Origin of the sequence: Actinocrinis sp. (assembly GCF_035938995.1) — a bacterium.
Classification (GTDB): domain Bacteria; phylum Actinomycetota; class Actinomycetes; order Streptomycetales; family Catenulisporaceae; genus DASZGI01.
The window spans coordinates 1-53439 of record NZ_DASZGI010000020.1; the positions used below are offsets into that span (position 1 = coordinate 1).

A 53439-nucleotide genomic window follows, 5' to 3' on the forward strand; every position below is an offset into this window, starting at 1 on the left:
CTCGGCGAGGTCCCGGCCGGCGCGCCGACCGTGCCGCTGGCCGCCGACCTGGACCGCGAGGCCAAGCGGCTGCGGGTGCCGAAGGCCGCCACCGAGAAGCAGTACGACCTCGACCTGCGCTCGGCGAACGACCTGGGCCGCTCGAAGCTGTTCCACCGGCTCGCGCTGCTCGGCGTGGACTGGGCGGTCAACGTGGGCGCCCGCGGGACCGGCACGTTCCGCGAGTCCTGGCGGGTGGCCTGGGAGCCGGTCTTCGAGGTGAAGCTGGTCGAGGCGGCCATCTGGGGAACCACCGTCGTCGCCGCGGCGACCGCGAAGGCGCTGGACTCGGCAGCGCAGACCGACACCCTCGGCTCGCTGACCGTGCTGGTCGAGCGCTGCCTGACCGCCGACCTGCCAGACGCCGTCGCGCCGCTGATCGACCTGGTCAAGAACCGGGCCGCACTCGACACCGACATCGCCGACCTCGCCACCGCGCTGCCGCCGCTCGCCAACATCCTGCGCTACGGCGACGTGCGCGGCACCCGGGCCGACGGGCTCGAGACGGTCGTCGACGGGATCGCCGTCCGGATCGCGATCGGGCTGCCGGCCGCGTGCGCGGGCGTGGACGACGACGCCGCCCGGGCGCTCGCGCCCAGCCTGGTCAAGGTCCACGCGGCGATCCAGACCCTGGACGACGAGGCGATCAGCGGCCCCTGGCTCCAGGCGCTGCGTCACGTGGCGGATCTGGCCGGGGCGAACGGCCTGCTCGTCGGGCGGGCGACCCGCCTGTTGCGCGACTGCGGCCGCTTCGGGCAAGAGGACGTCGCGGCGCGCATGGCCCGGGCCTTGTCGCCGGGAACGCCCCCGCCGTCGGCCGCCGCGTGGCTCGAAGGATTCCTGGCCGAGTCCGGCCTGCTGCTCGCGCACGACCGGGAGATGCTGCGGCTGATCGACAACTGGCTCACCGGACTCGGGCCCGGCCGGTTCGAGGAGGTGCTGCCGCTGCTGCGCCGGACCTTCTCGACCTTCACCGCGCCGGAACGGCGGACGATCGGCGACCGGGTCAAGGCCGAGAGCGCGCCGCCCGAGCCGATCTCCGGCGAGGCAGCCCCCGAAGGCCCCGACACCACCGCGCCACCGGCGACCGTGCCGGACGAGATGACCGCTGCGTGGATCGCCGCCGCACTGCCTACCGTGCAACTCCTGCTCACCGGACGTCCGGCAGGGGCAGGGCAGCCAGCTGATCCGGCGTCAGCGTACGAGCCGGCGTCAGCGCCCGATCTAAGACGACCGCCCATCTCAAATGCGGCAGCGCGCCCGTCGGTGTCTGATCCGGCGTCAGCATCTGATTCAAGACGACCGGCCATCTCTGGGGCCGCAGAGCGCCTGTCGGTGCCTGATCCGGCGTCAGCGCCCGGCCTAAGACGACCGCCCATCTCCGACGCGGCAACGCGCCCAGTACCTGATCCGGCGTCAGCTTCCGATTCAAGACGACCGCCCATCTTCACGCCGGGAGCGCGCCCATGACCACCGACAATCGCCTGCGCCGCTGGCGGATGGTGCTCGGCGGCGACGCGGAGCAGAGCTGCGGCGGCCTCAGCGGTCACGACCAGCGGATGGACAACGCGCTGGCCGCGCTCTACGGCGGAGGCGCGGGCCAGGGCCGCGGCCGCCCCGCGAGCGGCGGCGAGCGCAGCGCCGGGCTGCAATCCTCCGCGCCGGACGTCGCCCGCTGGCTCGGCGACATCCGCGAGTTCTTCCCGACCTCCGTCGTGCAGGTGATGCAGCGCGACGCGGTCGAGCGGCTGAACCTGCGTCAACTCCTGCTCGAGCCCGAACTGCTCTCCGCGGTCGAGCCGGACGTCCATCTCGTCGGCACCCTGCTCTCGCTGAACCGGCTGATGCCGGAGGAGACCAAGCAGACCGCGCGGCAGGTGGTGCGCAAGGTCGTGGACGACCTGGAAAGCAAGCTGGCGCAGGGATTCCGGGCCGCCGTCACCGGGGCGCTCAACCGCGCCGCGCGCACCAACCGCCCGCTCCCGCGCGACATCGACTGGAACCGCACGATCCGCGCCAACCTCAAGCACTACCAGCCCGAGCACCGCACCGTCGTGCCTGAGCGCCTGATCGGCTACGCGCGCGCGGCGAAGACGGTCAAGCGCGACGTGATCCTGGCCATCGACCAGTCCGGCTCGATGGCCGCCTCGGTCGTTTACGCCTCGCTGTTCGGCGCGGTCCTGGCCTCGATGCGGGCGCTCAAGACGTCGCTGGTGGTGTTCGACACCGCGGTCGTGGACCTGACCGCGCAGCTGACCGATCCGGTCGACGTCCTGTTCGGCACCCAGCTCGGCGGGGGTACCGACATCAACCGGGCGATCGCCTACAGCCAGTCGCTGATCACCCGCCCGACCGACTCGATCTTCATCCTCATCTCCGACCTCTACGAAGGCGGGGTGCGCGACGAGATGCTGCGCCGGATGGCCGATCTGTGCGCGGCCGGCGTGCAGTGCATCGTGCTGCTGGCGCTGTCGGACGAAGGCGCCCCGGCCTATGACAAGCACAACGCCGCCGCCCTCGCCGAGTTGGGCGTTCCGGCGTTCGCCTGCACCCCGGACCGGTTCGGCCCGCTGATGGCCGCGGCGATCGAGCGGCGCGACCTGGCCCCCTTCGCCGCCGCAAACTGACCCGCGCAAACCCGACCCGGGGGCGCTCTCGGGAGACGCGAGCGCCCCTTTATCGGACGTGCGGCTGCCTCTTGACGGGACGCTGTTGCACTATTGACGCACATCACACGCTGTCGGTTACGGACCATTCACCCGATCGGGATAACCTCGTAGGGACCTTCTAAGGCCGGGGACGACCAGCCGCCCCGAGCCGTCAGTCACTGAGGACGGACGCGCGTGGATCTTTTCGAATACCAGGCGAGGGACCTCTTCGCCAAGCACGGTGTGCCGGTCCTGCCGGCCGAGGTCGCCGAGACGCCCGAGCAGGCGGAGGCCGCGGCCGCGCGGCTCGGTGGCAGAACGGTGGTCAAGGCCCAGGTCAAGACCGGCGGCCGGGGCAAGGCGGGCGGGGTCAAGCTGGCCGCCGACGCCGCCGACGCCCGGGCGAAGGCCGAGCAGATCCTCGGCATGGACATCAAGGGCCACACGGTCCACCGGGTGATGCTGACCGTCACCGCGGACATCGCCGCCGAGTACTACGTCTCCTTCCTGCTGGACCGGGCCAACCGCACCTTCCTGGCGATGGCGTCGGTCGAGGGCGGCATGGAGATCGAGGAGATCGCGGTCACCAAGCCCGAGGCGCTGGCCAAGATCCCGGTCGACGCGACCGTCGGCGTCACGCCGGAGAAGGCGCGCGAGATCGTGGCCGCCGCGAAGTTCCCGGCCGAGGTCGCCGACCAGGTCGCCGCGGTGCTCGAGAAGATGTGGATCGTCTTCACCCAGGAGGACGCGCTCCTGGTCGAGGTCAACCCGCTGGTCAAGACGACCGACGGCCGGGTCCTCGCGCTCGACGGCAAGGTCAGCCTGGACGCCAACGCCGCCTTCCGCCAGCCGGAGCACGCGGCGCTTGAGGACAAGGCCGCCGCCGACCCGCTGGAGGCCAAGGCCAAGGAGAAGCACCTCAACTACGTCAAGCTCGACGGCGAGGTCGGCATCATCGGCAACGGCGCGGGTCTGGTCATGTCGACCCTCGACGTGGTCGCCTACGCCGGCGAGGCGCACGGCGGGGTCAAGCCGGCCAACTTCCTCGACATCGGCGGCGGCGCCTCGGCCGAGGTCATGGCCAACGGCCTGGAGATCATCCTCGGCGACCCGGCCGTCAAGTCCGTCTTCGTGAACGTCTTCGGCGGGATCACCGCCTGCGACGCCGTGGCCAACGGCATCATCCAGGCCTTCGCGCTGCTCGACTCGCGCGGCGAGGCGGTCACCAAGCCGCTGGTGGTCCGGCTCGACGGCAACAACGCGGAGCTGGGCCGCAAGCTCCTGGACGAGGCCTCGCTGCCGCGCCTGGAGCAGGTCGACACCATGGACGGCGCCGCCGCTCGCGCGGCCGAGCTCGCCGCGGCGAAGTAAGGGGACGAACAGACCATGGCCATCTTCCTCGATGAGAACTCGAAGATCATCGTCCAGGGCATGACCGGCTCCGAGGGCATGAAGCACACCCGGCGGATGCTGAAGGCCGGCTCGAACATCGTCGGCGGGGTCAACCCGCGCAAGGCCGGCGAGAAGGTCGAGATCGACGGCACCCAGATCCCGGTCTTCGGCACCGTGGCCGAGGCGATCGCGGAGACCGGCGCGAACGTGTCGGTGGTCTTCGTGCCCCCGGCGTTCGCCAAGAGCGCGGTCATCGAGGCCGTCGACGCGGCCATCCCGCTCGCGGTCGTCATCACCGAGGGCATCCCGGTGCACGACTCGACCGAGTTCTGGGCCTACGCGCAGCGGCAGGCTGAGAACGGAGCAGGACGGACCCGGATCATCGGCCCCAACTGCCCGGGCCTGATCAGCCCCGGCAAGTCCAACGCGGGCATCATCCCGGCCGACATCGCCAAGGCCGGGAAGATCGGCCTGGTGTCCAAGTCGGGCACGCTGACCTACCAGATGATGTACGAGCTGCGCGACCTCGGCTTCTCCAGCGCGATCGGCATCGGCGGGGACCCGGTCATCGGCACCACGCACATCGACGCGCTGCAGGCGTTCCAGGACGACGCGGACACCGCCGCCATCGTGATGATCGGCGAGATCGGCGGCGACGCCGAGGAGCGGGCCGCGGCGTACATCAAGGAGCACATCACCAAGCCGGTCGTCGGCTACGTGGCCGGCTTCACCGCGCCCGAGGGCAAGACGATGGGGCACGCCGGCGCGATCGTCTCCGGCTCGTCCGGCACGGCGCAGGCGAAGAAGGAGGCCCTGGAGGCCGCCGGGGTCAAGGTCGGCAAGACGCCGTCGGAGACCGCGCGGCTGATGCGCGCCATCATCGAGCAGCTGTAAGGCGCGGCGCGCACGCGCAGCAGGCATCGAAGGGGCGCCGGGTCATCCAGCGCCCCTTCTGCTGTCAGGAGATCCGGGCCGCCGTCGGCACGGTCGCGCCGACGCGCTCATCCGAGTGACCTGCGGGCGAGTCTGCCCATATACGCATCCGTATGGTCGCGACCATATCGGGCATGGCCGAGACACCGGTTGATCTGGCGCCTCCGGAGGCGGACGGCCCGACGACGCAGGGCACAGCGACACCGGCTGCTGCCGCGACGCAGAGCCCGTCTATGCCCAGGGCGACAACGCAGGATGCAGCGACGCCTGACGCGGTGACGCAAAGCGCAGCGAAACCCGAGCTGGCGACACAGAGCCCTGTGGAAATCGCCGCGCCGTACACCGAGCGCGCTTGGACCGACGCGGCGCGCGCGACCCTCGACGAGCTGCGCCACCAGGTCCAGGCGCACCGCGCGGAGTTGATGGTCGGCGCCGGAGCGGCAGTGGGCATCGCCGCCGCGGGATGGCTCTGCGCCAGCGCGTTGACGCTGGCAGTGTGGGCAACAGCCGCGCCCGCCAACGGCTCGGTGGCGATGCCGTTGCACGTGGCCGGGCAGCTGTGGCTCGCCGCGCACCACGTCATGCTGCACACACCTGACGGTCCGTTCGGCCTGTCGCCGCTCGGTTTCTCCATCCTCCCGGTGGGCGCGCTGGTCCTCACCGGCCGCCAGGCCGCGCGCCGACATGACGCGGGGGCCTGGTCCCTCGGCACGGTGGTGGTCTGCTATCCGCTCGCGGCGCTCGTCATCGCGTGGAGCGCCGCCTCGGACTCGCTGCACGCCGAGACCGGCGCCGCGATCGGTTACCCGTGCCTGATCGCCGCGTGTGGGTACGGCGCCGGCCTCCTCAGTCACGGCGTGACTCGGCTGGACCGGTGGGCGATTGCGGCAGTGCGCGCGGGCACCGGGGCGCTGGCCGTTCTGGTCGCGGGCGCGGCCTTGCTCGCCGCGGTCGCGCTCGTGCTGCGCTCCGCGGACGTCACCCGCGTCGGCGAGCAGATCGGGCAAGGCGCGGCGGGCGGCGCCGGTCTCTTCCTCATCGACCTCGCGCTCACGCCCAACGTCGTGGTCTGGGCGCTGGGCTTCGTGACCGGACCCGGCTTCGCGGTCGGCGACGACAGCTCGGTGCGGCTGACCGGCGTCGTGCACGGCCCGCTGCCCGGCCTGCCAGTGCTTCAGGGCGTGCCCTCGGCCGGCCACCTCCCCGCGGTGATGTGGCTCGTGCTCGCGGTACCTGTCGGCGCCGGCGTCGCGGCGCTGTTGCTGGTCTGGCGGTCGGTGCGGTCCGCCGCGGAACGGGCGGCCGCGCTCGGCGTCGCGGCCCCCGCGGTCGGCGCGGTCGCGGGGGCCGCCGCGGTCCTGTCCGGCGGCCCGGTGGCGGCCGGGGCGACGTCGGACGTCGGACCCGTTCCCTGGCAGGTGGCGCTGGCCGTGCTCGCCGAGCTCAGCGTGATCGCGGCGGCCGGATTCGGGCTCTGGTACGCGGTCGACCACGGACGCGGGCTGCTCGCGGCGCCCGGCCGGGACGACTCGGCCGACACCGAGGAAATGCCGGTGCTACGCCTTGATGACGACCGACTTGGCGATCTTGTCGCTCCAGGTCTGGTTCTTGGCGTCCCAGAGCGGCCAGAGGTAGTTGAGCAGGCCGGGGACGAAGCAGAGGACGAAGAACAGCCAGTCGAGGAACAGGCGCAGGAAGCCGAGCCCGCCGCCGATGGGCATGCCGTCGGAGAATCGGGCGAGCCGGATGCCGACGGTGCGCTTGCCGAAGGACTGCCCGGTGCGCCCGGCTTGGACGGCGTTGTAGATCGCCCAGACGAGGCCGACCAGGCTGACGATGCTGAAAGCGACGTTGGCCCCGTTGCTGAGGTTGGCGCTGTCGAAGGAACCGCCGATGACGGCGAGCCCGTTGTCGAGCAGGAAGGCGGCGGCCCGGTCCCACCACCCGGCGAAGGGGGGCATGCCGATGGGTAGTCCGACGCCGGGAGCGCCGTAGGGCTGGCTGTATCCGTAGCCGTACTGGGGCTGTTGGCCGTACTGGCTTTGCCCGTACGGCGCTTGCTGCCCGTACGGCGGCTGCTGTCCGTAGGGAGGCTGGTCGTACGGAGTCTGGCCGTACTGTCCCGGGCCGGGCGGCGGGGGAGGAGGCGGGGGATACTGGCCCGGCTGCTGGTACGGCGATTGCTGTGGAGGCGGCGGCGCCTGCGCGTCGTGCGGCTGCCCGTAAGACCCGGGCGCGAACGGCGACTGCGGCTGAGGCTCCGGCTCAGGCCAGCCCTGCTCGGGCTCCCGCGGCGCTTCCGGCGTGTTGGTCATCGTAGCGTTCTCCTGATCCGTGCGATCTCTCACACATCGTCAGACGTGGCCGCTCCCAGCACACCATCTGCTGCTCTGAATGGGTATCACCCGAGATACCCGAACCTGTGCAACTGCCACAGCCACGATCCGGCCAGCAGGACCAGACCGCCGAGCCATCGCGTCCGCGGCGGCAGGTTGCCGATCGCCGCGATCGGGTCGAGCGCGAGCAGCGGAGCGGCGAGGAAGACCAGCGCCGCGGCCACCGTCACCGGATTGGCCGAGAGCGCGGCGCCCCAGTGCCCTGCTCCCGCCTCCATAAACACCGTCGTCGATCCGCAGAACGGGCAGGGCACGCCGGTCAGCCGCCGCAGCGGGCACAACGGGCCGGGATCGTGGTTCTCGTGCACCCACGCGGCGGCGACCGAGGCGGCGGCCACCGCGCCGAGCCGGAGCGCCGAGGCGCTCGGCCGACTGCGTGCCACCGGGACCGCGATCATGGCTACGGCTTGAACGTCATCGAGTTGTTGAGGTCGGTCTGGCACGCCTTCTGACCGGTGATCGTGTTCGCCGCCCGCATGCAGTTCGCGTACTGGCTCAGCTGCGGATAGAAGATCAGCGACAGCGAGAGCAGCGACAGCGCCATCAGCGACGAGATCGAGCTCCACACGATCGCGGCGACCGCCTCGGGCACGCGCTTGGCCTGGCGGGACGCGTCACGCTGGGCGAAGGCGCCGAACCAGAGCCCGGTGAGCGACAGCGCCAGGCCCGTCGCCGCGCCGAACAGCCAGGCGTTGAGGTTCTGATAGCCGTTCAGGACGGTCAGGACGACGCAGGCGAAGCCGCCGATGGCCAGGCCGCGCGCCCACCGGGTGCGCAGGCTCAGCTCCGGGCGCTGCAACGGGTCCGTGCGGCGGTCCGTATCCCGGCGCTCCGGCGGCTGATACGGCGGCCGCTGCGATGGACCCTGCTGCTGCGGCCGGGTGCCTGGCCGGGCGTAACGGTTGGGATCGTGCCACGGCGCCGGGTACGGCGGGCCGGGCTGCTGCCCCGGCTGTTGACCGGACTGCGGCCAGCCGGCTGGCGGTCCGCCCACCGGCTGCTGCGGGTTGGGCGGCGCCTGACCGGTCCATGGGGGGACACCGGTCGACTGCTGGGGCGGCTGCTGCGGTGCTGCCTGCGGCTGCGGCGGCTGGCCCGCCTGCTGGCCTTGCGGTGGCTGCGCACCCGTGGCCCCGCTGTCCTCGGGACGCGTACCGGGCGGCTGATTCGGCCAGCTCGCCTGGTCGGGGCTCGGCGGCGGAAGCGGAGGCGGGAACGCGATGGGAGGAGACGCCGGATAGGGCGCAGGCGGCGGCACGGCCCCAGGCTGGCCCAAGTACCACGGGGCCGGGGCGGGCTGGTCCGGCGACCACTGCGGCGTCTGCGCGGCGTCCGAGGGCGCGGCGTCCGAAATCCCTGTGTCGGAAGTCCCTGCGTCAGAAGTCGCTGTGTCCGAAATCCCTGTGTCGTCGGACGGCGGAGCGCCGGAAACCGGCGCGTCGTGCATCGACGCGGCGGCGGAACCGGTGTCCGGCGGACCGTCCTCGTTCTCAGGGGGATCCTGGCGGGAAGGTGCGTCGGTCACAGTCGTCGGCTCCGGTCGTCATGCATCGCTGCGTCACTCGTCGGGGAAAAGGGCTGCTCGATTGGTCCCCTCACGGTACCCCTAGCTATCGTTGCCCACATCCCGGTGGTCCGGCCCGCGGCCGGACCTCGGTACGAAAGCCGAACACTCACGAAAGGATGCCGCGGTCGTGGCCTCCCCAGTTCTCTTCCGGCAATTATCCCCGCCCTCGCCTCCCGCGCGCATCGTCGCGCTCGTCTCGGGTTCGGGCACCAACCTTCAAGCCCTTCTCGACGCCGGCGCGGACCCAGCCTATGGTGCGGCGGTCGTCGCCGTCGGCGCGGACCGCCCCGGAATCCTCGCCCTCAAACGCGCCGAAGACGCGGGCCTGCCCACCTTCGTCCTGCGCATCGCCGACTTCCCGGACCGTACCGCCTGGGACCGCGCCCTGCGCGACGAGGTCGCCAAGCACAGCCCGGACCTGGTCGTCTCGGCCGGCTACATGAAGCTGCTCGGCCAGGACTTCCTGGAGGCGTTCGGCGGGCGGACCGTCAACACGCATCCCGCCCTGCTGCCCTCCTTCCCCGGCATGCACGGCGCGCGCGACGCCCTCGCGTACGGCGTCAAGATCACCGGGTGCACGCTCTTCGCGGTCGCGGCGGGCGTGGACGACGGTCCGATCATCGCGCAGGAGGCCGTCCCGGTGCTGGAGGGCGACGACGAGGACAAGCTGCACGAGCGCATCAAGAACGTCGAACGGCGCATGCTCGTGCACCAGGTGGGCCGGATGGCCCGCGAAGGCTGGACGATCCACACCGACCGGAAGGTGACCATCCCGTGAGCAGCACCGACGACATCGTTCCCGAGACCCCTTCCGGGTCGGACGCGGCCTTCGCATCGCCCCGCCTGCCGCTGCGCCGCGCGCTGATCAGCGTCTACGACAAGACCGGCCTCGAAGATCTGGCCCGCGGACTGCACGCCGCCGGGGTCGCGCTGGTGTCCACCGGCTCGACCGCGTCGCGCATCGCCGCCGCCGGGGTGCCGGTGACCGAGGTCGCCGACCTCACCGGCTTCCCCGAGTGCTTGGACGGCCGGGTCAAGACCCTGCACCCGCGGGTACACGCCGGGATCCTGGCCGACCGGCGCCTCGACGACCACGTGCGCCAGCTCGACGAGCTCGGCATCGAGCCCTTCGACCTGGTCGTGTGCAACCTCTATCCGTTCACGCAGACCGTGTACTCGGGCGCGACGCCGGACGAGTGCGTCGAGCAGATCGACATCGGCGGCCCCTCCATGGTGCGCGCCGCGGCGAAGAACCACCCGAGCGTCGCCGTCGTGGTCGACCCGGCCCGCTACGCCGACGTGCTCGCGGCGGCAGAGGGCGGCGGCTTCACCCTCGAGCAGCGCAAGCGCCTCGCCGCCGTGGCGTTCGCGCACACTGCCGCCTACGACGCCGCCGTGGCGTCCTGGTTCGCCTCGGCGTACGCACCGGCCGACGAGTCACAGTTCCCTGACTTCCTGGCCACCACCTTCACCCGCAGGACGGTGCTGCGCTACGGCGAGAACCCGCACCAGGCCGCCGCGCTGTACGCGTCGGAGATCGGCGGCCTCGCCACCGCCGAGCAGCTGCACGGCAAGGAGATGTCCTTCAACAACTATGTGGACTCCGACGCCGCGCTGCGCGCCGCCAACGACTTCGGCGACGCCTGTGTCGCGATCATCAAGCACGCCAACCCGTGCGGCATCGCCGTCTCAGCCTCCGGCGACGTCGCCGAGGCGCACCGCAAGGCGCATGCCTGCGACCCGGTCTCGGCCTTCGGCGGGGTCATCGCCAGCAACCGGCCGGTCAGCGCCGAGATGGCCCGGCAGGTCGCGGAGGTGTTCACCGAGGTGATCGTCGCCCCCGACTACGAAGCGGGCGCGGTCGAGATCCTCACCGCCAAGAAGAACATCAGGCTGCTGCGCACCGCGTCGCGGGCGCGGCGGCAGACCGAGTACCGGCAGATCTGCGGCGGGCTGCTGCTCCAGGTCGGCGACAACTTCCAGTCCCCGGGCGACGACCCGGCGAACTGGCGGCTGGCGTCGGGCCCGGCGGCGTCCGACGAACTGCTGGCCGATCTGGCGTTCGCCTGGCGGGCCGTGCGGGCGGTCAAGTCCAACGCGATCCTGCTGGCCTCCGGCCTGGCCGCGGTCGGGGTCGGGATGGGACAGGTCAACCGGGTCGACTCGGCCAGGCTCGCGGCGGCCAGGGCGGGGGACCGGGCGGTCGGCTCGGTCGCCGCGTCGGACGCCTACTTCCCGTTCGCCGATGGGCTCCAGGTGCTGATCGACGCCGGCGTGCAAGCGGTCGTGCAGCCCGGCGGCTCGGTGCGCGACGCGGACGTCATCGCCGCCGCCGAGGCCGCAGGCGTGACGATGTACCTGACCGGGACGCGGCACTTCGCGCACTGACATCCCCGGACACGCGTTTCGCGCCCCGGAGTCCGGCCTCGGACTCCGGGGCGCGTCCGCGTCTGCGTCTCAGTTCCCGAGGATTCCGCTGCGGACGCACTGCTGGTACTGCGTCGGCTTCACGTTCGGGTCGTATTGCGTGCAGGTGCTGAAGGTGTGCACGACCCAGATGACGACCGCGATCTCGATCGCGTTGACGATGATCGCGATGATCGAGGTGATCAGGCCGGTGATCGCCATGCCCTTGCCAGCCTGACCGGTGCGGTTGACCGTGCGGATGCCGATGATCGAGAAGACCAGGCCGACGATCCCGATCACGCCGCCGACGTAGAGGATCGACGTGCACAGCCCGACGATGCCGAGGATCATCCCGGTCAGCGCCATGCCGCTGCGCGGCTGCGGCGGCATCGCCAGCGGATACGGGGCTGGATACGGGTATCCGTACGGCCCGTAGCCCGGCTGCTGCTGCGGCGGGCCGTAGCCCGGCGGCGGCTGGTCGCTCGGCGCCCCGTCGAACCCCTGCTGGCCTGCGGTGTAACCCGGTGTTTCGGACACTGCTTCCCCCTGGATCGATGCGCGGCCGAGCTCGGCGAGCGAGTCTATCCGCAGCCTCTGCGAGAATGGATTACATGACGGCGACGATTCTCGATGGCTGGAAGACGGCGGCGGAGATCCGCGAGGACCTGACCGACCGGGTGGCCGTGCTCGCCGGGCGCGGCGTGGTCCCGGGGCTCGGCACGGTGCTGGTCGGCGACGACCCGGGCTCGCACTCCTACGTGACCATGAAGCACCGCGACTCCGCCAAGATCGGGATCCGGTCGATCGACCGCCGCCTGCCCGCGAACGCCTCACAGGAGCAGGTCGAGGACGTCGTCGCCGAGCTGAACGCCGACCCGCAGTGCCACGCCTACCTCGTGCAGCTGCCGCTGCCCAAGGGCCTCGACGAGTTCCGGGTGCTCGAGCGGGTCGATCCGGCCAAGGACGCCGACGGCCTGCACCCGGTCAACCTCGGAAAACTGGTGCTCGGCGAACCCGCGCCGCTGCCGTGCACCCCGTACGGCGCGATCGTGCTGCTGCGCCGTTTCGGCATCGAGCTGAACGGGGCGCACGTCGTGGTCGTCGGGCGCGGCCTGACGGTCGGGCGCCCGCTCGGCCTGATTCTGACCCGCCGCTCGGAGAACTCCACCGTCACCCTGTGCCACACCGGAACGCGCGACCTGCCCGGGCTCACCCGCCAGGCGGACATCATCGTGGCCGCCGCCGGAGTGCCGCACCTGATCACCGCGGACATGGTCAAGCCGGGTGCGGCCGTGCTTGACATCGGCGTCTCACACGTGGACGGCAAGCTGACCGGAGACGTGGACCCGGCCGTGGCCGGAGTCGCCGGATTCCTCTCACCCAACCCCGGCGGCGTCGGGCCGATGACGCGGGCTCAGCTGCTCACCAACGTCGTGGAGGCCGCCGAGCACGCCGCAGGGCTCGACATCGCCGGCTGACCCGCGGCGGCTGGTTCAGCGGTTATTCGGGATCGTCCAAGAGGGCTGATTCGGGGTCGAGCCTGGAAGCCGTCGCGCCGCGTTCGAGCGCTGTCTCCGACGGCAGCGACGGCTCCGCGGCCGCCACAGGCTCCGGGGCGTGCGGCTCCGGCTCGGCGAGCTCGTCGATGTCGGGCTCCTCAGCCTCGAGGATCTCCACGACCGCGACGACGCCCTCCTCCTCCCGCTCGTGCTCCCGCGGCTCGAGCCCCTCGCCGACGCCTTCCACGTCCTCGACGTACTGCGGGAGCTGCCGCGGCACCAGCCACAGCGCTCCGAGCGGGGGCACCCGCAGCACCGCGCGCGCCGGCCAGCCGCCCCACTCCTCGCCGATGGCCGTCACCGAGCCGAGGTTGCCGACGCCCGAGCCGCCGTAGCGGTCCGCGTCGGTGTTGAGCACCTCGTCCCAGATCGGCGCCTTTTCCACGGACAGCGGCAGCGCCAGGGTGTACCCCTCCCAGGGCACGCCGGCGAAGTTCACGATGCACACCAGCGGCGTGCCGTCCAGGGACCAGCGGACGAACGCGAACACGTTGTGGTCCGTGTCGTCGGCTACCAGCCAGGAGAATCCGGCCCCTGAGTTGTCCTGCTGCCACAGCGCCGGACGCTTGCGGTACTCGCGGTTGAGGTCCTCCACCGTCCGGAACACGCCGCGGTGCTCGCCGTAGTCCAGCAGCCACCAGTCCAGGCCGCGCTGCTCGGACCACTCGTCGTTCTGCGCGAATTCACAGCCGGAGAACAGCAACTGCTTGCCCGGGTGCGCCCACATGTAGGCGAGGAACGCGCGCAGGGTCGCGAACTGCTGCCAGCGGTCGCCCGGCATCTTGTTCAGCAGCGAGCCCTTGCCGTGCACCACCTCGTCGTGGCTGATCGGCAGGATGAAGTTCTCGGTGAACGCGTACACCAGCGAGAAAGTCATCCGGTTGTGGTGGTAGCGGCGGTTGACCGGGTCCTCGCGCAGATAGCCGAGGGTGTCGTGCATCCAGCCCATGTTCCACTTGAACCCGAAGCCGAGCCCGTGCACGCCGGTGCCGTGGATCTCCTGGTGCGTCGGCTGGGTCACCCCCGGCCAGGCGGTGGACTCCTCCGCCATCACGACCGAGCCGGGCACCCGCTTGTAGACGGTCGCGGTCAGCTCCTGCAGGAACGAGACCGCCTCAAGGTTCTCCCGGCCGCCGTACGCGTTGGGATGCCAGTGGCCCGCCTCGCGCGAGTAGTCCAGGTAGAGCATCGAGGCCACGGCGTCCACCCGCAGCCCGTCCACGTGCATCTCCTCGCACCAGAACAGGGCGGAGGCGACCAGGAAGTTGCGCACCTCGCGGCGGCCGTAGTCGAAGACCAGCGTCCCCCAGTCCGGGTGCTCTCCGCGCCACGGGTCCGGATGCTCGTACAGCGCGGTGCCGTCGAACTCGGCCAGCGCCCAGCTGTCCTTCGGGAAGTGCGCCGGAACCCAGTCCACGATGACGCCGATCCCAGCCCGGTGCAGGGCGTCCACCAGAACGCGGAAGTCATCGGGGGTGCCCAGCCGCGCGGTCGGGGCGAAGTAGGAGGAGACCTGGTAGCCCCACGATCCGCCGAACGGGTGCTCGGTGGGCGGCATGAACTCCACGTGCGTGAAGCCCAGCTCGTTGAGGTACGGCGGCAACTGCTCGGCCAGGCCGTGGTAGTCGAGCCCGGGCCGCCAGGAGGCCAGGTGCAGCTCGTACACCGACATCGGGGAGTGGTAGGGGTCGTATCCGACCCGCCGCTCCATCCACGCGGCGTCGGTCCACTCGTGGTGCGAGTCGTCGATGACCGAGGCGTTCGCCGGGGGCTGCTCGCACCGGCGGGCCAGCGGGTCCGCCTTCTGCCGCCACACCCCGTCGCGGCCGAGGATCTCGTACTTGTACCGGGAGCCCTCCCCGACGCCCGGAATGAACAGCTCCCAGACGCCCGACGCCCCCATCGTGCGCATCGGGTGGCTGGTGCCGTTCCAGTAGTTGAAGTCCCCGACGATCCGCACGCCGCGCGCGTTCGGCGCCCACACGGCGAACGACGTGCCGCTCGGCGCGTCGAAGGGGGAGTCCGGCGGGGAGTCGAAGCGGCGCACCCGCGCGCCGAGCACCCGCCACAGCTGCTCGTGCCGGCCTTCGCCGATGAGGTGGAGGTCTATCTCGCCGAGCGTGGGCAGGAAGCGGTACGGGTCGTCGAGGGTGACCTCCGCGCCGCCGTAGTCGATGGCGAGCCGGTAGTCGCCGAGCTCGATCGGCAGCACGGCCGCGAAAAGCCCCTCGCCCTCCGGCGTGAGCGCGTAGCGCTCGCCGGTGGCGGTGAGGACCGCCACGGTCTCGGCGAACGGGCGCAGCGTGCGCACCAGTGTGCCGCCAGCCGCCGGGTGGGCGCCGAGCAGCCGATGCGGATCGTGGATCGCCCCGTCCAGCAGGGCCCTGCGTTCTTCGTCGGCGAGCGCCGGCGCGGCTCCGGCCGCGCGGGTGGAATTCCCGCCCGGTGTCCTGTAGCCGGCGATCCGTGCCTCGTCACGCACCGTACGCACCGTCAAAGCGCCCACGTCCTCGTCTTGTCGGAGCCTGGCAGGTCTCCCATCTCCGCTTTCTACCATGCCATGCGTGGCGCGGGGAGTCTCGTCGGCCAGCTGCGGGCCAAGCGGCGGTGAACGCGAGGCGACCGCCGCCCGCGCGGGCGGCGGTCGCCGGGCCCTCTGAGTGCGATTAGCCGATCAGGCGATCCAGCGTTCCGTTCTTGACATCGGCGACCAGCGCGCTGAGCTGTTCGAGGGACATCTGGACCCGCTGGCCGAAATCGTCCGTGAGGACTACGCGGTGCGCAGTGTCGGCGCCGTGGTCGAGGAAGAGCTCCGGGCAGCCGCAGCTGCAGTTGCCGCAGAAGACCGCGACCGATTCGAGCGTGTTGGCGCCCACGGGAGCGGCACCGAGCGTGGCGCTCGGGGGAGCGCAGGTCAACGGGTTTGCAGGGGTGGGGGACTCGACGTCTCGGCCGTGCATCATGCTCTCGCCTATCTGGCTGGAAGTATCCGGACACCGTGGCTAGTGAGCACACTAGGGCGGCGAAACAACCCTAACCACAGCACATCGGGCGCAATGCGCATCGACCGGATGCGCCTGCGCGCCCCCACCGAGATCCGACACCCGGTGATCCGGCACCCGGTCCGCCCGACGACGTCAGCGCTTCCGGACGGCTCGCCGTTTCAGCAGGTACCCGACGACGAGACCGGCCGCGAAGTTGATGACGAACGCGATCCAGAGCTTCGCGGACACCCAGACCACCCAGAAGTGGATCCGCGTCGCGTCGTTGTTCGCCAGGACGAACCACGCCGTCAGGGCCACGATCACCGCGCCGGTAATCGTCTTCGGATGGCGCACCCAGGACGCCAGGCGGCCGCGTTCCCGCTTCTTGGTGTCCAGGACCGCCGGTGTTCCGATCGGGGGTAAGTCGCTCATGTCCGCCTCCGCCCGCCTCTGGACAGCCGCCGCGCGACCGGCCGCCTGTGACCCGGCCGCTGTGCGATCTAGCAACCGTGTGATCCATCAACCTGTGATCCAGCAACCGTGTGACGCCGCGCGATCCGCCCTTCCTTAGTCATCTTCCCGGCCTAGTGGCGGACGATGCCGCGCCACGCCCCGGATGGCGGAACCGGCCGCCTCCTGAGTCCCGCTTGAGCGCTCCCCGGGCGATCCGCCGGACGTAACCGAAGCGTGGTTTAGTGGCTTCATGGAAGTCGCCAACCGCCGGGACAACCCGTCACCCGCCCGCGCGCTGCGGGCGGTGGCCGCGGAATGGCCGTTCGCGGTCGTCTTCGGCAGCGCCACGGTAGCCGTGATCATGGTCTCGCTCGGCGGTCTGAAACGCGGGCTGACCGTGCTCGGCGCCGCGCTGCTGGTCGGCTCGGTGCTGCGGTTCGTGCTCTCCCCGTCGCGGGCCGGGCTGCTCGCCGTGCGGCGGCGCGGGGTGGACGTGATCACCATGGCGCTGCTCGGCGTTCTGCTGCTGATCCTGGCCATGATCACCGACACGCTGTAACGCGCCTGCGAGCGGCGGCCGTCCGGTCCGTCGCCTTTGCCGGACCTGGTTTCCCGCACCCGCCGCGACCGGGGTAGGCTCGGCTCCGGCGAATTATCTTGACGCCAAGATACCTTGCCGCAGCCAACCCGCCGTGCGAGAAGGACGCAGCCGCCCATGCCCAAGATCAAGGTAGCCAACCCGGTCGTCGAGCTCGACGGCGACGAGATGACCCGGATCATCTGGCAGTCCATCAAGGACTCGCTGATCCTGCCGTATCTGGACGTCGACCTGAAGTACCACGACCTCGGCATCGAGCACCGCGACGCCACCGACGACCAGGTCACCGTCGACGCCGCGAACGCCATCAAGCAGTACGGCGTCGGGGTCAAGTGCGCCACGATCACCCCGGACGAGGCCCGGGTCGAGGAGTTCGGCCTCAAGAAGATGTGGCGCTCGCCCAACGGCACCATCCGCAACATCCTCGGCGGCGTGATCTTCCGCGAGCCGATCATCATGAGCAACGTGCCGCGCCTGGTGCCCGGCTGGACCAAGCCGATCGTGGTCGGCCGTCACGCGTTCGGCGACCAGTACCGCGCCACCGACCTGAAGATCCCCGGCCCCGGCACCCTCACCCTGACCTACACCCCGAAGGACGGCTCCGAGCCGATCGAGATCGAGGTCTTCGACTTCCCCGGCGCCGGGGTGGCGCTGGCCATGTACAACCTCGACGAGTCGATCCGCGACTTCGCCCGCGCCTCGCTGCGCTACGGCCTGGCCCGCAACTACCCGGTGTACCTGTCCACCAAGAACACCATCCTCAAGGCCTATGACGGCCGGTTCAAGGACATCTTCCAGGAGGTGTTCGAGACCGAGTTCAAGGCCGACTTCGAGGCCGCCGGGCTCACCTACGAGCACCGCCTGATCGACGACATGGTCGCCGCCGCGCTCAAGTGGGAGGGCGGCTACGTCTGGGCCTGCAAGAACTACGACGGCGACGTGCAGTCCGACACCGTGGCCCAGGGCTACGGCTCGCTCGGCCTGATGACCAGCGTGCTGATGACGCCGGACGGCCGCACCGTCGAGGCCGAGGCCGCGCACGGCACCGTCACCCGTCACTATCGCCAGCACCAGCAGGGCAAGGCGACCTCGACCAACCCGATCGCCTCGATCTACGCCTGGACCCGCGGCCTGGCGCACCGCGGCAAGCTGGACAGCACCCCCGAAGTCACCGCGTTCGCCGAGACCCTGGAGCGGGTCTGCGTCTCCACCGTCGAGGGCGGCCAGATGACCAAGGACCTGGCCCTGCTCATCGCCCCCGACGCGCCGTGGCTGACCACGCAGGAGTTCCTGGGCGCGCTGGACGAGAATCTCAAGGCCGCGCTGGCCAAGGCATAAAGCCGCGCCACGGCCCGAACGCAGTGTCGTGCTGCGTTTCGGTGTCGTGCTGCTTCTCACAGGCCGGGCGGCGGGCGCCGACGTCCGGGCGCCCGGCCCGGAGGAGTAGCGTTTCAGCGAGGTAACCACACATCCCAGACTCGTCGTCCGACGCCGGCGAACCCGGCGCCGGTGTGCCAGGAGTACGCGATATGACCCGCACCCCCGTGAATGTGACCGTCACCGGCGCCGCCGGCCAGATCGGTTACTCGCTGCTGTTCCGCATCGGCGCCGGCCACCTGCTCGGCCCGGACGTCCCCGTCAGGCTGCGGCTGCTCGAGATCCCCCAGGCGGTCAAGGCGGCCGAGGGCGTCGCCATGGAGTTGGACGACTGCGCCTTCCCGCTGCTGGCCGGGATCGACATCTTCGACGACCCGGTACCCGCCTTCGCCGGGGCGAACATCGCGCTGCTGGTCGGCGCCCGCCCGCGCACCGCCGGGATGGAGCGCGGCGACCTGCTGTCGGCCAACGGCGGCATCTTCAAGCCGCAGGGCCGGGCCATCAACGACGGCGCCGCGGACGACGTGCGGGTCCTGGTGGTCGGCAACCCGGCCAACACCAACGCGCTGATCGCCGCGAACCACGCTCCGGACGTGCCGAAGTCCCGGTTCACCGCGATGACCCGGCTCGACCACAACCGCGCCGTCGCGCAGGTGGCCAAGAAGGCCGGGGTGCCGGTCTCGGAGATCTCCAACCTCACCATCTGGGGCAACCACTCGGCGACCCAGTACCCGGACCTGTTCAACGCGCGCATCGGCGGCAAGAACGCGGCCGAGGTCGTGGCTGACCAGGCCTGGCTGGAGAACGACTTCATCCCGACGGTCGCCAAGCGCGGCGCGGCGATCATCGCGGCGCGCGGGCTGTCGTCCGCGGCGTCGGCCGCCTCCGCGGCGCTGGACCACGTCCACACCTGGTTCAACGGGACCACCGAGGGCGACTGGACCTCGATGGGCATCGTGTCCGACGGCTCCTACGGCGTGCCCGAGGGACTGGTCTCCTCGTTCCCGGTGACCACCGGGAACGGCGAGTACCAGATCGTGCAGGGTCTGGACGTCAACGACTTCTCCCGCGCCCGCATCGACGCGACGGTCAAGGAGCTCGAGGAGGAGCGTACGGCGGTCCGCGAGCTCGGCCTCATCTGAGCCGCTCCGCCTCGAGCGCGGACTCGAACCCCCGACCGCCCGGGACGGCCGCACACAAGCCGTCCCGGGCTGTAGGGGTTTCCCGCTGTCCGGAACAAGGGCATGTCTAGGTGGGCCCTCGGACGATAGCGTGCGATCTCATGAGCCACATCACCGAGATCGCCGACCGCTACGTCGAGCGCGCCGCCGCCTTGGACCCCGTGGGCGCCACCTTCTGCGGCATCGACGGGTACGAAGACAAGATGATCGACCTGAGCCCGGTCGGCTTCGTGGCGCGCACCGAGCTGGAGCGGGACACCCTCGCGAAGCTGGCCGCCGCCGAGCCCCGCGACGAACGCGAGCGGATCGCCCGGGAGGCCATGCAGGAGCGCCTCGGCTTGGCGGTCGAGGAGTACGAGGCGGGCGACACCACCAGCCGGCTCAACGTGCTGGCCAGCTGGATGCAGGGGGTGCGGCAGGCGTTCGACCTCATGCCGCTCGAGGGCGAGCAGGCGCAGCGCAACATCGCCGCGCGGATGGACGCGGTGTCCACCGCCTACTCCGGACTGCGGCGCACCTACCTCGAGGCCGCCAAGCACGGCCGCACCGCCGCGCGCCGACAGGTGCTGGCCTGCGCAGCGCAGGCCGCGGACTGGTCCTCGGGCGAGACCGACTTCTACGCCGGCCTGGTCGAGCGCACCGGCGCCGAGGGGGCGCTGCGCACCGACCTGGAGCGCGCGGCGGCGAAGGCCCGCGCCGCCACCGCCGAGTTCGGCCGCTTCCTGGAGCGCGAACTGCTGCCCACCGCCCGGGAGGATGACGCGGCCGGCCGCGACTGGTACGCCCGCGCCTCGCGCTCGTTCCTCGGCGCGGCGATCGACCTCGACGAGGCGTATGAGTGGGGCTGGTCGGAGGTCAAGCGGCTCGAGGCGGAGATGACCCGGGTCGCCGGGCTCGTCGTCCCCGGCGGCGGCGTGGACGACGCGGTCGCCGCGCTCGACGCCGACCCGCAGCGCAAGATCACCGGCGCCGCGAACTACCGCGCCTGGATGCAGGACCTCGGCGACCGGACCATCGCCGAGCTGCACGGCAGGCACTTCGACATCCCCGAGCCCGCCCGGCGGATCGAGGCGATGATCGCGCCCACCAGCGACGGCGGCGTGTACTACACCCAGCCGAGCGAGGACTTCAGCCGCCCCGGACGCATGTGGTGGGCGGTGCCGGGGGGCCTTGAGGAGTTCTCGACCTGGCGCGAGGTCACCACCGTGTACCACGAAGGCGTCCCGGGCCATCACCTCCAGTGCTCGCAGGCCGTGTACCAGCGGGAAAAGCTCAACCGCTGGCAGCGCTTGATGTGCTGGGTGTCCGGCCACGGCGAGGGCTGGGCGTTGTACGCCGAGCGGCTCATGGAAGAGCTCGGATACCTCGAGGACCCCGGCGAGCTGCTCGGCATGCTCGACGCGCAGATGCTGCGGGCCGCGCGCGTCGTGGTGGACCTGGGCGTGCACCTGAAGCTGCCGGTCCCCAAGGGCGTCTGGAACGGGCACGAGGGCGAGGTGTGGAACGCGGACCTGGCGTGGGAGTTCCTGCGCAGCCACACCCGGACCGAAGAGGGCATGCTGCGCTTCGAGCTGGACCGCTACCTCGGCTGGCCCGGTCAGGCGCCCTCGTACAAGCTCGGGGAGCGGATCTGGCTCCAGTCCCGCGAGGAGGCCAAGGCGCGCAAGGGCGCCGCGTTCGACCTCAAGGAGTTCCACGCGCAGGCACTCTCGCTCGGCTCGATGGGGCTGGACCCGCTGCGGGCCGCGCTCGCCCGCCTGTGATCGAGAGCTGACGGTCTGGCCGGGCCGGCCGCCGGGGGTATTCGTCGCCTGACATGGTCGGCGAACCCCCCGAATGCGCGCGTGCTCCACCTGAGTGGCCGATCCGGGCATGCGCCGGTGCCCGGTCCGAAGGAGCCTGAGGGGGTCCTTCGCGGCAACACGACGAAAGGAGCACGCGATGGCCGGCAAATTCGAGGTGTACAAGGACGCCAAGGGCAAGCACCGCTTCCGACTCAAGGCCGGGAACGGGCAGATCATCGCGGTCGGCGAGGCCTATGACTCGATGGCGGACTGCATGAACGGGATCGAGTCGATCCGCTCGAACGCGCCCGCCGCCACGGTGGTCGACATGACCTCGTCCGGGGCGACCTCCAAGCCGATGACCGCCAAGCCGATGGGCGTGAAGCCGATGGCGAAGCCCGAGGTGAAGCGCAATACCACCGTCGCGTGACGACACCCCGTCCACGCACGGCGGCATGAGCGTCCGGGTGGTGGCCCCCGGATCGGAGGCCACCACCCGGCGTCAGCGCCGGTCGATGAGGCGGGACAGGACGAGCACCGACTTGGTCTGCTGCACGAACGGCGCCATCCGTACCCGCTCAAGCACAGCTTCCAGGTGGGCCGTGTCCCTGGTGCGCAGATGCAGCAGCGCGTCGGCCTCCCCGGTGACCGTGTACGCGGCGATGATCTCCGGGGTGCTGTCCATGGCCGTGCGGATCGCGTCGGGGGACGTGCGCCCGGTGCAGTACAGCTCGACGAACGCCTCGGTGGTCCAGCCCAGCGCCGCCGGGTCGACCAGCGCGGTGAACCCCGTGATCAGGCCCCGCTCGCGCAACCGGTCGACCCGCCGCTTCACCGCGGGAGCGGACAGGCCCACCTGCTCCCCGATCTCGGCATAGGGCGCGCGGGCGTCCCGCAGGAGGCAGCCGATGATCTGCTCGTCCGTCTGGTCCGTATGCACGCGGCGAGTTTAGGGCGCCCGCTGGTCGGCATGAGCCCCGCTTGTGTCTGCGGGCTCCGGCGCATCGTGGCAGTCACCCGAATGCCCGGCCTCGATAGACTCTTCCGTATGGGTACAAGAAGTACCGGATCCGGATCGAGCGGCCCGGACCCCAGCGGACATAGACCGGCGTGCGCGCCACCCTCCGAGATCCACTCCCGGGCCCCCCACGCCTGCGAGCCGGAGCCGACCGGGCAGGTGCAGCGCACGCCGTGAATCCCACCGTCCTGTCCTGCATCATCGTCCTCGCCCTGATCCTGATCGAAGCGCTCTTCGTGGCGTCCGAGATCGCCCTGGTCTCCCTGCGGGAAGGCCAGCTCCAGGCGCTCGCCGGATCGGGCGGCAAGCGCGGCGCCATCGTCGCGCGCCTGGTCAGCGAGCCGAACCGGTTCCTGGCCACGGTCCAGATCGGCGTCACCCTCACCGCGCTGCTCTCGTCCGCCTACGGCGCGACCACCCTGTCCGAGAGCGCCAAGCGCGCGCTCGTGCGGGCAGGGCTCACCTCGGGCCTGGCCGGGTTCGTCGGCCTGGTCGGCGTCACGATGATCATCTCCTTCGTGACCCTCGTCATCGGCGAACTGGCGCCCAAGCGCCTCGCGCTGCAGCGCGCCGAATCCACCGCCAAGACCGTCGCGCCCTTCCTGCAGGGCATGTCCCGGCTGGTCCGCCCGGTGATCTGGCTGCTCTCGGTCTGCACCGACGGCATCGTGCGGCTGTTCGGCGGCGACCCGGCCGCCTCACGCGAGCAGGTCACCGAGGCGGAACTGCGCCAGATGGTCGCCTCCACCGAGAGCCTGACCTCGGATGAGCGCCGGCTGATCGACGAGGTCTTCGGCGCCGGGGACCGCCAGCTGCGCGAGATGCTGGTGCCGCGCACCGAGGTGACGTTCCTGGACGGCGCGCTGAGCCTGGCCGAGGCCGCCGAGCTGATCGAGCGCAGCCCGCACTCGCGCTACCCGGTCACCGACCAGTCGGCCGACAACATCGTCGGCTTCGTCCACGTGCGCGACCTGCTCGTCCCCGACGCCGCCGAGAAGGCCGAGCGGGTCGCCGAGCTGGCCCGGCCGGTCATATTCCTGCCCGGCACCAAGCACGTGCTCTCCGCCCTTTCAGAGATGCGCCGCGACTCGTTCCACCTGGCCATCGTGGTCGACGAGTACGGCGGCACCGCGGGGATCGTGACCCTCGAGGACCTGGTCGAGGAGCTGATCGGCGACATCCGCGACGAGTACGACGTGGCCGGCGCCCTGGTCACCCGGTTGCGCGACGGCGACCTGGAGCTGGACGGGCTGATCAGCCTGGACGACTTCGCCGAGGAGACCGGGATCGAGCTGACCGACGGCCCGTACGAGACCCTCGCCGGGTACATCGTGGCGCGGCTCGGCCGGGTCGCCGAGGTGGGCGACCGGGTAGCGTTCGACGGCCTGAGCTTGACCGTGCACGCGATGGACGGCCGCCGCATCTCGCGCGTCCGCCTCTCGCGCGCCGAGAGCGCACAGGCGCAGCCCGAGCCGAGCGAGGGCGAGCTGGTGCCGGGCGAGCAGAGGCGAGGCATTCGCCGGGACGGATGAAGTCCGGGGCAGGCGTCTGCGAGAATGTGTACATGCGCGCCGACCAGTCTTCCGCCTCGGATTCCGCGCCCGGCGACGCCCGGGCCGCCGCTGTGCCCACATCAACGGTGTCCACATCCGCTGTGTCGACATCCGGGCGCGGCCAGGCACGGCCCCGTGTGCTGAGCGGCATCCAGCCGACCGCCGACTCGTTCCACCTCGGCAACTACCTGGGTGCGGTGCGCAACTGGGCGGCGATGCAGGACGACTACGACGCCTTCTACATGGTCGTCGACCTGCACGCGATCACCCTCGAGCAGGACCCGGCCGAGCTGCGCCGCCGCACCCGGGTCTCGGCCGCGCAGCTGCTGGCCGCGGGCATCGACCCGCAGCGCAGCGCGGTGTTCGTACAGAGCCACGTGCCTGAGCACGCCCAGCTGGCCTGGGTGCTCAACTGCCTCACCGGCTTCGGCGAGGCCTCGCGGATGACCCAGTTCAAGGACAAGACCGCCAAGCAGGGCGCGAACGCGGCCACCGTCGGGCTGTTCACCTACCCGATCCTGCAGGCCGCGGACATCCTGATCTACCACGCGAACTACGTGCCCGTGGGCGAGGACCAGCGCCAGCACCTGGAGCTGACCCGCGACCTGGCCCAGCGGTTCAACAGCCGGTACGGCAAGACCCTGACCGTGCCCGAGCCGTACATCGTCAAGGACACCGCGAAGATCCTCGACCTGCAGAACCCGACGGCGAAGATGTCCAAGTCGGCCGAGTCCCCGGCCGGGCTGATCGAACTGCTGGCCGACCCGAAGGTCAACGCCAAGAAGATCAAGTCCGCGGTGACCGACGCCGAGCGGGAGATCCGGTACGACGAGGAGAACAAGCCGGGCGTCTCCAACCTGCTGCGGATCTTCTCGGCGCTCGACGGCCGCTCGGTGGCCGAGCTCGAGACCGCGTACGCCGGGCGCGGCTACGGGGATCTGAAGAAGGATCTGGCCGACGTGGTGGTCGACACCTTCGGCGCCTTCAAGGACCGCACCGAGGCATTCCTGGCCGAACCTGACAAGCTCGACGCCGTGCTCGCCGAGGGGGCGGAGCGGGCGCGGGCCGTGGCCGCACCGACACTCGCCGCCGTCTACGAGCGCGTCGGTTTCCTGCCCCCGGCGGCCGCGCCGGCTCGATGAGCACTCCGACCGAGATCGGCATACTTCTCGCGATACCGGAACCGTACGGCGGCGAGTTGCGCGACCGCCGCGCCGCCTACGGGGATCCGCAGTCCGACACCGTGCCGGTGCACGTCACGCTGCTGCCGCCGACCGAGGTGGACCAGGCCTCGCTGCCCGAGATCGAGAAGCACCTCGAGGCGGTCGCCGAGCGCGGGCGTCCGTTCCGGATGGCGCTGAGCGGGACCGGGACGTTTCGGCCGGTCTCCCAGGTGGTCTTCGTGCAGGTCGAGCAGGGCGAGGAGCAGTGCGCCAAACTTGAGGCGCAGGTACGCGTCGGCGTCCTCTACCGCGAACTCCAGTTCCCCTACCACCCGCACGTCACCGTCGCCCACGATCTCGACCAGGCGGTCCTCGACGCCGCGCAGGCCGATCTGGCCGGATACCGCGCCGAGTTCGAGATCTCCGGGTTCGGGCTCTACCACCGCGAGTCGGACGGCTCGTGGACCACGCTGCGTTCGTTCGCCTTCCCTGCCGGGATCCGCGCCGCGGCCTGAGCGCGGCGCATCCAGAAGTCCTAGTTCACCTCGAAGAGCGAGTGATCGCGCTCGCCTGTGCGAGCGAATGGCACGCATATGTTAGACGGACTTTAAGTGAACGCGGTTAGTGTCGAGGTATGGCGCTCCCGACTCTCCTCGCGCCGACCAAGCCCTCTGTAGCGCCGCCCGCAGACACCGCGGGGCGTCGCCGCCTCGCGTGGGGGGTCGGCTTACTGTCCGTTTTCGTGCTGGTGACGATCCTCACCGCGGCGCACGCGTTCAACTCCCCGGACCAGTCGCTGGACGCCCGCATCCACACGTTCGCCCTCGCGCACGCGACGCTGGTGTCGGTCACCAAGGTCATCACCTTCCTCGGCGAACCGCCCGTGGCTCTCGGCGGCGGCATCCTGGCCGCCGTCGTCTGCTACCTGCGGCGTGACCAACAGCGTGCGTACTTCTTCGCGGCGTCCTCGGTCGGTGCCTATGGGATCGCGTACATCGTCAAGGAGCTGCTTAAACGGCACCGCCCCGTCTGGCCCGTGCCCGTTATGGCCGACACAGGTCCGACGTACCCGTCGGGCCACGCCACCGGGTCGAGCGCGCTCGCGGTCGCGCTGATCATCGCCGTGGTCCCGCTGATCGGCTCGCTCGCGGTGCGGCGGGCGGCCACCACCGTGCTCGTGGTGTACGCGATCGTCGAACCGATCTCCCGGCTGATCCTCGGCGTGCACTTCCCGAGCGACGTGGTTGCCGGGGCGCTGCTCGGCACGGGCTGGACGCTGCTGTGCGCTGCGCTGTTGCCTGACGTCACGTGGCGTCGGCTGGGCCGGAATCGGCAGAACCCGAACGTGGAGCCTGCTCGTACCACCTGAGCACGCGCATGGCCCGCAGCGTGTTCCACCGGCTCGGCTTTCCCTCGCCTTCGTCCATCGCGAAGTGCAGCCGGCCGGCGTGGGGATTCTCAAGCGGCCAGCGGCCGTCCGCGTCGCGCTTGGACCCGACCAGCTCGATCGCCTCGGCGACCCTCCAGCCGGGGACGACGTCGGCCGCGCGCAGATAGTCGAGCGCCCGCAGCACGTCGTAGTGCCAATAGGTCGGATAAGAAAACTGAGTCCAGGCTGCGGGTGCCTCGGTCTTGCGATCCCAGTCGATCACCTGACCGGTCGACAGACTGCGAAGCAGCTTGCGCTCAAGGAGGTATTCCTGGCCGCGCACCCGAGCCGCGGTCACCTGCGGGACGTTGCCCGCCGCCCGCTCGAACTCCAGCAGACCCTCGAGCACGTCGATCGTGGTGTGGAACGATCCGCGCGTCGATCCGTTCTCCTGCTCGCAGTTCCAGCCGCCGTCGCTCATCTGCTCGCCGAGCAGGCGGGTGACGACAGGCTCGACATCGACGCCGAAGTAGGCTCCGAGCGCCACGGCCCTGCCGTTGATGCACGGCTCCACCTCGCCGGCGAAGTACGGCTCGCCGTCGTGTTCCCACCGCACGTGCGCATGGACCAGCCCGACGGCACGCCGCGCCGCATGGCCGGCCGGATCGAGACCGAACGCCCGCAGCAGCGCCAGGCTCCAGGTGGTGGAGGTCCAGAGCGGAAAGAGGGTGCCTTGCCGCTCAGGGCCGAGCGAGCGCCACCAGTCCGCCGCGGCGGCGGAGGGGAAGTCGGGGACGCCCGCCTCCCACTGGCCGTTCCCCTGTTGCAGGGCGAGCAGCCGTGCACCCCAGCCCTCGTGGGCGACGCGGGCGCGTTCAGCCGCGACGAGATCTTCGGGCGCGTCGGTGAGGTCGCGCAGCACCTGCCAGCGAATGGCCGGGTCGCCGTCCAGCAGCCACTCGATGACGTCCATACGGACCTCGCCTCCTGACGGGAAACGGCAGCCCTACGACAATGTCACAGCCGTACGACAACGCCAGACATTAGGCCCGCAGCACGCGATTGCGGAGCCCCTACAACCGCCGAGTGATGAGCGCCCGCTTGACCTCGGCGATCGCCTGGGTGATCTGGATCCCGCGCGGGCAGGCCTCGGTGCAGTTGAACGTGGTGCGGCAGCGCCACACGCCCTCCCGCTCGTTGAGGATCTCCAGGCGCTCCTCGGCGGCGTCGTCCCGGCTGTCGAAGATGAAGCGGTGCGCGTTGACGATCGCCGCGGGCCCGAAGTACTGGCCGTCGGTCCAGAACACCGGGCACGAGGTGGTGCAGGCCGCGCACAGGATGCACTTGATGGTGTCGTCGAAGCGCTCGCGGTCCTTCTGCGACTGGATCCGTTCCCGGGTCGGCTGGTTGCCGTGCGCGATGAGGAACGGCTTGACGTCCCGGTATGCCTGGAGAAACGGCTCCATGTCCACCACCAGGTCCTTCACCACCGGTAGGCCCTGGATCGGCTCGACCGTGATCGGCTTCGCGGTGCCGGTCTTCTTGTCGAACGACACCAGATCCTTCACCAGCGACTTGCAGGCCAGGCGGTTGCGGCCGTTGATGCGCATCGCGTCCGAACCGCAGACGCCGTGGGCGCACGAGCGGCGGAAGGTCAGCGAGCCGTCCTGCTCCCACTTGATCGCGTGCAGCGCGTCCAGGATCCGCCAGGTGGGCAGCGCCTGGACCTGGAACTCGTCCCAGCGTGACTCGTCGCTGTCCGGGTTGTAGCGGCGCACCTGCACGGTGATCGTGAGGAACCGCGGCGCGTCGTCGTCGGCAGCGCTGGCGCCGGTGGCAGCGGTCTCGAGCGTTGTGGTGGCCATCAGTACTTGCGCTCCATCGGCTGATAGCGGGTGACGACGACGGGCTTCCAATCGAGCCGGATCGCGTAGGACCCGTCCTCGTCGGCCTCGCGGTACGCCATGGTGTGCTGCATGAAGTTGACGTCGTCGCGCTTCTGGTAGTCCTCGCGCGCATGCCCGCCGCGCGACTCCTTGCGGTTGCGCGCCCCCACGACCAGCACCTCGGCCAGGTCCAGCAGGAATCCGAGCTCGACGGCCTCGAGCAGGTCGGTGTTGAAACGCTTGCCCTTGTCCTGCACGCCGACGTTCTTGTAGCGGGCCTGGAGCGCCTTAACGTCCTCGTAGGCCTGCTTGAGGGTCGTGTCGTTGCGGTAGACGCCCGCGTTGTTGTCCATCGTGTCCTGCAGGTCCTTGCGGATCTGCGCCACCTTCTCGGTGCCGGTGGAGTTGCGCAGGTTCTCGATCAGCTCGACGACGTAGCCGGCCGGGTTCTCAGGCAGCTCCGCGAGCGGCGCGTCCTGCGTGTACTTCGCCGCCGCGATACCTGCTCTTCGCCCGAAGACGTTGATGTCGAGCAGCGAGTTGGTACCGAGCCGGTTTGAGCCGTGCACCGACACGCACGCGACCTCTCCTGCCGCGTACAAACCGGCGACGACCGTGTTGTTGTCGCACAGGACTTCGGCCTCGACGTTGGTCGGCACCCCGCCCATCGCGTAGTGCGCGGTCGGGTACACCGGCACCATCTCGGTCGTGGGCTCGACGCCGAGGTAGGTGCGGGCGAACTCGGTGATGTCCGGCAGCTTCTCCTCGATCTGCCCGGCCGGAAGGTGCGTCAGGTCCAGGTACACATAGTCCTTGTGCGGCCCAGCGCCCCGCCCCTCGCGCACCTCGAGGACCATCGAGCGGGCCACGATGTCGCGCGGCGCGAGGTCCTTGATGGTCGGGGCGTACCGCTCCATGAACCGCTCGCCGTCCGCGTTGCGCAGAATGCCGCCCTCACCGCGGGCCCCCTCGGTGAGCAGGATGCCGAGACCCGCCAGGCCGGTCGGATGGAACTGGTAGAACTCCATGTCCTCCAGCGGCAGGCCCTTGCGCCAGGCGATGCCCATGCCGTCGCCGGTCAGGGTGTGCGCGTTGGAGGTGGTCTTGAACACCTTCCCGAAGCCGCCGGTGGCGAACACCACTGCCTTGGCCCGGAAGACGTGGATCTCGCCGGTCGCCAGCTCGTACGCGACAACGCCCGCCGTCCGCCTCGTCCCGCCCTCGTCCTCCACTAAAAGCAGATCGAGCACATAGAACTCGTTGTAGAACTCGATGCCCTCCTTGACGCAGTTCTGATAAAGCGTCTGGAGGATCATGTGGCCGGTGCGGTCCGCCGCGTAGCAGGACCGGCGCACCGCAGCCTCGCCGTAGTTGCGGGTGTGGCCGCCGAAGCGCCGCTGGTCGATCCGCCCCTCAGGCGTGCGGGAGAAGGGAAGTCCCATCTTCTCCAGGTCCAGGACAGCGTCGATCGCCTCCTTGCACATGATCTCGGCGGCGTCCTGATCGGTTAGATAGTCACCGCCCTTGACCGTGTCGAAGGTGTGCCACTCCCAGTTGTCGTCCTCGACGTTGGCCAGCGCGGCGCACATGCCGCCCTGGGCCGCGCCGGTGTGCGACCGGGTCGGGTAGAGCTTGGTGAGCACCGCGGTGCGCGAGCGGGTACCGGCCTCGAGCGCGGCGCGCATGCCAGCGCCGCCCGCGCCGACGATGACGGTGTCATACGTATGGATCTGTTGAATCTGCGCGTTTGCCATGTCTTGCTCGCCTCAGGCCTTGACGTTCGGGGTGAAGGTGAAGATGACCAGGCTGCCGAGGAAGATCATCAGCAGTGCGGCCGCGTAGAGCAGCCCCTTGAGGGCGAGCCGGGAACCATCGCGCTCCGCGTAGTCGTTGATCACGGTGCGCAGGCCGTTGACGCCGTGCAGGGTGGCCAGCCACAGCGTGAGCAGGTCCCACACCTGCCAGAACGGCGACGCCCAGCGGCCCGCGACGAAGGCGAAGTCGATCTTCTCGACCCCGCCGTCCAGCACCAGCATGATGAACAGGTGGCCGAGCACCAGGAACGTCAATAGCAGCCCGGACAGCCGCATGAACAGCCAGCTGTAGAGCTCGAAGTTGGTGCGCGTGGCGCGCGGTGTGCGCCGGCCACGCAGCCGCTGGCTCCCGCCGGTGCCCGCGGTGCGCGGCGAACGGGGCGCCTCGATCGTCGGAGTCGTCGTCATCGCGCGGCCTACTTCCCGAAGATGGTGTGCCAGGAGTGGGCGGTGATCGGGTAGAGCATCCCGGCCATCAGCGCGGCCCAGACGCCGACCACGATCCAGAGCATCCGCTTCTGGTACTTCGGACCCTTCGCCCAGAAGTCCACCGCGATGACACGCAGGCCGTTGAACGCGTGGAACACGATCGCCGCGGTCAGCCCGTACTCCAGGAAGTTGGTGATCGGGTTCTTATAGCTGTCGATCACCGCGTTGTAGTCGGACTTGGAGACCCGGACCAGCGCGGTGTCGAGCACGTGGGCAAACAGGAAGAAGAAGATCAGGACGCCGGTGATGCGGTGGGCCACCCAGCTCCACATGCCCTCGCGGCCGCGATAGAGCGTCCCTCGCTTCCCCTGGCGGCGCCCGCCTGTGCCGGCCTTGGGTGTCGTTATAGCCATGGGCCTCGTCCAGCCCCTTCCCTGCTCGTGTGCGCGCCGCACCGGTGGTCGCGTCGGCGACAGGTTAACCAGGCCGGTGATCTCTCAATCCCGCCGAAACCGGACACTGTGAGCGATCTCGCATCGGACAATCGGAACATTCCGCCCCAACATTGGACCGGATGGCGGTGTGATTCGCACGACAGCGGGGGTGTGCGGGTGACCGGCGGTCGGGGATAATCGCGTGGAGGGCCGCAACCCGCTCGGGTGCGGACCGACTCGAGCCGACGACCCGCGAGGTAGCCGAATGCCCTCCGACCAGACGCCCCTGAGCGAATCCGGTCTTCCGATCCGGCCGGTGTACGGCCCGGACGACCTCGAGGGCTGGGATCCGGGGCAGCGGCTGGGCGAGCCCGGCGCGTACCCGTTCACCCGCGGCGTGTACCCGACGATGTACACCGGCCGCCCGTGGACGATGCGCCAGTACGCCGGCTTCGGCACCGCGACCGAGTCCAACCGCCGCTACCAGCAGCTGATCGCGGCCGGCTCGACCGGCCTGTCGGTGGCCTTCGACCTGCCGACCCAGATGGGCTACGACTCGGACGAGCCGATCGCGCACGGCGAGGTCGGCAAGGTCGGCGTGGCGATCGACTCGGTCGAGGACATGCGCACCCTGTTCGGCGGGATCCCGCTGGACAAGGTGTCCACCTCGATGACGATCAACGCGCCCGCCTCGATCCTGCTGCTGCTCTACCAGCTGGTCGCGGAGGAACAGGGCGCCGCGCCGTCCGCGCTCACCGGCACCATCCAGAACGACATCCTCAAGGAGTACATCGCGCGCGGGACGTACATCTTCCCGCCCGCACCGTCACTCCGCCTGGTCGCCGACGTGTTCGGGTACTGCAAGCGCGAGATCCCGAAGTGGAACACGATCTCCATCTCCGGCTACCACATGGCCGAGGCCGGGGCCACGCCCGCGCAGGAGATCGCGTTCACCCTGGCCGACGGGGTCGCGTATGTGCGCGCGGCGCTCGAATCCGGCCTGGACGTCGATGAGTTCGCGCCGCGCCTCTCCTTCTTCTTCGTCGCGCGCACGACTCTGCTCGAGGAAGTGGCCAAGTTCCGCGCGGCCCGCCGCATCTGGGCGCGGGTGATGCGGGACGAATTCGGCGCGAAGGACCCGAAGTCGCAGATGCTGCGGTTCCATACGCAGACGGCGGGCGTGCAGCTGACCGCGCAGCAGCCCGAGGTGAACATGGTCCGGGTGGCGCTGCAGGGCCTCGGCGCAGTGCTCGGCGGTACCCAGTCCCTGCACACGAACTCCTTCGACGAGGCGATCGCGCTTCCGACCGAGAAGGCCGCGCGTCTCGCCCTGCGGACCCAGCAGGTCATCGCCTACGAGACGGACGTGACGAAGACGGTCGACCCGTTCGCCGGCTCGTACGTCGTGGAGTCGATGACCGACGCGCTCGAAGCCGAGATCGCCGACCTGATGCGACGGGTGGAAGACCTGGGCGGCGCGGTGGCCGCGATCGAGCACGGCTTCCAGAAGGGCGAGATCGAGCGCTCGGCCTACCAGGTGACCCAGGAGATCGACAGCGGCAAGCGGGTCGTGGTCGGCGTCAACCGGTTCACCCTGGACGCGGAGGAGCCGTATGAGCCGCTGCGGGTCGACCCGACGATCGAGATCCAACAGGCCGAGCGGCTGGCGAAGCTGCGCGCCGACCGTTCGCAGGCGGAAGTGGACCGGACGCTCGACGAGGTGAAGCGAGCGGCTTCGGGCACTGACAACGTCTTGTATCCAATGCGCCAGGCGTTGCGGGCCCGGGCGACCGTCGGTGAGGTCTCGCACGCCCTGCGCGCGGTGTGGGGGACGTACACTCCTTCGGACGCGTTCTAACGGGCTACGGCGGCATAGCACTTTAGGACCATCTTGGTTGTCCGCGAGTTCTCATATAGCGGAATCTCTGGGTTTCGCAAGGTGGTACGGACTATCGTGGGCGAATGAATTTGATCCTTCCGCTGGAGAGCGAGCGCCACGAGACCGCAGACCCCGCGTCGCGGCTCGAGGTATTCCTCGCCCAGCGGGAGGATGAGCTGATCGAATTCCGGCGGGACATCCACGCCCACCCGGAGCTCGCCCGCAAGGAACTGCGCACTACCGCGCGGCTGGTCGAGCGCCTGGAAGCTGCCGGTCTCGCCCCCCGACCCCTCCCCACCGGCGCCGGCCTGGTCTGCGACATCGATCCGGTGGAGGGCGTCCGCGTCCGCGCCGATCTTGCGCCCTTCAACGACGCGGACGTCGACCACGCGCACCTGACCGACATCCACCTCGACCGCGTCGCGCTGCACGACGCGTTCCTCGACGCTGCGGTCGACCACGCGGCGCACTGGGACGGCCGCCTGGCGATCCGCGCCGACATCGACGCGCTGCCGATCCAGGAGTCCGACCTCCTGCCATACCGCTCCACGGTCGAGGGTGTCTCCCATGCGTGCGGGCACGACCTCCACACCGCGACCGTGCTGGGCGCCGGGCTCTTCCTCGCCGAGGAGGCGCGCGCCGGACGGCTGACACGCCCGGTCCGGCTGATCTTCCAGCCGGCGGAGGAAGTGCTGCCCGGCGGGGCGCTGGACATGATCGACGCCGGCGCGCTGGACGGGGTGGCGCGCATCATCGGCGTGCACTGCGATCCGCGGGTGGACGCCGGGCACATCGGCCTGCGCGAGGGCCCGCTCACCGCCGCCTGCGACAAGATCGCGATCAAGCTCAGCGGCCCGGGCGGGCACACCTCGCGTCCGCACCTCACGGTCGACCTGATCTACGCCCTCGCCTCGCTGGTCACCGAGCTGCCCGCCGCGCTGTCACGCAGAATCGACCCGCGCGCCGGGGTCTCCCTGGTGTGGGGCGCGATCAACGCGGGCCACGCGGCGAACGCGATCCCGCAGTACGGCGAGGCACACGGCACGGTGCGCGCAATGGACCAGCGGGCCTGGGCGATCGCCCCGGACCTCCTGCTGGAACTGGTCGACGCGGTGGCCTCGGTCTACGGAGCCAAGACCGAGCTGAACTATGTGCGCGGAGTCCCGCCGGTGGTCAACGACGAGCACGTGGTCGACCTCATGCGCGAAGCGGCCCACCTGGCAGCCGGCCTCGACGGCGTCGTCCCGGTCGAGCAGTCCATGGGCGGCGAAGACTTCTCCTGGTACCTCCAGAAGATCCCCGGCGCCATGGCAAGGCTCGGCGTACGCACCCCCGGCGACCCGACCCCCCGCGACCTGCACCAGCCCACCTTCCTCGCGGACGAGTCGGCCATCGCCGTCGGCGTGCGCTTCTTCGCCCACACCGCCCTGCTCAGCTAGCCGGTCCGCTCCGTAGCCGCTTCCCCAGCCCAGCTCCGCAGTTCACTTCCCCGGCTCCCCGGCCCCGCTGGTCTGCGTTAGCTCCCTAGAGCTGCGATCCGTCGAAGCCGTCGCCTCGTGTGTCGCGCGTGCTCCCGGCCTCACTGACGCTCGGCCGTCCGCCCGCGCTGCCGCCTGCGGCTTGCCCGGCGTTCGCCGGAACTGAGTCCCGCCCTCCCTCCCTCCGCTCCGCGGCCTGGCACGCGCCGGTCGCCTCCTCGCTGCGCTGCGGGGGCTCCCGGCGCTGCGAAATCGGCTGACGTCGCGTCGACATCGACCCGGTGTGTCGACGGCTCCCCAGACGATGATCCATCCGTTCCGGGACGGAAACGGAAGGATGGCGCGAGCCCTCGCTACGTCGGTGCTGGCGAGATCGGACATCGGCGAACCCGAGTTCTCGAGCATCGAGGAATGGCTCGGCGCGAACACCGAGGACTACTACGCCGTGCTCGCGCTTACCGGTCACGGTCGATGGAACCCCCGTGACGACGCGAATCTCTCGGTGTCGTTCAACCTGCGCGCTCACCACATGCAGGCGCAGACCGTCGCACAACGCGTCGGTGAGGCCGGGCTCACGTGGACGGAGCTGGACGAACTCGTCGCACAGCATGGACTCCCGGATCGTGCGACCGACGCGATGTTCGAAGCGGTTCTTGGGTACCGCGTGCGCAGAAGCACTTACCTCAAACGCACTGGTCTTGAGGAACGGACCGGCAGCAGGGATCTCGCCGCGCTGGCGAGCGCGGGCGTCCTTACTCCGCATGGCAACGGCCAGGGCCGCTACTACACCGCCGGTGAGCCGCTCCATGAGATTCAGCAACGCCGCAGGGCCCGCCGCGAGCCGCTAAAGGACCCCTATCCGTGGATGCGGGCCCGGCTCGTCACACCCGAAGATCCGGAAGCTTCGTAGGCACTGCGGAATGCCGAGTCGATCGGGCTAAGCCCCGCCTGGCCACCGCTGGTCCGCTCGGCCCGTGATTAGCCCGTTTACAGTCACCCGGGGTGCTCCACCCCTGACCGCCGGCGGATGCTGGCTGCATGGCCGAGTTCGAGCGCATCACGGTTTCATCTCGGGTTCCCGTCGGAGCCGTTGCGGTCCCCATCGCGGGGAAAGACTCCGCCCGAATCCTCCGTCCCAGCGATCTATTCTCGCTGAGTCGGCCGCCCCGTGCCGCACAATCTTTCCTCAGGAGGCTTTGGTGAAGAAGGCCATCAAGATGACGGCGGCGCTCGCGGCGGTCGGTCTCGCCGCAGCTTGCGGCTCGAAGCCGGTCAGCAGTTCCGGCTCGTCGTCAACCGCGTCTAGCTCGAGCAGCTTCAGCGCGTGTATGGTCACCGACACCGGGGGTATCGACGACCACTCGTTCAACGCGGCGGCGTGGGCGGGCATGCAGAAGGCGCAGTCCGACGGCAAGGCGAAGGTGCGCTACGTCCAGTCCACCACCGAGAACGACTACGTGCCGAACATCAACTCGCTGGTCTCGCAGAGCTGCAACCTCGTGGTCACGGTCGGCGGCCTGATGGGCGACGCCACGAAGTCCGCCGCGGCCTCGCACGGCAGCCAGAAGTTCGCCATCGTCGACTCCAACTCCATCACGCCGAACGTCAAGGGCCTTGAGTTCAACACCGCGCAGGGCGCCTTCCTCGGCGGGTACCTGGCGGCCGGCATGAGCAAGTCGGGCAAGGTCGCCACCTTCGGCGGTCTGAACATCGGACCGGTGACGGTCTACATGGACGGCTTCTGGGAGGGCGTCCAGTACTACAACAAGCAGCACAGCACCAGCGTCCAAGTGCTCGGCTGGAACGAGACCACGCAGCAGGGCTCGTTCGCCAACTCCTTTACCGACCAGAACGCCGGTAAGCAGCTGACCAGCGGCTTCGTAAGCCAGGGAGCGGACATCATCTTCCCGGTGGCCGGCGGCACCGGACTCGGCGCGCTGGCCGCGGCCCAGCAGTCCAACGGCTCGCTGACGGCGATCTGGGTCGACACCGACGGCTGCGTCTCGGCCGCGAACTACTGCTCGGTGATCCTCACCTCTGTTCTCAAGGGCATCGCCGACGCGGTGACCAAGACCGTCGAGGACTCCTCCGCGGGCAACTTCAGCGAGACCGCGTACATCGGCACGCTGGCCAACGGCGGCACCGGCCTCGCGGACTACCACGACTTCGCCTCCAAGGTCCCCGCCTCCCTGCAGAGCGAGCTGGCCACGGTGAAGCAGAACATCATCAACGGCACTATCACGATCACCTCTAAGGCGCAGCCGACCAGCTGAGCGCGCGCATTAACGGGGCGGCTGCGGGGCGGATGTCCGGCTGGGCCGGGCGTCCGCCCCGTCCGCGCCCCATCGGCCTCGATAGCCTCCACCGGCCACACTCCTTCGCACGGAAAGGGCCTGAGGGTGCGTCTGGAACTGCGCGGGATCACCAAGCGGTTCGGATCCCTGGTCGCCAACGACCGGATCGACCTGGTCGTCGAACCCGGCGAGATCCACTGCCTGCTCGGCGAGAACGGCGCCGGCAAGTCCACGCTGATGAACGTCCTGTACGGGCTCTACCACCCGGACGAGGGCGAGATCCTGGTCGACGGCGAGGCCAAGGACTTCCACGGGCCGCGCGACGCGATCGCCGCGGGGATCGGCATGGTCCACCAGCACTTCATGCTCGTGCCGGTGTTCACGGTCGCGGAGAACGTGATCCTCGGCGACGAACCGGTGTCGGCCGCGTCCGGCGGGCCGCTGGTCGGTTGGCTGGACCGGCGCCGGGCCCGCAAGCACGTGCGCGAGGTGTCCGAGCGGTACGGCCTGCCGGTCGATCCGGACGCCCGGGTGGAGAACCTGCCGGTCGGCGTGCAGCAGCGGGTCGAGATCGTCAAGGCCCTGGTCCGCGAGGCGCAGGTGCTCATCCTGGACGAGCCGACCGCGGTGCTGACCCCGCAGGAGATCGACGAGCTGTTCGCGGTGATGAACACGCTGCGCGCGGCGGGCAAGTCGATCGTCTTCATCACGCACAAGCTCAAGGAGGTCAAGGCGATCGCCGACCGGATCACCGTGATCCGGCGCGGCCGGGTCGTCGGCGAGGCGACCCCCGCGATGACCGAGCAGGACCTGGCGTCGATGATGGTCGGCCGCGACGTGCGGCTCACCGTGGAGAAGGGGCCTGCCGCGCTGGGCGGCCCGGCGCTCGACGTGCGCGGCCTGACCGTCCTCGACCGGCACGGCAACGCGGCCGTCGACGACATCTCGTTCACCGTGCGGGCGGGCGAGATCCTGGGCATCGCCGGCGTGGACGGCAACGGTCAGTCCGAGCTGGTCCAGGCGATCATGGGGTTGCTGCCCACGCAGGCCGGCTCGATCACGCTCGACGGCAAGCAGTTGGTCGGCCTCGCCCCGCGCAAGGTGCTGGACGCGGGCGTCGGCTTCGTGCCGGAGGACCGGTCGCACGACGGCCTGGTCGGCGATTTCACCGTCGCTGAGAACCTGGTGCTCGACCTCTATACGTCGGAGCCCTTCGCCGGGGTCTTCTCGCTGGACCTCGGCGAGATCCAGCGCAACGCCAAGCTGCGGGTCGAGGAGTTCGACATCCGCCCGGCCGACCCGGACCACCTCGCCGGGCAGCTGTCCGGCGGCAACCAGCAGAAGGTCGTCGTGGCCCGGGAGATGTCCCGCCCGCTGAGCCTGCTGGTCGCCTCCCAGCCGACCCGCGGCGTGGACGTCGGCGCGCAGGAGTTCATCCACAAGCGGATCGTGGGCGAACGGGACCAGGGGCGGCCGGTGGTCATCGTGTCCACCGAACTGGACGAGGTGCTCTCGCTGGCGGACGCTATCGCGGTGATGTACCGCGGCAAGATCGTCGGCACCGTGTCGCCCGACACCTCGCGCGAGGAGATCGGCCTGCTGATGGCCGGGATCACCGAGAACGGAGCGGCCGCGGTCGGCGAAGCGCCGGAGCAGACGGCGGCCGCGGCGCCGGATCACGACGGGGCCGAAGCCGGAACAGGGCACGCCGCGGAAACCGGGCACGACGACGAGACCGAGCGGGGTCCGCAGGAGGGACGTCCATGACCACGGACACCACCCCGGAGGAGCGCGCCCAGGAGCAGGAACCCCTCGGCGGCTTCGGCGCCTCCCTCCAGAACATCTTCAGCGCCGAGAACTCGATCCTGGTGACCGTGCTGGCGATCGTGCTCGCCCTGATCGTCGGCGCGATCCTGATGGTGGTCTCGGACACCAGCGCCATGTCGAAGGCGGACTACTTCTTCCAGTCCCCGGGCGACTTCCTGTCGGCGGCCTGGCACGACATCTCCACCGGCTACTCGGCCCTGTTCAAGGGCGCCATCTTCGACCCGAAGACGGTCAACGGCACCCCGTCCCAGTTCTTCGGGCCGATCACCGGCACCCTGCTGGACGCCACCCCGCTCATCTTCGGTGGGCTGGCCGTCTCGCTCGCCTTCCGCGGCGGTCTGTTCAACATCGGCGGCCAGGGCCAGCTCATCATGGGCGCGATCTTCGCCGGCTACGTCGGCTTCGCCTGGCACCTGCCGACCGGTCTGCACGTCATCGTCGCCGTCATCGCGGGCGCGATCGGCGGCGGGCTCTACGGCCTGCTCGTCGGCGTGCTCAAAGCCTGGCGCGGCGCGCACGAGGTCATCGTCACGATCATGTTCAACTACGCGGCCTTCCTCTTCTTAGGCTGGCTGCTCAACGCCAACGGCTTCCACGACCCGCACGTGTTCGGCCAGGCGGTCTCCAAGCCCGTGGACCCGAACGCCCGGCTGCCGCACCTGTTCGGCGACTCGGTCCCGACCGACATCAGCCTGGTGATCGCGATCGCCGCGGCCGTCGTCGTGTCCTGGTTCTTCCGGCGCTCCAAGCTCGGCTTCGAGGTGCGCGCGCTGGGCTTCAACCCGTTCGCCGCGCGCACCGCCGGCATCAACGTCGGACGCACCCGAATCCTCACCATGGCGCTGTCCGGCCTGCTGTTCGGCCTGGTCGGGGTCTGCCAGACGCTGGGCACCGCGAACGCCAACAACAACTCGCTGAGCCCGAACATCGACGCCAACCTCGGCTTCACCGCGATCACCGTCGCCCTGCTCGGCCGCAACAAACCGTGGGGCATCGTCTGGGCCGCGCTGCTGTTCGGCGCGTTCGATGCCGGTGCGCCGATCATGCAGGCCAGCGCGGGCATCCGGGTCGAGATCGTGTCCGTCATCGAGGCGCTGATCGTCATCTTCGTGGCCGCCCCGCGCCTGGTTCAGGAGATCTTCCGGCTGCGCGCCCGGCGCGCCGCCGCCGCGACAGGAGGCCAGGCGTGACCACGACCAGCATCGCGGCACCCTCCGTCGGCACCGCCGCGAAGTCCGGGCGGGCCAACCTGATCGCCGGGCTCTCGCAGGCGGTCATCGGGGTCTACGCGGTCTTCGCGTTCGGCCTCGGCGCCCGCACCCAGCACAGCGCCAAAGCGGCCGTCGGCATGGCGCTGAACCCGAACGCCCCCGGCGCGCTCCACATGCAGCAGTTCCCGGCCGCCCCGGTCGCCATCGCCCTCGGCGCGTTGTGCACCGTCTGCGGCCTGGTCCGCGCCTTTGTCACGGTGAGCACCGTCGGACGGCGTTGGCTCACCTCCGGATACGTGCTCGCGTTCGTCCTGGCGTTCCTGGTCTGGGCCTCGGCCGGAACCAGCGGACGCGGCGGCATCAGCCTGCCCTTCGCGATCCAGAACACCCTGATCGCCGCGGTCCCGCTGATCCTCGGAGCGCTGTGCGGCGTCATCTGCGAGCGCTCCGGTGTGGTCAACGTCGCGATCGAGGGCCAGTTCCTGTTCGGCGCCTTCGCCGGCGCGATGGCCGCGACGATGGCCAACTCCGTCTGGGTCGGGCTGATCGCCGGCTGCTTCGGCGGCGCGCTGCTCGGCGCCCTGCTCGCGGTGCTGGCGAACCGATACCACATCGAGCAGGTCGTCCTCGGCGTCGTGCTCAACGTCTTCGCCCTGGGCCTGACCAGCTTCCTGTACACCCAGGTGCTGGCCCCGAACCAGAGCAGTTACAACAACCCGCCGATCTTCCAGGCGATCCGCATCCCCGGCCTGGCCAGCATCCCGGTGATCGGCGAAGCGCTGTTCGACAACAACATCATCCTCTACGCCACGTTCGTGATCGTCGTGATCGTGGAGATCGCCCTCTTCCGCACGCGCTGGGGCCTGCGCACGCGCGCGGTGGGGGAGCACCCGCGCGCGGCCGACACCGTCGGCATCAAGGTCCTGGGCACCCGCTACCGCAACGTCATCCTGGCCGGGCTGCTCTCCGGGCTCGGCGGCGTGTGGCTGTCGATCGGGCAGGTCGGCGCGTTCACCACCAACATGTCCTCCGGCAAGGGCTTCATCGCCCTCGCCGCGCTGATCGTCGGCCGCTGGTCGCCGGTCGGCGCGCTCGGCGCGGCGCTGCTGTTCGGCTTCTTCGGCGGCCTCGGCCAGACCCTCTCCTCGCTGCAGACCGGCGTGCCGAGCCAGTTCCTGTCCATGGCCCCGTACTTGGTCACGGTGTTCGTGGTGGCCTCGCTCGGCGGCCTGGTGCGGCCCCCGGCGGCCGAGAACCAGCCGTTCGTCAAGGGGTGAGGCGGCCGATGCCGAGCACCGAGGTGGCCGGGCCGCTGATCGACTGGGAGTCGCTGCGCGAGGTGGCGCGCGAGGCGATGCGGCATGCCTACGCCCCCTACTCGAAGTTTCCGGTCGGCGCGGCGGCCCTGGTCGACGACGGCCGGATCGTCTCGGGCTGCAACGTGGAGAACGCCTCCTACGGGCTCACCCTCTGCGCCGAGTGCGGCCTGGTCTCCGCGCTGCACGCGAGCGGCGGCGGCCGGCTGGTCGCGTTCGCCTGCGTGGACGCCGCCGGGCTGTCCCTGATGCCGTGCGGCCGGTGCCGCCAGCTGCTCTACGAACACGGCGGTCCCAGGCTGCTGCTGGACACCCCGCGCGGGATCCAGACCATGGCCGAGATGCTCCCGCAGGCCTTCGGCCCGGAGAACCTCCGATAACGCCGCACGGCGCAGACCCAGAACGACGAAACCGAGGTGCCGGCCATGGACGCCGTCGACGTGATCCGGACCAAGCGGGACCGCCGCGAGCTGACCGATGAGCAGATCGGGTGGGTGATCCGCGCCTACACCGCCGGAGCGGTCGCCGACGAGCAGATGTCCGCGCTGGCGATGGCGATCCTGCTCAACGGGATGAACCGCCGCGAGATCAACACCTGGACCGATGCGATGATCGGCACCGGAGAGCGGATGGACTTCGCCGTGCTCGACCGGCCGACCGCCGACAAGCACTCGACCGGGGGCGTCGGCGACAAGATCACGCTGCCGCTCGCGCCGCTCGTCGCCTCCTGCGGCGCGGCGGTGCCGCAGCTGTCCGGCCGGGGACTCGGCCACACCGGCGGCACACTGGACAAGCTCGAGTCGATCCCCGGCTGGCGCGCGCAGCTGTCCAACGAGGAGATGTTCGCCGTGCTGCGCGACGTCGGCGCGGTGGTCTGCGCGGCCGGGGACGGCCTCGCTCCCGCGGACAAGAAGCTCTACGCGCTGCGTGACGTCACCGGCACGGTCGAGTCGATCCCGCTGATCGCCTCGTCGATCATGTCCAAGAAGATCGCCGAGGGTACCGGCGCGCTCGTCCTGGACGTCAAGGTCGGCTCCGGCGCGTTCATGAAGGACCTCGAGCAGGCCCGCACCCTCGCCGAGATGATGGTCGCCCTCGGCGCCGACCACGGCGTGCGCACGGTCGCCCTGCTCACGGACATGGACACGCCGCTCGGCCTGACCGCCGGAAACGCCCTCGAGGTGCGCGAGTCGGTGGAGGTGCTGGCCGGCGGCGGCCCGGCGGACGTGGTCGAGCTGACCCTCGCGCTGGCCCGCGAGATGCTCGCCGCGGCCGGGATCGCGGGCGCCGATCCGGCGAAGAAGCTGGCCGACGGCTCGGCCATGGACGCGTGGCGGCGCATGATCCGGGCACAGGGCGGCAATCCCGACGCGTCGCTGCCCACCGCCCGCGAGCAGCACATCGTGACCGCTCCGGCCTCCGGCGTCCTCACCCGGCTGGACGCACTCGCGGTCGGTGTCGCGGCGTGGCGGCTCGGTGCCGGGCGCGCCCGCAAGGAGGACCCGGTGCAGGCGGGAGCCGGCGTCGAACTGCACGCCAAGCCGGGCGACCGGATCATGGCCGGCGCGCCGCTGCTCACGCTCCACACCGACACGCCTGAACGCTTCGAGGCCGCCCTGGAGGCGCTGTCGGACGCGTACGACATCGGCGGTGCATTAGCTGACGCAGCATTATCCGATACGGCATCATCCGACGCAGCATCACCAAACGCACCGTCACCAAACGCACCGTCAGACGCAAGCGCATCCGTGCGCTCGTCGCGTCCGCTCATCCTGGACCGCATAACCAACTAGGGTGCTGCGGTGACTGAATCGACCCTCCCCACCCCCGACGAGATCAAGCAGGCCCCGAAAGTCGCCCTGCACGATCACCTCGACGGCGGCCTGCGCCCGCAGACCGTCATCGAACTGGCTGATCTGGCCGGCTACACCGGACTGCCCGACCGCGACGCCGCGAAGCTGGGCGCCTGGTTCCGCGACGCAGCCGACTCCGGCTCGCTGCCGCGCTACCTCGAGACCTTCGACCACACCATCGCGGCCATGCAGACCGCCGACGCGCTGCGCCGGGTCGCCGCCGAGACCGTGGAAGATCTGGCCGCGGACGGCGTCGTCTACGCCGAGAGCCGCTTCGCGCCGGAGCAGCACCTGCGCAACGGGCTGAGCCTCGACGAGGTGGTCGAGGCGGTCAACGCGGGCCTGCGCGAGGGCGAGGAGCGGGCCGCGGTCGCGGGCCACTTCATCAAGGTCGGCACGATCGTGTGCGCCATGCGGCAGAACCTGGAGCCCGGCCACAGCCTTCGGATCGCCGAACTCGCGGTGCGGCACCGGGACACCGGCGTCGTCGGCTTCGACATCGCCGGGCCCGAACTCGGCTTCGGCCCGGACCTGCACGCCGACGCCTTCAAGTACCTGCGCGAACAGTTCTTCCGGTTCACGATCCACTCCGGCGAGGCCGACGGCCCGTCCTCGGTCGGCGCCGCGGTGCTCAACGGCGCGGACCGGCTCGGCCACGGCGTGCGGATCATCGAGGACATCGACTTGACCGAGGAGGAGCCCAAGCTCGGCCGGCTCTCGGCCTACGTGCGGGACAAGCGGATCGCGCTCGAGGTCTGCCCCAGCTCCAACCTGCAGATCGGGCTCGCCGGCGACATCGCCGACCACCCGATCCAGAAGCTGTACGAGCTCGACTTCAACATCACAGTCAGCTGCGACAACCGGCTGATGAGCGGCACCTCGATGAGCCGCGAGCTGGGCCTGCTGGTGGACACCTTCCACTGGGACCTGTCCGACCTGGAACTGGTCGCCCTCAACGGCATCGACGCCGCGTTCCTGCCGCACGACGTGCGCGACGCGATCGCCGACCAGATCATCAACCGCTTCGTCGACCTGCGCGGCGACGAAGAAGAGTAGGCGCGAGGGAAAAGCGAAAGCACCGAGCACGGCGCGTCGCCCCCGGGGAAGAGCGGCCTTGTCCGCTACTCGCCGGTGGGCGACGCGGACCCGGCACCCTGCAGCGGTACCGGCACGTACTGGATCGTGGTGTCCGAACAGCCGACCCAGATCATGCTCGAGGGCTGGCCCATCTGCTCTATCCCGATCGAGTCGGTCCCGTCGATGTACTGCATCGTGCAGATGAACTCCGAGCGGGCGCGCGAGGTCAGCGGCGAGGAGAGCCCGAAGGCGTACCGCTCCTGCTCGGCGTTGGGCGTGGCCAGCAGCTTCGCCGGGAGCGCCGAGGTGTAGCCCTGCGCCTTCTCGTCGGCGGTCGGGCCGTTCAGCAGCTGGCGCAGGACGAATCCCTCGTTGACTGTGCTCGTGGCCGGCCGGTAGACGGGGGCCAGCTTGTCGCCCTGGTAGAAGAAGAGAACGTACTGGTCCGAGCCGATCGTCGCGGGCAGACCGTTCGGTGCGGACGCCGGGGCCGCGGCGGGGGCGGCGCCGAGCGAGGTGATGCCGCTCGGCTCGATGCCGCAGGCGGCGAGCGCGGGCAGCAGCGCGGCGCAGCCGACGACCAGCCGGACCCGGCTGCGTCTGCCGCCTCGCGCGATCACGTCCTGGCCCCTTGCCTGTCCCTCGTCGATCCGCCGCTTGTCGATTCGCCCCAGGACCGGCGGCCGTCCGAGGGACCCTGTCCGCTGCGGGAAGAGCCGTCCGAGGACGCGCCCCATGTCGGCGCGTCGGAATCGTCCGCCGCCGCGCCGCCTGACCCACTGGGGAACCTAAGAGTGAAGACGGCTCCGCCTTCGGGGCGGTTCCGGGCTGACAACTCGCCGCCGTGCATCCGGGCGTTCTCGAACGCGATCGACAGGCCCAAGCCGCTGCCTTCGGACCGGCCGCGCGCCTTATCCGCCTTGTAGAACCGGTCGAAGATGTGCGGCAACGCCTCGGCCGGGATGCCCGGTCCGGAGTCCGCGACCTGCACAACGACGTATTCGCCCTGGTCGTAGAGCTGCAGCGCGACCGGCTCACCGCCGTGCTTAAGCGCGTTGCCGACGAGGTTCGCCACCACCACGTCGATGCGGCGCGCGTCCACCCGCGCAGGCACCAGCGGCGGCGCGGTCACCATGACCTTGCTGGTCCAGCCGCGGGTCGCCAGCGTCGCCTCGATCAGTTCGGCGAGGTTGATGTCCTCGACCCGCATCGCCGCGGTTCCCGCGTCGAACCGGGAGATCTCCATCAGGTCCTCGACCAGCCGGGCCAGCCGCTTGGTCTCGTTGGCGATCAGGTGCGCGGCCGAGATGGTGGTCGGGTCGGCGCTCTCCACGTCCTCCAACACCTCGGTGACCGCCGTCATCGCGGTCAGCGGAGTACGCAGCTCGTGGGAGACGTCGGCGACGAACCGGCGGGAGGCCGCGTCCATGGCGCGCAGCTCGTCCATCGACCGGGCCAGCGCCGCGGCCGTCTCGTTGAAGGTGTGCGAGACGTCGGCGATCTCGTCGGTGCCCTTGACCTCGAGCCGCACGTCCAGGTCGCCCTGGCCGAGCATCCGCGCGGCGTGGCCGAGGCGGCGGATCGGCACCAGGACGTTGCGGGTGGCCAGGAACGCCACGCCGGCCGCGCCGACCAGCGCCAGGCCGCCGGAGACCGAGCCGATGGTGATCAGCTCGGTCAGGATGTTCTGCTCGTCGTCCAGCGGGGTGAACAGGAACATCTGGGGCCCGCCGGACTGGAGCGTGGTGCCGGTGAGTTCGTAGGGCACGCCGCGCACGATCACCCGCTGCTGGGCCAGCTCCGTCTTCGCGGCGTCCATGAACGAGGGCGGGATGTCCTGGATGCCGATATCCGAGTTGCTCTGCGCCGATCCGCGCGGGGTGACCAGCACGAAGTAGCCCCCGCGCTTGGCCAGCTGGGAGGCGATCTGCGCGTCCTGGGGCCCGGAGGTGGACTGGATCAGCTGCTGGCCGGCGAGCTGCACCGCGTCGGTCAGCTCGGTGGCCGCCCCGCTGGCGACCCGGTTCAGCAGGCTGTCGCGCAGCAGGAAGTACGAGGAGCCGGTGATGATCGCCGCGGTGATCAGGGCGACCGCGGCGAAGCCGATGAACAGCCGGGTGCGCATCCCGGACAGCCGGAAACGCCTGCGATGCAGCCCGCCTCGGCGTCGGCGCATCGGACCCGGCCGCTCGGGCTCACTCCCAGGGGCGGAGCGGCTCGGCCAGGCCGCGTCCCGCAGGACGGGCAGACCCGCCGTCGTCGAGGCCGACAGGGCGGGCGCCGGACGCCACGACTCCCCTTCCGCGCCGGGTTCCGGTGCTATGCGGGTCACTGCGGGCTCACCTCGGGGGGTCCAGCCGGTACCCGATGCCGCGCACCGTTCGTATGAGCCGCGGATCCGACGGCACGACCTCGACCTTCGCCCGCAGCCGCTGGACGCAGGCGTCCACCAGGCGCGAGTCGCCGAGGTAGTCGTGATCCCAGACCAGGCGCAGCAGCTGCTGCCGGGAGAGCGCCTGGCCGGGCCGGCGGGACAGCTCGACCAGCAGCTTGAGCTCGGTCGGGGTCAGCGAGATCGGCAGGCCGGCGCGGGTGACGGTCATCGCGGCCCGGTCCACGACCAGGTCCCCGAAGACGGCGGTGTCCCCGGCCTCGGGCGCGCTGTTGCCGTGGCGGCGCAGCACCGCCCGGATGCGGGCGTCGAGCACCCGCGGCTGGACCGGTTTGACCACATAGTCGTCGGCGCCGGACTCCAGGCCGACCACCACGTCGATGTCGTCGCTGCGCGCGGTCAGCAGGATGATCGGCACCTGGTCGGTGCGGCGGATCCGGCGGCAGATCTCGAAGCCGTCGATCCCGGGGAGCATCACGTCGAGCACGACAAGCTCCGGGCGCTGCGTCTGCCAGAGTTCCAGGGCCTGCTCGCCGGTGGCTGCCGTCGTGACCTGGTGGCCCTGCCGGGTCAGGGCGAGCTCGATCGCCATACGGATCGACGGGTCGTCTTCGACGAGGAGGAGGCTCGGCACCTACCCATTCTTACCGAAGACATGCCTGACAGGGCGAGACGGGGCCAGGATTTAGCCTACCTTCACGGGAATCATGACGCCGTGTGATTAGAAGATGACCGATCCGTGACAACTCACCGGTGAAAATCACACAGCGTCGCCGTAGTCCGTGCAGCGCGTCGTCGTCCGGACCGCTGTTCCAAAGCTGTGACGCGGGCCGGACCGGACGATGAAGTGCGGGGGTGAAGCTGGTGCACATGAGCTTCCTGACTCTTGCACCACCTCCGACCCCCGCTGAGAACCTTGACGCGGATGCGGAGCTGAACGGTTCCCGCAAGCCGGCCCACGGTCCGGGCGCCCCCGCGGACTTCGCCGCGTACGTGGCCGAGCGCCGCTCCGCCCTGCTGCGCACCGCGCACCAGGTGGCCGGCGACCGCACCGAGGCCGAGGACCTCCTCCAGGAGGGCCTGCTCAAGACGTACCAGGCCTGGCACCGCATCGAGGACAAGGCGGTCGTCGGGTCCTACCTGCGCCGCACCATGACCAACCACCAGATCTCGCAGTGGCGCAAGCGCCGGGTCGAGGAGTACCCGACCGACGAGCTGCCCGAGCGCGGCTACGACGGCGAGTCGATGACGCAGGTCGAGATGCGCGTCGCGGTGGCACGCGCGTTGATGCGGCTGTCCGCGCGAGACCGCGAGGCGCTGTCGCTGCGCTACTACGGTTCGTACACGGACACCGAGATCGCGGAGCGGATGGGCGTCTCGGTCGGAACGGTCAAGTCCGCGCTGTGGCGGGCGCTGCGCAAGCTGCGCGACGATCCGGCGCTGCGGCCCCTCGCCGTCTATGTGTCGTCTAACAGCGAGTGGTCCGCCGCCGCCTAGTCGGGCCGCGGGCGGTCGTCGAACGTTTGTTGACCAGTCGTCAAGACACTGCCGCGGTTTTCCCGGGCCGCGGCCCCTTCAGTGACGCTCGGTCATGTGGGATTCTTGCGCGGAACAGAACGAAAACCGGAACCGGGAGTGTGTCGCGCTGTCATGTCTGACACGTTGAAGAAGCTGCGGGAGCCGGCGGCGCTTGCCGCCGTCGCGTACGGAGGGCTGGTGCTGCTCTCCGCCGTGATCAATCTGCTAGTCCCGCCGTCGTACAACGGGGCGGCGCAGTCCTTCGCATCCCGCGCCTACGACCAGGCACCGGTGTTTCTGAACTTCAGTGTGGCGCTGGCCATCGGGATCGCGGTGTACCTGGCGAACGAGGTCGAGCCTGCACTGGGCCGCGCGAAGCTGGTGACGCTCGCCGCCCTCATCGAGGGCGGCGTGGCGGCGGTGTTCGGCGTGGTGACCGCGCTGGCACTGTTCGGCGCGGACGGCCCGCCCGGACAGACCAAGCTGGCCCAGTTCTTCATCGCCCTGGGCGGCGCCGCGGTGGTCGCGGTCGCGGCGTGGTACGCGTGGCTGAGCTGGCAGCGGCACGCGGTGCCGAAGGCGCAGCCGGTCGCCCCCGGTGCGGGCGCGGCCTGGCCGGGCGCGAGCGGCTACCCGCAGCAGCCGAGCCCCCCGCCCGGCGGGTTCGGGTGGACGCCGCAGCAGCAGCCCCCGTACGGCGCGCAGCAGCCGGGAGCGGGAGCGGGAATGCCCGGTCAGCCCCAGCAGCCGCCGCCTGGCTCGCCGACGCCGTTCGGCTCCGACCGCACGCAGTTGCTGCCGCCGGTACAGCAGGGCGGGGCGCAGCCGGGGCACGGTATGCAGGGAATGCCAGGTGCGCAGACCCAGGCGCAGCCCGCGCTGCCCCCGACGATGCAGGGATACGCGCCGCAGCCGCAGCCGTGGTCGCCTGGAGTCACCGGGCAGCAGTTTCCCCAGCAGCCGCAACAGCAGCAGCCGCAACAGCAGCAGCCGCAGCCCGAGCAGGACCAGCCGCCCGGCGGCGGCTTCCCGATCGGCGACTGGCGCTCGGAGTAGGAGAAGACAGGAGCCGCTGCCGCCCGCGAAGCTGACGCGGCGACAAGCCGCCGCACAGACTGCGCAGCGACGGGCACCCGCTGACGAGTACCCGCTCGCACAATTGCTCCGCAGGAGTGACAGCGACGTGACTGTCCGTGACTTCGGACCGGTCCCCGGGGTTTGCCCGGGGACCGGTCCGTTTTCGGACGTCGTTTCGCGAAGAGCGTGGGTGGATTCATGCGTCAGGCTACGAGGATCAACCGAGCGGCGGCCGCCGAGGAGGGCGCCGAATCCCGGTCCGGGGCGCGGCGGGCGATCGCGCTGGGGATGCTCGGTGCCGGCGCGCTGGTCGGCATGGCAGCTCCGGCCGCGACCGCCGCGACCACGAACATGGGTGCTGCAACCACGACCGCGGATGCCGGGTCTACCGTCGCGACGACGGAATCCCAGACCGGCACCGCTGCCGTGGGCACGGGGTCTGCCGCCACGCCGACGGGGATGGAAGCCGCTATTCCGGCGACGAGCGTGGGGTCTGCCGCCACGGCGACGGATGCCGGGTCTGCTGCAGCGTCCGCAAGCGCGAAGTCCGTCACAGCCGCTACGGGCGCGGGGACGGACGCTGCCCAGTCGCCCGCGAACGAGTCCGAAGCGGCAGCTGGGACCGCCCCCGCCGCGTCCACGAGAACCATCGCGCAGACCCGCACCGCGAACTGGTCGCGCCTCGGACAGATCAAGCTGTATCCGCTCGCAGGCACCTCCGTCGACCCGCTGTCGAACGTCGTCGGCACTAACCTCAGTGGGCTGCCGCTCTCCACTGCGCCCGTCAACGCGGTCTTCTCGGACGGCCTCCCGCTCCGGGATCTCCCGGTCATCGGAGCCGTATTGGCTGCCCCGGCCTCCGCGTCTTCCGCTTCCGGTATCGCCGACTCTGGTGCTGATGCCGCATCTGCGTCGGCTCCCGGCGCTGCCGCTGACGTCGCAGCTGCGCCGACCCCCGGCCCTGCTGACGGTGCGCCCGCCGCCGCCCCTGCCGGCTCCGGCTCCGGCTCCGGCGCCGCAGCCGAATAGCGACCGCCCTCTCTACCGATCTCCGCCCCCTATCCCACCTCCCGTCCTTCGCCCGCCTGTACATTCCGACGCATGGCGATTGCGGCGACTGCGAGATTGCGGCCACGGTGAGCGGCGTGATTTCACGATCGCGCCTGCTCGCTCGTGGCCGCGATCTCATGTCCCGCATGTCTGCTGGCACGTCCGGCGGTGCGCCTGCGCCCGGCCGTCCGCCTGACGACGCATCCGCCCCCACCTCTACCCGCGCGCCCGCGTCCGGCCCTCTGCCCGGCGACTCATCCGCCCCCACCTCCGCCTCCACCCGCGCGCCTGCGCCTGGCGGCGCGTCTTCCTCCCGCGCGCCTGCTGGCACGTCCGGCGGTGTGCCCGCGTCCGGCCGTCCGTCCGACGACTCATCCACCCCCACGCCCACCCGCACCCCCACGCCTGCGTCCGCTGGCGCGTCCGCATCCCGCGCGCGGGGGCGCCTCGTGGCGCTCATCGCCATCTGTGCCGCGTTGCCGTTCGCGCTCACCGCGATCGTCGTCCTCGCACGCCCAGATACGTTCGTGCTGCGCGGCGACTCGGCCGTCATCGAGCTCGCCGTCCGAAACGCCGCCGAGTTCGCCCAGCAGCTCGGGCCGTACTCCCGCTTCGGCTGGACCCACCCGGGTCCGCTTTGGTTCTACGCACTCGTGCCGATCTATGTCCTCGGCGGCGAGACTGCGGCCTCGCTCCTCGCCTCCGTCGAATTCCTGAATGCGGTCTTCTGCGTGCTGATCGTGCTCGCTGCCGCGCGTCGACGCGTTGGGTCGGCGATCGGCGCCGCCGCTGCGGTGCTCATCTTCACGCTTGCCGCGCCGAATGCTGTGTTTGCGGAGATCTGGAATCCGTACGCGACCGTGCTTCCCGCGCTTCTCTTTCTCGTCCTCATTGCCAGAGCAGCGGACGGTTCTGCGCTTTGGCTTCTCGGCGCACTGATCGTCGGGTCGTTCCTGGTGCAGACGCATCTGGGGACCGCGCTCCCCGTTTTCGCCTGCTTGATCGCTGTCGTGCTGTTCATGGCGATCAGCCGCGCACCAACGATCCTCCGCCGTCTCCGCTCGTCTCGGCCTCGTATCCGCCGCTCTCGCGCTCTCGCGGCCTTTGCAGGCACCACGATTCTCTTCGCCGTCTGGATTCCGCCGCTCCAGGACCAACTGAGCGGGACACGGAACCTCACCACGATCGCCCGATTCCTCAAAGCCATACACAAGACCGGCACCGGTCACACCGCTGCACAGGGATTTGCCCTCATCGAGCGGCTAGCGATCCCGCCTTCGTGGTCGATCGACATGGTGTCCGTTCTCACGCCGCATTCTGTCTCGGCTGCGGTCGTATGCGGACTGTGCGGCGTCGTCCTCGTCAACGTCGCGATTGCCGTCGTCGCCTGGCGCTGCGCCGCACATGTGGCCACATACATCGCCGCTCTTGCCGTCCTCCTTGTGCCGCTTGGCATCGCGGCCGTCGTGCAGATCGACGGCAATCTTCACAACTACCTCATCGCGTGGTTCCTGGCCGCGCCTGCGGCGACTGTGCTCGCCGCCTGCCTGCTCCTCGCCGAGGTTCGATTTCGGACGGCGCCACGCGGCCGCGTTGCCGCGAACGTCGGCTCGGCGCTCGCCGTCGCGCTCGTTCTCCTCACCGGAACTGCGACAGCCGTGCTCGTGCCGCGCGCGGGGCATTCGGCCGATTGCTGCACTCAAAACGGCATCCTCGCCGCCGACCGATCGCTTCTTGCCGCTACGGGAACGCCGTCCCACAGCGGCGCGCCGATCGACATCCGATATGACGCCAACGGGGAATGGCCGCTCGCTACCGCGCTCGCCGCGTCGTTGGCCGAGCACGGCTGGAGTCCTCACCTTCCAGCCGCGGTGGCGGGGACGTTCAAGCTCCCCGCCACCGATGATGATCCGACCGCGCCCACAGTATGGATCCAGACCGGTACGGAGCAGCCGCCTCGCGGTTACCGAGTCATTGCTCGCGTGCCGGGGGCCGCGATGTGGCAGAGCGGTGACTTCGTCGGCATCGTCGAGCTCCGCCGATGAGACTTCCGTCGGCCTCGCACGTCACTTGTTGGGACGTCACACGCCGACCGGGTGCCAGACCGTCTTGATCTCCAGGAAGGACATCATCCGATCCAGACCGGGATCGGATGACCAGTCCGGGTCGGGGACCGGGCGCCGGATGCGCTTGAGGTTCTGCGCGCCGGCCCGCTCCATCTCGGTGGCCAGGCTCGCGTCGGAGACGCCGGTGAGGTCCAGCGCGTCCACGTCGAGGTGCTCGGCTAGCGGCTTGCTCAACTCGGTGACCCGGCCGGTCAGCATGTTGACGACGCCGCCGGGGAGGTCGGAGGTGGCCAGCACCTCGGCGAGCGTTATCGCTGGCAGGCCCGCCGCTTCCGGAGCCACCAGTACCGCCGTGTTCCCGGAAACGATCACCGGTGCCAGCACGCTGACGAGGCCCAACAGTGACGGCCGCACCGGGGCGAACACGGCGACCACGCCGGTCGGCTCGGGCGAGGAGACGTTCCAGTACGGACCCGCGACCGGATTGACCGTGCCGCGCACCTGGCTGAGCTTGTCGGACCAGCCCGCGTACCAGACCCAGCGGTCGATCGCGGCATCCACCTGCGCTTCGGCGGCCTCGGCCGGGAGCCCGTCCACCGCGGAGACTTCGGCGACGAACTGGTCGCGGCGCCCCTCCAGCATCTCGGCGATGCGGTAAAGGATCTGGCCGCGGTTGTACGCGGTCGCGCCGGACCAGCCGCCGAAGGCCGCGCGGGCCGCCTTCACCGCGTCACGCGCGTCCTTGCGGGAGCCGAGGGCCGCGTTTGCCAGGAATGCTCCCTGCGCTGAGGTCACCTCGAAGCTCCGTCCGCTCTCCGAGCGCGGGAACGCGCCTCCGATAAAGAGCTTGTAGGTCTTGCGCACGGCGAGTCGAACGGAGTCTGCGCCCGGCATCCGGTCGGACACGGTGTCAGACGTGGTCTGGGCGGGGGCGACGACGGCAGACGACGACTCGGCTGAGGCCTTATGGGGCACGGCGTCGGATTGGCTGCCATCGCTGCGCGTGGCCGTGTGGGATGTGGCGTCGGGCGTTTGTTCGGCGACGGCGGTGGCCTTGGGAGCCGAGTTCGCCTTCGCACCGGACTTGGGCTTGCTGTCCTTGCCGTTCTTGGCGGACCCGGGAGTGTCAGACATCGAGGTAGGCCTCCAAGCCGTGCGCGCCGCCCTCCCGGCCGTAGCCGGACTCGCGGTAGCCGCCGAACGGGGACGATGGATCGAACTTGTTGAACGTGTTCGCCCACACCACGCCGGCGCGCAGCTTCTTGGCGACGGACAGGATGCGCGAGCCCTTCTCGGTCCACACGCCCGCCGACAGGCCGTAGGGCGTGTTGTTGGCCTTTGCCACGGCCTCCTCGGGGGTGCGGAAGGTCAGCACCGAGAGCACCGGGCCGAAGATCTCCTCGCGGGCGATCCGGTGT

The 53439-nt window shown here is 70.3% G+C and carries 48 protein-coding genes and 2 pseudogenes; 30 read left to right on the forward strand and 20 right to left on the reverse strand.

Annotated features, from left to right (window positions below; genetic code table 11):
- The 5 genes and pseudogenes from VGZ32_RS00960 to VGZ32_RS28530 form a co-directional block, all read left to right on the forward strand.
- On the forward strand, window positions 1–1509 hold a 1509-nt coding region (locus tag VGZ32_RS00960; RefSeq protein WP_326883821.1), incomplete at its 5' end, for a DUF5682 family protein.
- Window positions 1506–2666 (forward strand): VWA domain-containing protein, encoded by a 1161-nt coding sequence (locus VGZ32_RS00965; protein WP_326883822.1) that lies wholly within the window; start codon window positions 1506–1508, stop codon window positions 2664–2666. The genes VGZ32_RS00960 and VGZ32_RS00965, both read left to right, overlap by 4 nt.
- A 216-nt stretch (window positions 2667–2882) precedes the next feature.
- Window positions 2883–4058 carry an ADP-forming succinate--CoA ligase subunit beta gene (sucC, locus tag VGZ32_RS00970; RefSeq protein WP_326883823.1) on the forward strand — a complete coding sequence of 392 codons (1176 nt, stop codon included), beginning with the start codon at window positions 2883–2885 and terminating at the stop codon, window positions 4056–4058.
- 15 nt (window positions 4059–4073) lie between these two features.
- The gene (sucD, locus tag VGZ32_RS00975; protein ID WP_326883824.1) at window positions 4074–4973 is read left to right on the forward strand and encodes a succinate--CoA ligase subunit alpha; all 900 of its coding nucleotides are present in this window, start codon (window positions 4074–4076) and stop codon (window positions 4971–4973) included.
- A gap of 461 nt (window positions 4974–5434) precedes the next feature.
- A pseudogene (locus VGZ32_RS28530) lies at window positions 5435–6463 on the forward strand (DUF6350 family protein); the annotation flags it as partial.
- 105 nt (window positions 6464–6568) lie between these two features.
- Here the strand turns inward: VGZ32_RS28530 and VGZ32_RS28535 are convergent.
- The 3 genes from VGZ32_RS28535 to VGZ32_RS00990 all read right to left on the reverse strand — a co-directional run bounded on the left by VGZ32_RS28535 (window position 6569) and on the right by VGZ32_RS00990 (window position 8933).
- Window positions 6569–7327 (reverse strand): RDD family protein, encoded by a 759-nt coding sequence (locus tag VGZ32_RS28535; protein WP_349263436.1) that lies wholly within the window; start codon window positions 7325–7327, stop codon window positions 6569–6571.
- Window positions 7328–7413: 86 nt separating this feature from the next.
- A complete protein-coding gene (locus tag VGZ32_RS00985) occupies window positions 7414–7791 on the reverse strand; it encodes a DUF2752 domain-containing protein (RefSeq protein ID WP_326883826.1) in 378 nt (125 codons plus the stop codon).
- A 17-nt stretch (window positions 7792–7808) separates the two neighbouring features.
- Window positions 7809–8933, reverse strand: coding sequence for a hypothetical protein (locus VGZ32_RS00990; RefSeq protein ID WP_326883827.1), 1125 nt, complete (start codon window positions 8931–8933; stop codon window positions 7809–7811).
- A gap of 169 nt (window positions 8934–9102) precedes the next feature.
- On the opposite strand from VGZ32_RS00990, the gene purN reads away from it, so the two are divergent.
- Together purN and purH are read left to right on the forward strand one after the other, a co-directional pair.
- On the forward strand, window positions 9103–9753 hold the full coding sequence (gene purN / locus VGZ32_RS00995) for a phosphoribosylglycinamide formyltransferase (RefSeq protein WP_326883828.1): 651 nt from the start codon (window positions 9103–9105) through the stop codon (window positions 9751–9753).
- A 14-nt stretch (window positions 9754–9767) separates the two neighbouring features.
- Window positions 9768–11363 (forward strand): bifunctional phosphoribosylaminoimidazolecarboxamide formyltransferase/IMP cyclohydrolase, encoded by a 1596-nt coding sequence (purH, locus tag VGZ32_RS01000; RefSeq protein ID WP_414642442.1) that lies wholly within the window; start codon window positions 9768–9770, stop codon window positions 11361–11363.
- A 69-nt stretch (window positions 11364–11432) separates the two neighbouring features.
- Here the strand turns inward: purH and VGZ32_RS01005 are convergent, their stop codons facing one another.
- Window positions 11433–11918: a DUF4190 domain-containing protein gene (locus VGZ32_RS01005; protein WP_326883830.1), complete on the reverse strand. Its 486-nt coding sequence runs from the start codon at window positions 11916–11918 to the stop codon at window positions 11433–11435.
- A 74-nt stretch (window positions 11919–11992) separates the two neighbouring features.
- Between VGZ32_RS01005 and VGZ32_RS01010 the strand changes: the two genes are divergently transcribed.
- Window positions 11993–12859 carry a bifunctional methylenetetrahydrofolate dehydrogenase/methenyltetrahydrofolate cyclohydrolase gene (locus VGZ32_RS01010; protein WP_326883831.1) on the forward strand — a complete coding sequence of 289 codons (867 nt, stop codon included), beginning with the start codon at window positions 11993–11995 and terminating at the stop codon, window positions 12857–12859.
- 22 nt (window positions 12860–12881) lie between these two features.
- On the opposite strand, the gene glgB is transcribed toward VGZ32_RS01010, so the two are convergent.
- From glgB to VGZ32_RS01025, 3 genes are all read right to left on the reverse strand, one after another.
- Complete coding sequence (gene glgB, locus VGZ32_RS01015) at window positions 12882–15497, reverse strand: 1,4-alpha-glucan branching protein GlgB (RefSeq protein ID WP_414642440.1); 2616 nt, start codon at window positions 15495–15497, stop codon at window positions 12882–12884.
- A 109-nt stretch (window positions 15498–15606) separates the two neighbouring features.
- Window positions 15607–15816, reverse strand: a complete 210-nt coding sequence (locus VGZ32_RS01020) for a hypothetical protein (RefSeq protein WP_349263439.1) — start codon at window positions 15814–15816, stop codon at window positions 15607–15609.
- Window positions 15817–16077: 261 nt separating this feature from the next.
- On the reverse strand, window positions 16078–16356 hold the full coding sequence (locus VGZ32_RS01025) for a hypothetical protein (RefSeq protein WP_326883834.1): 279 nt from the start codon (window positions 16354–16356) through the stop codon (window positions 16078–16080).
- Between the two features lie 271 nt (window positions 16357–16627).
- Between VGZ32_RS01025 and VGZ32_RS01030 the strand changes: the two genes are divergently transcribed.
- From VGZ32_RS01030 to VGZ32_RS28540, 5 genes and pseudogenes are all read left to right on the forward strand, one after another.
- Window positions 16628–16936, forward strand: coding sequence for a DUF3017 domain-containing protein (locus VGZ32_RS01030; protein WP_326883835.1), 309 nt, complete (start codon window positions 16628–16630; stop codon window positions 16934–16936).
- 156 nt (window positions 16937–17092) lie between these two features.
- The gene (locus VGZ32_RS01035) at window positions 17093–18313 is read left to right on the forward strand and encodes an NADP-dependent isocitrate dehydrogenase (RefSeq protein ID WP_326883836.1); all 1221 of its coding nucleotides are present in this window, start codon (window positions 17093–17095) and stop codon (window positions 18311–18313) included.
- 191 nt (window positions 18314–18504) lie between these two features.
- A complete protein-coding gene (locus tag VGZ32_RS01040; RefSeq protein WP_326883837.1) occupies window positions 18505–19494 on the forward strand; it encodes a malate dehydrogenase in 990 nt (329 codons plus the stop codon).
- Between the two features lie 140 nt (window positions 19495–19634).
- Window positions 19635–21296: a DUF885 domain-containing protein gene (locus VGZ32_RS01045; protein WP_326883838.1), complete on the forward strand. Its 1662-nt coding sequence runs from the start codon at window positions 19635–19637 to the stop codon at window positions 21294–21296.
- A gap of 178 nt (window positions 21297–21474) precedes the next feature.
- Window positions 21475–21648 (forward strand): annotated as a pseudogene (locus VGZ32_RS28540) (YegP family protein); the annotation flags it as partial.
- A gap of 171 nt (window positions 21649–21819) precedes the next feature.
- On the opposite strand, the gene VGZ32_RS01055 reads toward VGZ32_RS28540, so the two are convergent.
- The gene (locus VGZ32_RS01055; protein WP_326883840.1) at window positions 21820–22257 is read right to left on the reverse strand and encodes an Lrp/AsnC family transcriptional regulator; all 438 of its coding nucleotides are present in this window, start codon (window positions 22255–22257) and stop codon (window positions 21820–21822) included.
- 251 nt (window positions 22258–22508) lie between these two features.
- On the opposite strand from VGZ32_RS01055, the gene VGZ32_RS01060 reads away from it, so the two are divergent.
- From VGZ32_RS01060 to VGZ32_RS01075, 4 genes are all read left to right on the forward strand, one after another.
- Window positions 22509–23867 (forward strand): hemolysin family protein, encoded by a 1359-nt coding sequence (locus tag VGZ32_RS01060; RefSeq protein WP_326883841.1) that lies wholly within the window; start codon window positions 22509–22511, stop codon window positions 23865–23867.
- Window positions 23868–23899: 32 nt separating this feature from the next.
- Window positions 23900–25030 carry a tryptophan--tRNA ligase gene (gene trpS / locus VGZ32_RS01065; RefSeq protein ID WP_326883842.1) on the forward strand — a complete coding sequence of 377 codons (1131 nt, stop codon included), beginning with the start codon at window positions 23900–23902 and terminating at the stop codon, window positions 25028–25030.
- Window positions 25027–25566, forward strand: a complete 540-nt coding sequence (locus VGZ32_RS01070; RefSeq protein ID WP_326883843.1) for a 2'-5' RNA ligase family protein — start codon at window positions 25027–25029, stop codon at window positions 25564–25566. Before trpS ends, VGZ32_RS01070 begins: the two co-directional genes overlap by 4 nt.
- Before the next feature lie 119 nt (window positions 25567–25685).
- The gene (locus VGZ32_RS01075; RefSeq protein WP_326883844.1) at window positions 25686–26420 is read left to right on the forward strand and encodes a phosphatase PAP2 family protein; all 735 of its coding nucleotides are present in this window, start codon (window positions 25686–25688) and stop codon (window positions 26418–26420) included.
- Here the strand turns inward: VGZ32_RS01075 and VGZ32_RS01080 are convergent.
- The 5 genes from VGZ32_RS01080 to sdhC all read right to left on the reverse strand — a co-directional run bounded on the left by VGZ32_RS01080 (window position 26356) and on the right by sdhC (window position 30962).
- Entirely contained in the window at window positions 26356–27393 is a 1038-nt protein-coding gene (locus VGZ32_RS01080) for a squalene cyclase (RefSeq protein ID WP_326883845.1), read from the reverse strand. The genes VGZ32_RS01075 and VGZ32_RS01080 overlap by 65 nt on opposite strands.
- Window positions 27394–27493: 100 nt before the next feature.
- The gene (locus VGZ32_RS01085) at window positions 27494–28285 is read right to left on the reverse strand and encodes a succinate dehydrogenase iron-sulfur subunit (protein ID WP_326883846.1); all 792 of its coding nucleotides are present in this window, start codon (window positions 28283–28285) and stop codon (window positions 27494–27496) included.
- Entirely contained in the window at window positions 28285–30060 is a 1776-nt protein-coding gene (sdhA, locus tag VGZ32_RS01090) for a succinate dehydrogenase flavoprotein subunit (protein ID WP_326883847.1), read from the reverse strand. The genes VGZ32_RS01085 and sdhA overlap by 1 nt, the downstream gene beginning before the upstream one ends.
- A 12-nt stretch (window positions 30061–30072) precedes the next feature.
- Entirely contained in the window at window positions 30073–30528 is a 456-nt protein-coding gene (locus VGZ32_RS01095; RefSeq protein ID WP_326883848.1) for a succinate dehydrogenase hydrophobic membrane anchor subunit, read from the reverse strand.
- 8 nt (window positions 30529–30536) lie between these two features.
- Window positions 30537–30962, reverse strand: coding sequence for a succinate dehydrogenase, cytochrome b556 subunit (sdhC, locus tag VGZ32_RS01100; protein ID WP_326883849.1), 426 nt, complete (start codon window positions 30960–30962; stop codon window positions 30537–30539).
- A 286-nt stretch (window positions 30963–31248) separates the two neighbouring features.
- On the opposite strand from sdhC, the gene VGZ32_RS01105 reads away from it, so the two are divergent.
- The 3 genes from VGZ32_RS01105 (at window position 31249) to VGZ32_RS01115 (ending at window position 35250) form a co-directional block, all read left to right on the forward strand.
- A complete protein-coding gene (locus VGZ32_RS01105) occupies window positions 31249–32841 on the forward strand; it encodes an acyl-CoA mutase large subunit family protein (RefSeq protein WP_326883850.1) in 1593 nt (530 codons plus the stop codon).
- Window positions 32842–32945: 104 nt separating this feature from the next.
- Window positions 32946–34301 carry an amidohydrolase gene (locus tag VGZ32_RS01110; RefSeq protein ID WP_326883851.1) on the forward strand — a complete coding sequence of 452 codons (1356 nt, stop codon included), beginning with the start codon at window positions 32946–32948 and terminating at the stop codon, window positions 34299–34301.
- 343 nt (window positions 34302–34644) lie between these two features.
- On the forward strand, window positions 34645–35250 hold the full coding sequence (locus VGZ32_RS01115; RefSeq protein ID WP_326883869.1) for a Fic family protein: 606 nt from the start codon (window positions 34645–34647) through the stop codon (window positions 35248–35250).
- Window positions 35251–35526: 276 nt separating this feature from the next.
- Here VGZ32_RS01115 and VGZ32_RS01120 read toward each other — a convergent pair whose 3' ends face one another.
- Window positions 35527–35676, reverse strand: a complete 150-nt coding sequence (locus VGZ32_RS01120; protein WP_326883852.1) for a hypothetical protein — start codon at window positions 35674–35676, stop codon at window positions 35527–35529.
- Between VGZ32_RS01120 and VGZ32_RS01125 the strand changes: the two genes are divergently transcribed.
- The 7 genes from VGZ32_RS01125 (at window position 35669) to VGZ32_RS01155 (ending at window position 43897) form a co-directional block, all read left to right on the forward strand.
- Window positions 35669–36613 (forward strand): BMP family ABC transporter substrate-binding protein, encoded by a 945-nt coding sequence (locus VGZ32_RS01125; RefSeq protein WP_326883853.1) that lies wholly within the window; start codon window positions 35669–35671, stop codon window positions 36611–36613. The two genes, VGZ32_RS01120 and VGZ32_RS01125, sit on opposite strands and share 8 nt — an antisense overlap.
- 126 nt (window positions 36614–36739) lie before the next feature.
- On the forward strand, window positions 36740–38401 hold the full coding sequence (locus VGZ32_RS01130) for an ABC transporter ATP-binding protein (RefSeq protein WP_326883854.1): 1662 nt from the start codon (window positions 36740–36742) through the stop codon (window positions 38399–38401).
- Window positions 38398–39651, forward strand: coding sequence for an ABC transporter permease (locus tag VGZ32_RS01135; protein ID WP_326883855.1), 1254 nt, complete (start codon window positions 38398–38400; stop codon window positions 39649–39651). Before VGZ32_RS01130 ends, VGZ32_RS01135 begins: the two co-directional genes overlap by 4 nt.
- The gene (locus VGZ32_RS01140; protein ID WP_326883856.1) at window positions 39648–40949 is read left to right on the forward strand and encodes an ABC transporter permease; all 1302 of its coding nucleotides are present in this window, start codon (window positions 39648–39650) and stop codon (window positions 40947–40949) included. Before VGZ32_RS01135 ends, VGZ32_RS01140 begins: the two co-directional genes overlap by 4 nt.
- Before the next feature lie 8 nt (window positions 40950–40957).
- Window positions 40958–41368 (forward strand): cytidine deaminase, encoded by a 411-nt coding sequence (locus VGZ32_RS01145; RefSeq protein WP_326883857.1) that lies wholly within the window; start codon window positions 40958–40960, stop codon window positions 41366–41368.
- Between the two features lie 45 nt (window positions 41369–41413).
- Complete coding sequence (locus VGZ32_RS01150) at window positions 41414–42781, forward strand: thymidine phosphorylase (RefSeq protein WP_326883858.1); 1368 nt, start codon at window positions 41414–41416, stop codon at window positions 42779–42781.
- 9 nt (window positions 42782–42790) lie between these two features.
- Window positions 42791–43897 carry an adenosine deaminase gene (locus VGZ32_RS01155; RefSeq protein ID WP_326883859.1) on the forward strand — a complete coding sequence of 369 codons (1107 nt, stop codon included), beginning with the start codon at window positions 42791–42793 and terminating at the stop codon, window positions 43895–43897.
- A 65-nt stretch (window positions 43898–43962) separates the two neighbouring features.
- On the opposite strand, the gene VGZ32_RS01160 is transcribed toward VGZ32_RS01155, so the two are convergent.
- Genes VGZ32_RS01160 through VGZ32_RS01170 form a run of 3 tightly spaced genes read right to left on the reverse strand, consistent with a single transcriptional unit; the run spans window position 43963 to window position 46944 of the window.
- On the reverse strand, window positions 43963–44538 hold the full coding sequence (locus tag VGZ32_RS01160; RefSeq protein ID WP_326883860.1) for a hypothetical protein: 576 nt from the start codon (window positions 44536–44538) through the stop codon (window positions 43963–43965).
- Window positions 44535–46250, reverse strand: a complete 1716-nt coding sequence (locus VGZ32_RS01165) for a HAMP domain-containing sensor histidine kinase (RefSeq protein WP_326883861.1) — start codon at window positions 46248–46250, stop codon at window positions 44535–44537. Before VGZ32_RS01165 ends, VGZ32_RS01160 begins: the two co-directional genes overlap by 4 nt.
- A 7-nt stretch (window positions 46251–46257) precedes the next feature.
- Window positions 46258–46944, reverse strand: coding sequence for a response regulator transcription factor (locus VGZ32_RS01170; protein WP_326883862.1), 687 nt, complete (start codon window positions 46942–46944; stop codon window positions 46258–46260).
- Window positions 46945–47180: 236 nt separating this feature from the next.
- On the opposite strand from VGZ32_RS01170, the gene VGZ32_RS01175 reads away from it, so the two are divergent.
- Both VGZ32_RS01175 and VGZ32_RS01180 read left to right on the forward strand, forming a co-directional pair.
- A complete protein-coding gene (locus VGZ32_RS01175) occupies window positions 47181–47807 on the forward strand; it encodes a SigE family RNA polymerase sigma factor (protein ID WP_326883863.1) in 627 nt (208 codons plus the stop codon).
- A 153-nt stretch (window positions 47808–47960) separates the two neighbouring features.
- The gene (locus tag VGZ32_RS01180; protein WP_326883864.1) at window positions 47961–48884 is read left to right on the forward strand and encodes a hypothetical protein; all 924 of its coding nucleotides are present in this window, start codon (window positions 47961–47963) and stop codon (window positions 48882–48884) included.
- A gap of 224 nt (window positions 48885–49108) precedes the next feature.
- Here VGZ32_RS01180 and VGZ32_RS01185 read toward each other — a convergent pair whose 3' ends face one another.
- The gene (locus VGZ32_RS01185) at window positions 49109–49738 is read right to left on the reverse strand and encodes a hypothetical protein (protein ID WP_326883865.1); all 630 of its coding nucleotides are present in this window, start codon (window positions 49736–49738) and stop codon (window positions 49109–49111) included.
- A gap of 666 nt (window positions 49739–50404) precedes the next feature.
- Here VGZ32_RS01185 and VGZ32_RS01190 point away from each other — a divergent pair.
- Entirely contained in the window at window positions 50405–52000 is a 1596-nt protein-coding gene (locus VGZ32_RS01190) for a hypothetical protein (RefSeq protein ID WP_326883866.1), read from the forward strand.
- Between the two features lie 36 nt (window positions 52001–52036).
- Here the strand turns inward: VGZ32_RS01190 and VGZ32_RS01195 are convergent, their stop codons facing one another.
- Together VGZ32_RS01195 and VGZ32_RS01200 are read right to left on the reverse strand one after the other, a co-directional pair.
- Complete coding sequence (locus VGZ32_RS01195; RefSeq protein WP_349263440.1) at window positions 52037–52915, reverse strand: aldehyde dehydrogenase family protein; 879 nt, start codon at window positions 52913–52915, stop codon at window positions 52037–52039.
- A 232-nt stretch (window positions 52916–53147) separates the two neighbouring features.
- Window positions 53148–53439, reverse strand: a 292-nt coding sequence (locus tag VGZ32_RS01200; protein ID WP_326883868.1) for an aldehyde dehydrogenase family protein, incomplete at its 5' end; no start/stop codon positions are given.

Excerpts from the sequence above, each read along its gene's own strand:
- VGZ32_RS00965 (WP_326883822.1), top strand. The coding sequence starts at position 1,506 with ATGACCACCGACAATCGCCTGCGCCGCTGGCGGATGGTGCTCGGCGGC.
- sucD (WP_326883824.1), top strand. The coding sequence starts at position 4,074 with ATGGCCATCTTCCTCGATGAGAACTCGAAGATCATCGTCCAGGGCATG.
- VGZ32_RS28535 (WP_349263436.1), bottom strand. The coding sequence starts at position 7,327 with ATGACCAACACGCCGGAAGCGCCGCGGGAGCCCGAGCAGGGCTGGCCT.
- VGZ32_RS01010 (WP_326883831.1), top strand. The coding sequence starts at position 11,993 with ATGACGGCGACGATTCTCGATGGCTGGAAGACGGCGGCGGAGATCCGC.
- glgB (WP_414642440.1), bottom strand. The coding sequence starts at position 15,497 with ATGGTAGAAAGCGGAGATGGGAGACCTGCCAGGCTCCGACAAGACGAG.
- VGZ32_RS01025 (WP_326883834.1), bottom strand. The coding sequence starts at position 16,356 with ATGAGCGACTTACCCCCGATCGGAACACCGGCGGTCCTGGACACCAAG.
- VGZ32_RS01030 (WP_326883835.1), top strand. The coding sequence starts at position 16,628 with ATGGAAGTCGCCAACCGCCGGGACAACCCGTCACCCGCCCGCGCGCTG.
- VGZ32_RS01035 (WP_326883836.1), top strand. The coding sequence starts at position 17,093 with ATGCCCAAGATCAAGGTAGCCAACCCGGTCGTCGAGCTCGACGGCGAC.
- VGZ32_RS01040 (WP_326883837.1), top strand. The coding sequence starts at position 18,505 with ATGACCCGCACCCCCGTGAATGTGACCGTCACCGGCGCCGCCGGCCAG.
- VGZ32_RS01045 (WP_326883838.1), top strand. The coding sequence starts at position 19,635 with ATGAGCCACATCACCGAGATCGCCGACCGCTACGTCGAGCGCGCCGCC.
- trpS (WP_326883842.1), top strand. The coding sequence starts at position 23,900 with ATGCGCGCCGACCAGTCTTCCGCCTCGGATTCCGCGCCCGGCGACGCC.
- VGZ32_RS01070 (WP_326883843.1), top strand. The coding sequence starts at position 25,027 with ATGAGCACTCCGACCGAGATCGGCATACTTCTCGCGATACCGGAACCG.
- VGZ32_RS01075 (WP_326883844.1), top strand. The coding sequence starts at position 25,686 with ATGGCGCTCCCGACTCTCCTCGCGCCGACCAAGCCCTCTGTAGCGCCG.
- VGZ32_RS01080 (WP_326883845.1), bottom strand. The coding sequence starts at position 27,393 with ATGGACGTCATCGAGTGGCTGCTGGACGGCGACCCGGCCATTCGCTGG.
- VGZ32_RS01085 (WP_326883846.1), bottom strand. The coding sequence starts at position 28,285 with ATGGCCACCACAACGCTCGAGACCGCTGCCACCGGCGCCAGCGCTGCC.
- sdhA (WP_326883847.1), bottom strand. The coding sequence starts at position 30,060 with ATGGCAAACGCGCAGATTCAACAGATCCATACGTATGACACCGTCATC.
- VGZ32_RS01095 (WP_326883848.1), bottom strand. The coding sequence starts at position 30,528 with ATGACGACGACTCCGACGATCGAGGCGCCCCGTTCGCCGCGCACCGCG.
- sdhC (WP_326883849.1), bottom strand. The coding sequence starts at position 30,962 with ATGGCTATAACGACACCCAAGGCCGGCACAGGCGGGCGCCGCCAGGGG.
- VGZ32_RS01105 (WP_326883850.1), top strand. The coding sequence starts at position 31,249 with ATGCCCTCCGACCAGACGCCCCTGAGCGAATCCGGTCTTCCGATCCGG.
- VGZ32_RS01110 (WP_326883851.1), top strand. The coding sequence starts at position 32,946 with ATGAATTTGATCCTTCCGCTGGAGAGCGAGCGCCACGAGACCGCAGAC.
- VGZ32_RS01115 (WP_326883869.1), top strand. The coding sequence starts at position 34,645 with ATGATCCATCCGTTCCGGGACGGAAACGGAAGGATGGCGCGAGCCCTC.
- VGZ32_RS01125 (WP_326883853.1), top strand. The coding sequence starts at position 35,669 with ATGGTCACCGACACCGGGGGTATCGACGACCACTCGTTCAACGCGGCG.
- VGZ32_RS01135 (WP_326883855.1), top strand. The coding sequence starts at position 38,398 with ATGACCACGGACACCACCCCGGAGGAGCGCGCCCAGGAGCAGGAACCC.
- VGZ32_RS01145 (WP_326883857.1), top strand. The coding sequence starts at position 40,958 with ATGCCGAGCACCGAGGTGGCCGGGCCGCTGATCGACTGGGAGTCGCTG.
- VGZ32_RS01150 (WP_326883858.1), top strand. The coding sequence starts at position 41,414 with ATGGACGCCGTCGACGTGATCCGGACCAAGCGGGACCGCCGCGAGCTG.
- VGZ32_RS01175 (WP_326883863.1), top strand. The coding sequence starts at position 47,181 with ATGAGCTTCCTGACTCTTGCACCACCTCCGACCCCCGCTGAGAACCTT.
- VGZ32_RS01180 (WP_326883864.1), top strand. The coding sequence starts at position 47,961 with ATGTCTGACACGTTGAAGAAGCTGCGGGAGCCGGCGGCGCTTGCCGCC.
- VGZ32_RS01185 (WP_326883865.1), bottom strand. The coding sequence starts at position 49,738 with ATGACCGGGAGATCCCGGAGCGGGAGGCCGTCCGAGAAGACCGCGTTG.
- VGZ32_RS01195 (WP_349263440.1), bottom strand. The coding sequence starts at position 52,915 with ATGCCGGGCGCAGACTCCGTTCGACTCGCCGTGCGCAAGACCTACAAG.